The sequence below is a fragment of the Ramlibacter ginsenosidimutans genome (genome assembly GCF_016654015.1).
Taxonomy (GTDB): Bacteria; Pseudomonadota; Gammaproteobacteria; order Burkholderiales; family Burkholderiaceae_C; genus Ramlibacter; species Ramlibacter ginsenosidimutans.
This window is the reverse complement of sequence record NZ_JAEPWM010000010.1, coordinates 1-56,521: the sequence shown is the minus strand read 5'-3', so window position 1 is coordinate 56,521 and position 56,521 is coordinate 1. Positions and strand designations below refer to the sequence as shown.

Below are 56,521 nucleotides of genomic sequence, written 5' to 3'. Positions count from 1 at the left end.
CGGCCGGCAAGCTCTCGGGCGGCCAGAAGCAGATGCTCGCCGTGTCGCGTGCCATCGTGGAGCCGCGCGAACTGCTGATCATCGACGAGCCGAGCAAGGGGCTGGCGCCCGCCATCATCAACAACATGATCGATGCCTTCGCCCAGCTGAAGTCCCAGGGGGTCACCATCCTGCTGGTCGAACAGAACATCAACTTCGCCAAGCGCCTGGGCGATACGGTGGCCGTGATGGACAACGGGGTGGTCGTGCACGCCGGGTCCATGAAGGCCCTGGCGGACGACGAGGAACTGCAGCAGTCGCTGCTCGGGTTGGCGCTATGAGCGGCGCCGTTCGCGCAGCGATCACAAGCGAGGGGGTCGTATGAACCTCAAGGATCTGGACTGGAAGCCGCTGGCCCTCGTGCCGGTGCTGGCACTGCTCGTGCTGCCCTTCGTGGGCTCGCCCTCGACCTGGGTCACGCTCACGGTCGCGGGACTCGCGATGGGCATGATCATCTTCATCATCGCCTCGGGCCTGACGCTGGTGTTCGGGCTGATGGACGTCCTCAATTTCGGCCACGGCGTGTTCATCGCGCTGGGCGCCTTCGTCGCCACCAGCGTGCTCGGCGCGATGGGCGACTACACCGGGTCCGCCAGCCTGTGGCGCAACCTGCTGGCGGTGCTGCCCGCCATGGTGGTTGCGATGCTGGTCGCCGCCGCCGTCGGGCTCGCCTTCGAGCGCTTCATCGTGCGGCCGGTGTACGGCAACCACCTCAAGCAGATCCTGATCACCATGGGCGGGATGATCATCGGCGAGGAGCTGATCAAGGTGATCTGGGGCCCGCAGCAGATCCCGCTGCCGCTGCCCGAGGGCATGCGCGGCAGCCTCTATTTCGGCGATGCCGCGGTGGAGAAGTACCGGCTCATCGCCGTGGTGGTGGGCGCGATCGTGTTCGGCGTGCTGCTGTGGACGCTCGCGCGCACCAAGATCGGCTTGCTGATCCGCGCCGGCGTGCAGGACCGCGAGATGGTGGAGTCGCTCGGCTACCGCATCCGCGTGCTGTTCGTCGGCGTGTTCGTGGTGGGCAGCGCGCTCGCGGGCCTGGGCGGCGTGATGTGGGGGTTGTACCAGCAGAACGTCGTGCCGCAGATGGGGGCGCAGGTGAACGTGCTGATCTTCATGGTGCTGATCATCGGCGGCCTGGGCTCCACGACCGGCGCGCTGGTCGGTGCGCTGCTGGTCGGCCTGATGGCCAACTACACCGGCTTTCTCGTGCCGAAGGCGGCGCTGTTCTCGAACATCCTGCTGATGATGGCCATCCTGCTGTGGCGGCCGCAAGGCGTCTACGCGCTCGCGAAGTGAAGGTGGCGCCATGCTGAGCCGGCTCCTTTCCAACGACTATCCGCGCAGCCGCGTGCTCGCGGTCATCCTCGTCCTGCTGTTCGTGGCGCTCGCCCTGACGCCGTTCCTCATCCCGGGCGTGAAGGCGCTCAACGTCGCGGCCAAGATCCTCGTGTTCTTCGTGCTGGTGGCCAGCTTCGACCTGCTGCTGGGCTACACCGGCATCGTGAGCTTCGCGCACACGATGTTCTTCGGCATCGGCGCGTACGGCGTCGCCATCGCTTCGACGCGCATGGGCCCCGGCTGGTCTGCGCTGGCTCTCGGCACTGTCGCGGCGCTGGCACTGTCCTTCGTGCTGGCGCTCGCCATCGGGCTGTTCTCGCTGCGCGTGCGCGCCATCTTCTTCTCGATGATCACGCTGGCCTTCGCGGCGGCGTTCCAGACGCTCGCCTCGCAGCTGTCCGACATCACGGGCGGCGAGGACGGCCTCACCTTCAAGATGCCGGAGCTGCTGTCTCCCAGCTACCAGTTCTCGGAGACGCCGCTGTTCGGCGTCTCGCTGGACGGCCGGCTGCTCTGCTACTACCTGCTGTTCGTGCTGTGCATCGTGCTGTTCCTGGCGATGCTGCGCGTGGTGAACTCGCCGTTCGGGCGGGTGCTGCAGGCGATCCGCGAGAACGAGTTCCGCGCCGAGGCGATCGGCTACCGCGTCGTGGTGTACCGCACCGTGTCCAGCGTGCTCTCGGCGCTGTTCGCCACGCTCGCGGGCGCGATGCTCGCGATCTGGCTTCGCTACAACGGGCCGGACACCACCTTGTCCTTCGAAGTCATGCTCGACGTGCTGCTGATCGTCGTGATCGGCGGGATGGGCACCATCTACGGAGCGGCAATCGGCTCGGCCCTTTTCGTCGTCGCGCAAAGCTACCTGCAGGACCTGCTGCGGCTGGCGAGCGACGCCGTCGCGGGACTGCCCTGGCTGGCGGCCCTGCTGTCTCCCGACCGCTGGCTGTTGTGGCTGGGGGTGCTGTTCGTGCTGTCGGTGTACTACTTCCCGAGCGGCGTGGTGGGCCGGCTGCGCGAGCTGCAGCTGCCGCGCTCGGCGCGTCCGCGCGCCGCCAGGCCAGCGCAAACGACCTGAGGGGACGGCGATGGGATGCACTTCCAATTACGTGAGCTGTGCCGGCCGCGAGATCCACTACACGGAGTGGGGCGGTGACAACGAGCCGACGGTGATCGCCTGGCATGGCCTCGCGCGCACCGGCCGCGACATGGACGAACTCGCGGAGTCCTTGTCCGATCGCTATCGCGTCATTTGTCCCGACACGATCGGCCGCGGCTACAGCCAGTGGAGTCCCGACCCGGGGCACGAATACCAGCTGGCGTTCTACGCGAAGATCGCCGCCGAACTGTTCGACCGGTTGGGCGTGGCACGCGCGCACTGGGTGGGCACGTCCATGGGCGGCGCGATCGGGACCGTCTGTGCATCGGGCCTCGTCGAGCCGGCGATGCAGCAGCGCATCGTGAGCCTGGTGCTGAACGACAACGCCCCGCGCCTCGCGCCCGCGGCCATAGCCCGGATCCGCAACTACGCAGGCAACCCGCCGACGTTTGCCACCGTGTCCGAGCTCGAAGCGTTCTTCCGCCAGGTGTACAAGCCCTACGGCTGGCTGTCGGACGCGCAATGGCGCCGCCTCGCGGAAACCTCGACGCGCCGGCTGCCGGATGGCCGCGTGACGCCGCACTACGACCCGGCGATGGTGCGGCAGTTCATCGACCACCCGGACGACTACGAGCTGTGGGCGCACTACGATCGCCTGCGCATTCCCGTGCTGCTGCTGCGGGGCGCCGACTCGGACCTGGTGCTGCCCGACGCCGCGGCGGAGATGATGAGGCGCGGTCCGGGGCGGCTGGGCCTCACGCGCGTGGTGGAGGTGCCGGGCTGCGGGCACGCGCCGGCGCTGAATGTCCCGGAGCAGTTGGACATCGTGCGCGCCTTCATCGACCAGCAGGACCGGCGCGCACCGGCGCCTGGCGCAGCCTGAAGCGGGACTAGCGAGCAGCGCCGAGAGCGACGGCGCGTTCCTTCTGAGTCGCGAGCTCGCGCGCGTCCGGCCCGGACTGTGTCGGCCAGCCCGCGAGGTGGTTCAGCGCGATCGCGCCCAGCGCGTGGATCCACTCGGTCTGGTCGTTGAGGCAGGGGATGTAGTGGAATTCCTGCCCGCCGGCGGCGAGGAAGGCCTGCCGCCCCTCGATCGCGATCTCCTCCAGCGTCTCGAGGCAGTCGCTCGTGAAGCCGGGGCAGAGCACGTCCACGCGTCGCTTGCCGTCGCGTGCCAGCGCCTTCAGCGTCGGCTCGGTCGCCGGCTCCAGCCACTTCGCCTTGCCGAACCGGGACTGGAAGCTGACCGTGTAGCCGCCAGGCTCGAGGCCGACCGTCTCCGCGAGCAGGCGCGCCGTCTTGCGGCACTCGCAGTGATAGGGATCGCCGAGATGCAGCGTGCGCTCGGGCACGCCATGGAAGCTCATGACCAGATGGTCGGGCCGGCCGTGTTCGCGCCAGTGACGCTGGACGCCGTGGGCCAGCGCCTGGATGTAGCCGCGGTCGTCGTGGTAGCGGTTCACGAAGCGAAGCTCCGGCACGTGCCGGCGCGTCCGCGTCCACTGGGAGACGGCGTCGATCACGCTCGCTACCGTCGTGCCGGAATACTGCGGGTAAGCCGTGAGCACGAGGATGCGGTTGGCGCCCGCGTCGGCCAGCGCGTCCAGCTGGGTGGCAATCGACGGCTGGCCATAACGCATGGCATACGCAACGCGCACGCGATGGCCCTGTTCGCCCAGCCAGCCTTGCAGGCGCTTGGCCTGGCGTTCGGTCCACACCTTCAACGGCGAGCCTTCGGGCATCCAGATCGTGGCGTACTTGGCCGCGGACTTCGCCGAGCGCAAGGGCAGGATCAGGCCGTACAGGATCGGCAGCCACAGCACGCGTGGAATCTCCACCACGCGCGGGTCGGCCAGGAACTCCGCGAGATACGGACGCACGGCGGCGGCCGTCGGCGCTTCGGGCGTGCCCAGGTTGCACAGGAGGACGGCGGTGAACGGCGCCTGGCCGTGGGTGTGGGCCGGAGCAACAGTTGGGCGGGAAGCGGTCGGCATTGAGCTATTCTCGCCGCCATGCTTGACCTGGAGAAAATCAAGGCCATCACCCTGGACCTGGACGACACGCTGTGGCCGATCTGGCCCACCATCGAGCGCGCGGAGAAGGCGCTGCTCGACTGGCTGGCGGAGCATGCGCCGATGACGTCGGCCTTGTTTGCCAATCCGGCGGCGCTGCGGGAGATCCGCGCCGAGATGAGCAGTTCGCGCCCGGACCTGAAGCACGACATGAGCGCGTTGCGGCGCGAATCCATTCGCCTCGCGCTGCATCGCGCAGGCGACGATCCGCTGCTCGCGGAGCCGGCCTTCGAGGTGTTCTTCGCCGAACGCCAGCGGGTCACGCTGTTCGAGGACGCCTTGCCGGCCCTCGAGATCCTGGCGGCGCGTTTTCCCCTGGTGGCGCTGTCGAACGGCAATGCGGACGTGCAGCGCGTGGGCCTCGGGCGTTTCTTCCGGGCCGCCGTGTGCGCCCGCGACTTCGGCGTGGGCAAGCCCGATCCGCGCATCTTCCATGCGGCGGCCGGTGCCGTCGACACGTTGCCGGAGTTCATCCTGCACGTCGGCGACGACGTAACGCTCGACGCGCTCGGTGCACTGAATGCCGGCATGCAGGCGGCCTGGTTGAACCGCTCGGACGCGCCGTGGCCGCACGAGCAGGAGCCGCACGTGACGCTCACGCACCTGGGCGAACTGGCCGACCTGTTCCGCCAGTCCTGACGTTCACTGGAGTACCTTCGTGCTGCGCACTGCGGTATTCGCCCTTGGGGCGACCCGGCGGGCTCAGTCGCTGGCGGGCAGCCCGCGCGCGACGGCGAATCCGGAGCGCACCGCGCCCTCCAGCGTCGCCGGATACGGGCCCTCGATGTAGTCACCGCAGGCCCAGAGTCCCGCAGCAATGCGCGCCTGCGGACGGCGCAGCCCAGGAACACAGGCGAAGGTGGCGCGCTTCTCCACCACCGTCTGCAGCGGCTGCACCCGCCAGCCCAGGGCGGCCGCCTGCTGCAGCACCTCGGCTTCCAGCACCGACTTCTCGCGCGCACTGGCACTGGCGACGAACGCGAGCAGCCCGGGCGGTCCGCCAAGCTGGCCGCGGTCGAAGACGAACTGCGCGGGCGCGCCGGGGCCGCTGCGCAGCGCGAGCATCGGCAGCGGCAGGCGCGGGCCGCCCAGGGTGTACACGGTGGTGATCGCCTCGAAGGCGAGGGCGCGCGCAGTCGAAGCCCAGTCGCTCGCCGCCGGGACGGCCTCTTCGACCAGGCGCGCCGCTTCGGGCGCCGGTGTCGCGAGCACGACCTGCGCGAACGGCTCTCCGTCGACCGACCAGCCTGCGTCCGCGCGCTGCAACTGGCCCACGCGCTGGCCGATGCGCAGTTCCGTCCCGTGTTCCGCGAGCCAGGCTACGGCGGCTTCGGGCAAGACGCGTCCGAGGTCCTGCCGCGGCAGGAGCAGGTTGGACGCGCCCCAGCCGCGGTAGCCGGCTCCGAACAAGGCGTCGCGCAGCACGCGCAGGAACACGGCGGCGCTCGCGCGATCGGCCGGCGTGTTCAGCGCGGCCACGCAAAGCGGCTCGACCAGTTCTGCGCGCACGCGCGGCGCGAGACCGCGCGTGAGCTGTGCGACCGTCCACGCGGGATCGCAGCGAAAGCCGGCGAGTCGCCAGCCGAGCGCCGCTCGCAGCAGCGACAGGCGCTCGCTCCAGCCCCAGCCCGGCACGCGCACGATGCCCAGCAGCGCGTCCCACGGGGCCGCGCACGCGGGCAGCTGCAGGCCGTCTCCGGCCGCATCCTGCAGCACGAGCGGCAGGCGCAGCAAGGCCTCGGCGGGATCGATGCCCACGGTTTCCATCAGTGCGAGCGTCTCGACGTAAGCGCCGATCAGGATGTGCTGTCCGTTGTCGAGGAGCGCCGTGCCGCCTTCGGGCAGGGACACCACCAGGCTGCGCGCGCGGCCGCCGAGGCTTCGTGCCGCCTCGAACACAGTCACGTTCCAGCCGGCGCGCGTGGCGGCGACGGCTGCGGCGAGCCCGCCCCAGCCGGCACCGATGACGGCAAGGCGGCGGCTCACATGCGGCCCAAGGCTTGCACCTTCCAGGCCAGCCACAGCTTGCGCACCGGAGTAAGGCTGATGCGTTGGTGCAGCACCTGGAAGTCCTCGGCCTCGATCTCGCGCAGCAGGGTGCGGTAGATGCTGGCCATCATCAGGCCGGGCTTCTGCGCGCGCCGGTCCGCATCCGGCAGCAGCGCCAGCGCTTCGTCGTAGATCGCCTGCGCGCGCTGCGCCTGGAAGCGCATGAGGGCGACGAACCGGTCCGAGTGCTTGCGCTGCAGGATCTCGTGCGCCTTCACGTCGAAGCGCTGCAACTCGTCGACCGGCAGGTAGATGCGTCCGCGCATCGCATCCTCGCCGACGTCGCGGATGATGTTGGTGAGCTGGAACGCAAGCCCCAGCTTGTTCGCATAGTCGGCGGTCACCGGCTGCGTCTGGCCGAAGATGCGCGCCGACACCTGGCCGACCACGCCGGCGACGAGATGGCAGTAGCGCTGCAGTCCGGTGAAGTCCAGGTACCGGGTCTGGTCCAGGTCCATCTGGCAGCCGCGGATCACGTCCTGCAACTGCTCCTGCTGGATCCCGTACGCCGGGACGCTGGGCATGAGCGCCTGCATCACCGGGTGCGAGGGCTGCCCCGCGAAGGACTGCGCCACTTCCGATTGCCACCACGCCAGCTTGGTGCGGGCGATCCCCGGGTCGCTCACCTCGTCGACGACGTCGTCGACTTCGCGGCAGAACGCATAGAAAGCGGTGATCGCTGCGCGCCGTGCCGGCGGCAGGAAGAGGAAGGCGTAATAGAAGCTGCTGCCGGAGGCGGCGGCCTTTTGCTGGACGTACTGTTCCGGGGTCATGTTCTCGTTCAGGGCGATTCTCACATCCGTGCCGCGCGCCACAGCATGGCCGGTGCGTCGATGAGGCCGACGGCGGGCCGGTGTTGCAGCGTCCGCCATTGCAGCCGCTCGATGCGATGCAGGATGCGCAGCCCGCCCTGCACGACGAAGCGCAGCTCCCAACCAGCGCGCCCAGGGACGCGGTGCACCAGGGGCGCCCCCGCGAGCATCAGCGCGCGCGCCCAGTCCGAGAGATCGCGCAGCAGCGCCGGCGCGTTCGGGTGCGCGGGCCAGCTGGCGGGATCTGCGGGATCGAGTCCGTGCCGCCGGCAATCCTCCGCGGGCAGGTAGTAGCGGCCGCGGCGCAGGTCCAGGCCTGCGTCCTGCCAGAAGTTGATCAACTGCAGCGCCGAACAGATCGCATCGCTCTCGGCCAGCGCGACCGGGCTCGTGACTCCGTAGAGATGCAGCAGCAGCCGGCCGACTGGATTCGCGGAGCGGCGGCAGTACTCCAGCAGTTCGGCGCGATCCGCGTAGCCCGCGCGATCGCGCGTTTTCTCCACGTCCTGCCGGAACGCATCGAGCAGGTCGTACAGCGGCTGGGCGGGTAAATCGAAAGTTGTCGCGGCGCGGCCCAGCGGCCCGAACACGTGCGGCCATCGGCCGGACCCGGTGTTGTCCTGGAGGCACGCATGCAGGTCGTTTCTGTATGTAAGCAGGTCGGCGAGCCGGTCACCCGCTGTTGCGCTTCCCTCATCCGCGATATCGTCAGCCGTACGCGCAAACCAGTAGATCGCCGCGACCGGCGCCCGCAGGCGAGGCGGGCAGAGCCAGGAGGCAACGGGGAAATTTTCGTAGTGGTCGACCGGGCGGTGCCGATCGTCGGGGCAGGAGCTCACGTCCGGATTGTCGCTTGACAGCTCTGCGGCCATTTCCTAGATTACTAACCAGTCAGTCATTAGCCTTGTGCGGCGCAGCAGTACGCGAACGCTGGCTCCGACCCCACCTCCATCGCCATGGCCATCTTCGCCCCCACCCGTTTCGCGCCGAGCGCCGCCCTGTTGCTCGCGCTCGCCCTGGCCGGCTGCTCGCGCACTGACGCGCCGCCGGAACCGATCCGCGCCGTCAAGGTGATGACCATCAGTGCTTCCACGATGGAGTCCCGCTACGAGTTCTCGGGCGAGGTGCGCCCGCGGGTCGAGTCGCGCCTGGGTTTTCGCGTGGGCGGCAAGATCACGCAGCGGGAGGTCGAGGTCGGACAGCACGTTGCCGCTGGCACGGTACTGGCGCAACTCGATCCCCAGGACTTCCGGCTCGCCGCGGATGCTGCACGCGCGCAGGTCGCCGCTGCCCGCACGAACCGTGACCTGGCGGCCGCGGATTACCAGCGCTACCGCCAACTGCGCGAACAGAACTTCATCAGCGGCGCGGACCTGGAGCGCCGCGAATCGACGTTGAAGGCTGCGCAGGCGCAGCTTGAACAGGCGCAGGCCCAGCTCGCGTCGCAAGGCAACCAGGCGGGCTACACGAGGCTCGTCGCCGATGTCTCCGGCGTGGTCACGGCGGTGGAAGCGGAAGTGGGCCAGGTCGTGGCCGCGGGAACCCCGGTCGTGCGCATTGCCGCCGACGGGCCGCGGGACGTGGTGTTCTCGGTGCCCGAGGACAAGGTCGTCAACGTGCGCACCGGCACCGAGGTGACGGTGCGGCAATGGGCGAGCGACGAGACGCTCGCCGGCCGCATCCGCGAGGTGGCGGCGAGCGCCGACCCGGTGACGCGGACCTATCCGGTGAAGGTGTCGCTCGAGACCGCGGGGCCGCCCCTGGGCGCGACGGTCACGGTGCTGCCGCTGGTGCTGGAGCACGCGGGCATGCCGGTGATCAAGATCCCCACCAGCGCACTGCGCCAGGAAGGCCAGGGATCGGCGGTGTGGGTGCTTGACCGGGCGAGCATGACGGTGAGGTCGCAGCCGGTGCAGATCGCGACGGCGGACGGCAACGATGCGGTGATCGCCGCGGGCCTGCAACCGGGGATGGTCATCGTCTCCGCCGGGGTCCATGTGCTTTCGCAGGGCCAGAAGGTCACGCTGTGGCACGAGAAGACCTCCGAGCTGCCCGCCGTCGCGGCGCAGGATCCGGGCCAGCCCGTGGCCGGCGCTGCGCAGGCCGCGACCTTGCCCGCTACGCGCTGAGCTGCCGATGAGCGAGAGTTCCGGGCGCGAGCGCTTCAACCTGTCCCGCTGGGCGCTCGAGCACCCGGCGCTGACGCGTTACCTGATGGTGGTGCTGATGGTGCTGGGCGTCGTCAGCTACTTCCAGCTGGGGCAGGACGAGGATCCGCCCTTCACCTTCCGCGCGATGGTGATCCAGGCCTTCTGGCCGGGAGCCACCGCGCAGCAGATGGCCGAACAGGTCACCGACAAGATCGAGCGCACGCTGCAGGAAGTGCCGTACTCGGACATCATCCGCAGCTACGCCAAGCCCGGCGAGACGCTGATCGTGCTGCAGATCAAGGACTCGTCGCGCGCTTCGGAGGTGCCGCAGATCTGGTACACGGTGCGCAAGAAGATCGGCGACATGCGCGGCACGCTGCCGACCGGCGTCATCGGACCTTCCTTCAACGACGAATACGGCGAGGTCTACGGCGTGATCTACACGCTGGAGGCGGACACCGGCTACAGCTACGCGGAGCTCAAGGATTTCGCCGACGACGTGCGCCAGCAGCTGCTGCGCGTGCCCGACGTCGCGAAGGTGCAGTTGTTCGGCGTGCAGGACGAGAAGATCTTCGTCGAGATCTCGCAGAAGCGGCTGGCGCAGCTCGGACTCGACCTGAACCAGGTGCTGGCGCAGATCGGCCAGCAGAACGCGGTGGAATCCGCAGGCGCGATCCAGACGCCGCTGGATGTCGTGCAAGTGCGGGTCGCGGGGCAGTTCCAGGCGGTGGAGCAACTGCGCGCGATGCCGATCCGCGGAGCGTCGGGCAACCAGTTGCGCTTGGGCGATCTCGCCGACGTGAAGCGCGGCTACGTCGATCCACCGCAGGTCAAGGTGCGGCATGACGGCAAGGAAGTCATCGCACTGGGCGTGTCGATGGCGAAGGGCGGTGACATCATCCGGCTCGGCAAGTCGCTGAAGACCGCCACGGACCGGATCGACGACAACCTGCCGGCGGGCGTGCGCCTGGTGCAGGTGCAGGACCAGCCGCGGGCGGTGAGCAGCTCGGTCGGCGAGTTCGTGCACACGCTGGTCGAGGCCATCGTGATCGTGCTGGCCGTGAGCTTCATCAGCCTGGGGCTGCACAAGCGTCCCGCGGCCGCCGGCCTGCCGCTCTGGCGCCGGTACTACGTGGACACGCGCCCCGGCCTGGTGGTGGCGATCACCATCCCGCTCGTGCTGACCGTCACCTTCCTGGCGATGTACTACTGGGGCATCGGCCTGCACAAGATCTCGCTGGGTTCGCTGATCATCGCGCTCGGGCTGCTGGTCGACGATGCCATCATCGCCGTGGAGATGATGGTGCGGAAGATGGAGGAGGGCTACGACAAGGTGCGGGCCGCCACCTTCGCGTACGAAGTGACGGCGATGCCCATGCTGACCGGCACGCTGATCACCGCGACCGGCTTCCTGCCGATCGGGATGGCGCGCTCCACGGTCGGCGAGTACACGTTCGCCATCTTCGCGGTGACGGTGCTCGCCCTCGTGATCAGCTGGCTGGTGTCCGTGTACTTCGTGCCCTATCTCGGCACGCTGCTGCTGAAAGCCAAGCCGGTCTCGTCCGACCACCACGAGCACTTCGACACGCCCTTCTACCGGATCTTCCGCAAGGCGGTGGACTGGTGCGTGGAACACCGCTGGACGACGATCGCGGCGACCCTGGTGATCTTCGGGCTGGGTGTCGTCGGCATGGGACAGGTGCAGCAGCAGTTCTTCCCCGATTCCAGCCGCCCCGAGATCCTGGTCGACATCTGGTCGCCGGAGGGCACTTCCTTCGCGTCGACCGAGGACGTGACGAAGCGGCTCGAGCAGCGCCTGCTGCGCTCCGAAGGCGTCGTGGACGTGACCAGCTGGGTCGGCTCGGGCGTTCCGCGCTTCTACCTGCCGATGGACCAGATCTTCCCGCAGCCGAACGTGGCGCAGCTGATCATCCTGCCGCGCGACCTTCACGTGCGCGAAGAGCTGCGCAAGCAGTTGCCGGCGCTGCTGGCGCAGGAGTTCCCGGAAGTGCGCGGCCGCGTGAAGCTGCTGCCGAACGGGCCGCCGGTGGCGTATCCGGTGCAGTTCCGTGTGACCGGCCCGGATCCGCTCGTGCTGCGCCAGCGCGCCGACGAGGTGAAGGCCATCATGCACGCGAGCCCCGACACGCGCGGCGTCAACGACAACTGGAACGAGGCAGTGAAGGTCGTGCGCCTGGAGGTGGACCAGGCGAAGGCGCGCGCGCTGGGCGTGACGAGCCAGTCGATCGCTCAGGCGAGCCGCACCATCCTCTCCGGCACGCCGATCGGCCAGTACCGCGAGGGCGACAAGCTGATCGACATCGTGCTGCGCCAGCCGCTCGAGGAGCGCAGCGCCATCACGGACATTGCCAACGCCTACCTGCCCACGGCCTCCGGCAAGTCGATTCCGCTCACGCAGATCGCCAGGCCGGTGTTCAGCTGGGAGCCCGGCGTGATGTGGCGCGAGGGACGCAGCTACGCAATCACCGTGCAGTCCGACATCGTCGAAGGCCTGCAGGGCGCGACGGTCACCAACGAACTGCTGCCGAAGCTGCAGGCGCTGGAAGCGAAGTGGCCGCTGGGCTACCGCATCCAGGTGGCCGGTGCGGTGGAGGAAAGCGGCAAGGGGTCCTCGTCCATCGCGGTGGGCGTGCCGGTGATGCTCTTCATCACCTTCACGCTTCTGATGCTGCAGTTGCACAGCTTCAGCCGCTCGATGCTGGTGTTCCTGACGGGCCCGCTGGGCATCGCAGGCGTCGCCGGTTCGCTGCTGGTGCTGGACCGGCCTTTCGGCTTCGTCGCGCTGCTCGGCGTCATTGCGCTGATGGGCATGATCCAGCGCAATTCGGTGATCCTGATCGACCAGATCGAGCAGGACCGCGCCCGTGGCGTGCCCGCCTGGAACGCCATCGTGGAAGCCGCGGTGCGGCGGCTGCGTCCCATCGTGCTCACCGCGGCGGCGGCGGTCCTGGCGATGATCCCGCTCTCGCGCTCGGTGTTCTGGGGGCCGATGGCCGTCGCGATCATGGGCGGGCTCGTCGTCGCCACGGTGCTGACGCTGCTGGCGCTGCCGGCCATGTATGCGGCCTGGTTCCGGGTGAAGCGCGAGGCTCCCTGAAGCACCAGCAGCAAAGGCGAACAACCGGACGCAGAGGTCGCAGAAGATCCGCAGAGGACGCAAAAAAATTCCAGGAAAGATTTCTGTGGCTCCTTTTGCGACTTCTGCGAAATCTTTGCGTCCTCTGCGTCCGGTTGTTGGAATTAGCTGTCGAGGCAGGGCGCAACCCCCGCCCGGCGCCCCTTGCGCGCTGCGGTTAAAATCGCCTGTTGACCGGATTCGAGCGGGCTGCCGGGTATTCCTGGCGGCCCGCTTTCCCTTTCAGTACCTGCGCGGGTGGCGAAATTGGTAGACGCACCAGGTTTAGGTCCTGACGCCAGCAATGGCGTGTCGGTTCGAGTCCGACCCCGCGCACCACGCGTTTTCCCCAAACCGAGATAGATCATGGCCGTGACCGTAGAAACCCTGGACAAGCTGGAACGCAAGATGACGCTGACGCTGCCCGTCAACGCCATCCAGTCCGAAGTCGATTCCCGCCTGAAGCGCCTGGCGCGCACCGTGAAGATGGATGGCTTCCGTCCGGGCAAGGTGCCGCTGTCGGTGGTGGCCCAGCGTTACGGCTACTCGGTCCAGTACGAAGTCATGAACGACAAGGTGGGCGAGGCCTTCGCCGCGGCCGCCAACGAGGCCAAGCTGCGCGTGGCCGGCCAGCCGAAGATCACCGAGAAGGAAGGCGCGCCCGAGGGCGAGCTGACCTTCGACGCCGTGTTCGAGGTCTATCCCGACGTGAAGGTCGGCGACCTCACGCAGGCCGAAGTGGAGAAGATCCGCACCGAGGTGACCGACGAGGCGATCGACCGCACGCTGGACATCCTGCGCAAGCAGCGCCGCACCTTCGCGCAGCGTCCGCACGACGCGCCGGTGGAAGCGGGTGACCGCGTGACGGTGGACTTCGAAGGCAAGATCGACGGCGAGACCTTCCAGGGCGGCAAGGCGGAAGACTTCCAGTTCATGGTCGGCGAAGGGCAGATGCTCAAGGAGTTCGACGACTCCGTGCGCGGCATGAAGGTGGGCGAGAGCAAGACCTTCCCGCTGGCGTTCCCCGAGGACTATCACGGCAAGGACGTGGCCGGCAAGACCGCCGACTTCATGGTCACCGTGAAGAAGATCGAGGCGGCCCACCTGCCGGAAGTGAACGAGGCGTTCGCCAAGTCGCTCGGCATCGCCGAAGGCACGGTCGAAGCGCTGCGCGCCGACGTGCGCAAGAACCTGGAGCGCGAGGTCAAGTTCCGGCTGCTCGCGCGCAACAAGCAGGCCGCGATGGACGCGCTGATCGCCCATTCCGAGCTGGACCTGCCGCAGTCCATCGTGAAGAACGAGATCGACCGCCTGGTGGAAGGTGCGCGCGCCGACCTGAAGCAGCGCGGCATCAAGGACGCCGACAAGGCGCCGATCCCCGAGGACGTGTTCCGTCCGCAAGCCGAGCGCCGCGTGCGCCTCGGCCTGGTGGTCGCCGAGCTGGTGCGTGCCAACGGTCTGGAAGCCAAGCCCGAGCAGATCAAGCAGCACATCGAGGACCTGGCGGCCAGCTACGAGCGCCCGGCCGACGTCGTGCGCTGGTACTACGGCGACAACCGCCGCCTGGCCGAGGTCGAGGCAATCGTGATCGAGAACAACGTCACCGACTTCATCCTCTCCAAGGCGAAGACCGTCGAGAAGGACCTGCCGTTCGACGAGCTGATGGGCCAGCAGAGCGCCTGAGCATCCGAGCGTAGAGCGCAGATACCGCATCGACGCAGCGGCAGGGGTCCGGCAGGTCCTCGCAGGGGCCGCGATGCGGTTTCGGCAGAAACCGCATTCCTGTGAAGGCCAAGGGCCTGGTTGGTCTTGTGAAAGACCGACCAGGCCCCAATTCCATTCAGGCTAAAGTACAGCCACGTCTTTGGAGCACATTCCCCCCATGAGCGCACTTGATACCCAAGGCCTGGGCCTGATCCCCATGGTCATCGAGCAGTCCGGCCGCGGCGAGCGGTCCTACGACATCTACTCGCGCCTGCTCCGCGAAAGGGTGGTGTTCCTCGTCGGCCCCGTGAACGACCAGACCGCGAACCTGGTGGTCGCGCAGCTGCTGTTCCTCGAGTCCGAGAACCCCGACAAGGACATCTCCCTCTACATCAACTCGCCCGGCGGCAGCGTGAGCGCCGGCATGGCCATCTACGACACGATGAATTTCATCAAGCCGTCGGTGTCCACCCTGTGCATCGGCATGGCGGCCTCGATGGGCGCCTTCCTGCTGGCCGCAGGCGAAAAGGGCAAGCGTTTCGCGCTGCCCAATTCCAAGATCATGATCCACCAGCCCCTCGGCGGCATGCAGGGCCAGGCGACGGACATCGAGATCCACGCCAAGGACATCCTGAAGACCAAGGCGACGTTGAACAAGATCCTCGCCGAGCGCACCGGACAGCCTCTCGAGAAGATCGAGCGCGACACCGACCGCGACTACTTCCTCGAAGCCGACGAGGCCAAGAGCTACGGCCTGGTCGACCAGGTGATCGCGAAGCGTCCGTGATCTGCGGCGGCTTGCGCCGCCTCGCACGGACCGGAGGCTGGAGGCCAGAGGCTGGGGCAGGACACCCGGAAGCGGGAGTCTTACAACACCCCCAGCACTCGGCTTCCAGCCTCTCGCCGCTTTCTGGTTATCATTTACCCAACATCTGAACCGGACACCCATGGCCGATCGAAAAGGCTCTTCCAGCGAGAAAACGCTTTACTGCTCGTTCTGCGGTAAGAGCCAGCACGAGGTCAAGAAGCTCATCGCCGGACCGTCGGTATTCATCTGCGACGAGTGCATCGACCTGTGCAACGAGATCATCCGCGACGAACTGCCGGCGGGTGACGAACAGCGCGAGGCCCGCGGCGACCTGCCCACGCCGGCGGAGATCAAGGCCAACCTGGACAACTACGTGATCGGGCAGGAGGCCGCCAAGCGCGCCCTGTCCGTCGCCGTCTACAACCACTACAAGCGCCTGCGCCACAAGGACAAGGCCAAGAAGGACGACGTCGAGCTCACCAAGAGCAACATCCTCCTGATCGGTCCGACCGGCTCGGGCAAGACGCTGCTGGCCCAGACGCTCGCGCGCATGCTGGACGTGCCCTTCGTGATGGCCGACGCCACCACGCTGACGGAAGCCGGCTACGTCGGCGAGGACGTCGAGAACATCATCCAGAAGCTGCTGCAGAACTGCAACTACGAGGTGGAGCGGGCGCAGCGCGGCATCGTCTACATCGACGAGATCGACAAGATCTCGCGCAAGTCCGACAACCCGTCGATCACGCGCGACGTGTCGGGCGAGGGCGTGCAGCAGGCGCTGCTCAAGCTCGTCGAGGGCACCATGGCCAGCGTGCCGCCGCAGGGCGGGCGCAAGCACCCGAACCAGGACTTCCTGCAGATCGACACGACCAACATCCTGTTCATCTGCGGCGGCGCGTTCGCGGGCCTGGAGAAGGTGATCGAGCAGCGCACCGAGGCGTCCGGCATCGGCTTCTCGGCGCGCGTGCGCAGCAAGGCCGAACGCAGCCTCTCCGACATGTTCCGCGAAGTGGAGCCGGAGGACCTGATCAAGTTCGGCCTCATCCCCGAGCTGGTGGGCCGCCTGCCGGTGGTCGCGACGCTGGCGGAGCTCTCCGAGGACGCGCTGGTGCAGATCCTCACCGAGCCGAAGAACGCGATGGTCAAGCAGTACGCCAAGCTGCTGTCCATGGAAGGCGTCGACCTGGAAGTGCGGCCGAACGCGCTGAAGGCCATCGCCCGCAAGGCGCTGAACCGCAAGACCGGCGCGCGCGGGCTGCGCTCGATCCTGGAACAGTCGCTGATCGACACGATGTTCGAACTCCCGAACATCAGCAACGTCGAGAAGGTGGTGGTCGAAGAGAGCACCATCGAGGAAAACAAGCCGCCCCTGCTCGTCTACCGGGAAGCGGCCAAGAAGGCCTGACATGACGCACGACACCGGCCCCGCCGGGCTTGACGAATGACCCTGGACAGCCGGTCGTTCGCCATTGGTCATCCGTCATCTCCCGTCCGCCCTTCTTTTTGCAGTGCTTTTCACCCCGGTTGCGCCCCGAAAGGGAGCGGCCGGGTTGAAAATGCTCGTTTGCCGGCCACCTATGGCTGGCCACTCTGAGGATTTCCATGTCCGGACATACCAACCTGCCTTCTGACCCGATGGACCTGCCGCTCCTGCCCCTGCGGGACGTGGTGGTGTTCCCTCACATGGTCATCCCCCTCTTCGTGGGCCGGCCCAAGAGCATCAAGGCCCTGGAGGCCGCGATGGAGGCCGAGCGCCGCATCATGCTGGTCGCGCAGAAAGCCGCGGCCAAGGACGAACCCTCCGTCTCGGACATGTTCGAGGTCGGCTGCATCTCCACGATCCTGCAGATGCTGAAGCTGCCTGACGGCACCGTGAAGGTGCTGGTGGAGGGCCAGCAACGTGCGCGCGTGGCGAAGATCACCGACGGCAACGCGCACTTCACGGCCACCGTCATTCCGGTGGACTCCGGCGACACGGACGGCAAGTCCGCCGAGATCGAGGCGCTGCGCCGTGCGGTGCTCCAGCAGTTCGACCAGTACGTCAAGCTGAACAAGAAGATCCCGCCGGAGATCCTGACCTCCATCGCGTCCATCGACGACCCGGGCCGCCTGGCCGACACGATCGCCGCGCACCTGCCGCTCAAGCTCGATAACAAGCAGGTCGTGCTGGACCTGGCCGCCGTCAAGGAACGCCTCGAGAACCTGTTCGAGCAGATCGAGCGCGAGGTCGAGATCCTCAACGTCGACAAGCGCATCCGCGGCCGCGTGAAGCGGCAGATGGAGAAGAACCAGCGCGACTTCTACCTGAACGAGCAGGTCAAGGCCATCCAGAAGGAACTCGGTGAAGGCGAAGAGGGCGCCGACATCGAGGAGATCGAGAAGAAGATCAAGGCCGCCAAGATGCCCAAGGACGCCCGCAAGAAGGCGGACGCCGAGCTGAAGAAGCTGAAGCTGATGTCGCCGATGTCCGCGGAGGCGACCGTCGTGCGCAACTACATCGACGTGCTCACTGCGCTGCCCTGGGCGAAGAAGACCAAGATCAAGCACGACCTGCAGTACGCCGAAGACGTGCTGAACGAGGACCACTGGGGCCTCGAGAAGGTCAAGGACCGCATCCTCGAATATCTCGCGGTGCAGCAGCGCGTGGACAAGGTGAAGGCGCCCATCCTGTGCCTGGTCGGCCCTCCGGGCGTCGGCAAGACGTCTCTCGGTCAGTCGATCGCCAAGGCGACCGGCCGCAAGTACGTGCGGCAGGCCCTGGGCGGCATGCGTGACGAGGCCGAGATCCGCGGCCACCGTCGCACGTACATCGGCGCCTTGCCCGGCAAGGTGCTGCAGTCGCTGTCCAAGGTGGGCACGCGCAACCCGCTGTTCCTGCTCGACGAGATCGACAAACTGGGCCAGGACTTCCGCGGCGACCCGGCGAGTGCGCTGCTCGAGGTGCTGGACCCCGAGCAGAACCACACGTTCAGCGACCACTACGTGGAGGTCGACTTCGACCTGAGCGACGTGATGTTCGTTGCGACCTCGAACTCGATGAACATCCCGCCGGCACTGCTGGACCGGATGGAGGTGATCCGCCTCTCGGGCTACACCGAGGACGAGAAGACCAACATCGCCATGCGCTACCTGCTGCCCAAGCAGATGAAGAACAACGGAGTGAAGGAAGAAGAGCTCGAGGTCCGCGAGGACGCCGTGCGCGACATCGTCCGCTACTACACGCGGGAAGCCGGCGTGCGTTCGCTGGAACGCGAGCTGTCCAAGATCTGCCGCAAGGTGGTGAAGGGCCTGCAGCTGAAGAAGATGACGCCCAAGGTCATCGTCAGCGAGGCGAACCTCAACGACTTCCTGGGCGTGCGCAAGTTCTCCTACGGGCGGGCCGAGCAGCAGAACCAGGTCGGCCAGGTGGTCGGCCTCGCGTGGACGGAGGTCGGCGGCGACCTGCTGACGATCGAGGCTGCGCTCATGCCCGGCAAGGGCCAGGTGCTGCGCACCGGTTCGCTGGGCGACGTGATGAAGGAATCGGTCGAGGCCGCACGCACGGTGGTGCGCAGCCGCGCCCGCAGCCTTGGCATCAAGGACGACGTGTTCGAGAAGAAGGACGTCCACGTGCACGTGCCCGATGGCGCGACGCCGAAGGATGGTCCGAGCGCGGGTGCCGCGATGACGACCGCCATCGTGTCGGCGCTCACCGGGATCCCGGTGCGCGCGGACGTCGCCATGACGGGCGAGATCACGCTGCGTGGCGAGGTCACGGCGATCGGCGGCCTGAAGGAGAAACTGCTCGCGGCGCTGCGTGGCGGCATCAAGACGGTGCTGATCCCCGAGGAGAACACGAAGGACCTGCAGGATATTCCCGAGAACGTGAAGAACGATCTCGAGATCGTGCCGGTGAAGTGGATCGACAAGGTGCTCGAGGTCGCGCTCGAGCGCCTGCCGACGCCGTTGCCGGACGAAGAACCGCAGGCCGTGCCCGCGGTGGTCGCCGGCACGACGCCGGTCGCCGTGCAGCATTGAGCGAGGTCGGGGCCTGCCTGCACGCGGGCTCCGAATTTTCAGCCCGGTGTCAGGGGGCGGAAAATTCTTCGGTATACTTGCGGCTTCGACGCGGGAGTAGCTCAGTTGGTAGAGCGCAACCTTGCCAAGGTTGAGGTCGCGAGTTCGAGACTCGTCTCCCGCTCCAGGTCTGCGAAGTGGCTGGAAAGTGATGTTGCCGGCATGTGCCGGCGACAACGCCTCCAGCCCTTTTTCATCTGACCCGGCGCGTTAGCAAATCGGTTATGCAGCGGATTGCAAATCCGCGTAGGGCGGTTCGACTCCGCCACGCGCCTCCAGAGTCGATGCGGGAGTAGCTCAGTTGGTAGAGCGCAACCTTGCCAAGGTTGAGGTCGAGAGTTCGAGACTCTTCTCCCGCTCCACACACCCAAGGGAAGCCGATGCGGCTTCCCTTTTTTCATTCCGGCAGGGCCGTGAGCCCCGCGCAGCGTGAACCGGTACCATCGTCATCTGTGGCGGGGATGGCGTAACCGGTAGCCGCAGCGGGCTTAAAACCCGCCGCCTGGAAACAGGCGTACGGGTTCGAGTCCCGTTCCCCGCACCAGCCTGCGCTGCACGAGCAGCCGAACTCCGGCGCAGCTCACGCAAGCCGTTGCGGCGGCTCACGCACACGTGCAGTTGGCGCACTCGCAGCTGCCGCACTCACAGCCGGCGCTCTGGCAGCTTGCGCATCCGCAGCTCGCGCCCGTGGCGGTCGTGCACTCGCAGGGCGCGCACTGGCAGGTGCCGCAGCCGCAAGGCGACTGCTGGGCGGCGGTGGTCGACGAACCGGCGGCTTGGATGGTGGTGGTAGAGGAAGTCATTTCAGGTCTCCAGTGAAGGGGTTGGTGAGGTCTTGATTCTTGTCGTCGAGAGCCATTTCGACTTGAACGCAGAGGCTGGATTGGCAGCCGTTTCGTTCAACCGGCCCCGAGCCATGAGGCCACCTGTGAAGTCCTGGAACCCGGCGGAGCACCTTGAGTGCGGCCGGCCGGCAGGCGTAGACTGGCGCGAGTCTCGCCAGAGCCGCCCATGGACAAGCCTTTAGCCAACCCGTACCGAGGTGACTTCCTCGCTTGGTCGGGCGTTTGCGGGTTCATCGGGTCGGGCGGCGGCGGAGGCGCGATCTCGCCGCACTCCCATTGCGCCATCCAGCTGGTGCTTGGCGCCCCGGGCGGCCTGCGCGTGCAGTTCGGCCGGCGCGGAGAGTGGGTCGCGTGCGCCGCTGCGCTCGTTCCGTCGCGAGCGACTCACACGATCGACGTGACCGGCTGCGACATGAGCGTCGTGCTCTTCATCGAGCCGGAAACACCCGAGGGCAAGGCCTTGACCGCCCGCCTGCAGGGCAGGCTCGAGGTCCTCGGGGCCGAGGTCGTGGGAGAAGCTGCCAGGCGCGTGGAGCACGCGTGGCGCGTGGAGAAGAGCCGGGCAGAAGTCAACGCGATTTGCGCCCGGCTCATCGAGGACATTTCGAAGACCGCGCCAAGGCAGCCGTCAGACCCGCGCGTGCTGGCCGCGGTGGAGTACCTGCGCGAGAGGGTCGACCAGTCCGTGTCGCTGCCCGAGGTGGCCAAGGTGGCCAACCTCTCCGCGGACCGGTTCCGGCACCTGTTCGTCGAGGAGACGGGCATGCCGCTGCGAACCTACGTTCTGTGGCGCCGGCTGCTGCATGTCTGGACGCTGCTCAGCGCCGGAGAAACTCTTTCGAGTGCGGCGCACGCGGCGGGCTTTGCGGACTCTGCGCATCTGTCCCGAACGGCCCGGACCATGTTCGGCCTGCCGCCGTCGGTGTTGCAGATGAAGGGGCCGCTGAGCGAACGCGAACTGGCACGAGAGCCTCACTTCGCCTGAACCACGGGCCCGGTGAGCGCTCCCAGGAAGGCAGCGACGTCCTGGACTTCGGCGGGTGACAGCCGGATGGTCTGCCGGTCGGAGCGCTTCTCACCGGGTTGCGCCAGCTCGCTGTGACCCAGCACTGCCTTCGGCGATGCTGCGTAGTGCTGGACCACCTGTTCGAGCGTGGTGAACTGGCCAGCGTGCATGTACGGCGCTCGTTCGGCGACGTTGCGCAGGCTCGGCGTCCTGAAAGCGGCCAGCTGGCCCGGGTCGTTGGCGGCCAGGAACTGAAGCTCCCCGCATTGCTCCGCCTTCGCGTCGCTGTAGCGGCCCAGGCAGTTGAATTCATCCTGCAGCAACTTCTTCAAGCCCTCGGCGCGCCCGGGGTCGGGATGCGCGCGGTCCGCCGGCGGCACGCCCGTGTTGTGGAATGCGTGGTCCGTCAGCATCGGGCCGTTGTGACAGGTGACGCACTGCCCCTTGGTGAGGAACAGTCGCAGTCCGCGCACTTCCTGTGGCGAGAGCACCTCCTGCCCGCGGCCATCCCCGCTGACGGTGGCCTCCGCGTACTTGTCGAAGCGGGATTCTCCGTACGAGATGTTGCGTTCGAACGCGGCGATCGCCTTGCCCATGTTCGCGAACACCCGGTTGGCAGCGTCGCGGCTGCTCGCGGACATCGCCGCCCAGGCGGCTCGCTCGGCCTCCGTGCCGCCGGGCGAGGCGTCGTCCGGCAGCTTGCCGAGCGCCGGCATGGGGCCGAAGACGGCCTGGTACTGCTCCTTGTAGTGAGCCTGAACCAGCTTGACGAAACGGACCCGGTTTCCGCCGTGCTCCGCGGCGTCTTCCAACGGACCGAGGGCCTGCGACCAGGTGCTGTCCTTGCGACCGTCCCAGAACAGGAAGGGCGAGTGTGCAGCGCCCATGACAGGCATGGTGCGTCGCTTGCCGATGCCCAGGCCCTGGCCGAACTGGCGGCCGTCCTGGAACTGCTTGTCTGCCGAATGGCAACTGGCGCAGGCCACCTGGCCGTTCCTGCTCAGGCGCGTGTCGTTGAAGAGGGCGCGACCGAGCGCCGCTGCGTCCGCGCGTTGCTCGTAGGCATTGGAAGCATCGACGGGCCGGGGGCCGGCCTCCTTCAGCCTCATGGTGCCCAGGGTGGCCGTCTCTTGCGCACTCCACCTGTCACGCAACGGAGTCTTGTCCAGGGCTTGCGCAGTGGCGACCGTCAACAGGCACCCGGCGACCAGCGCCGCGGCGCCCGCCAACCACGAGGTCTTCGCACTGGAGACATCGTCATTCACTGCCGCACCTTCGGCGCTTCAACCACGGTGTTGAAGGTCACCTTGTCGGCGCCCCGGGGACCGTCGATGGCGAGCTTCACTTCCCACCAGCCCGTCATGCTGAATTTCATCCCATCGAGTTGGTAGATGCCGTCGGCCAGCTCGCGGGTGACGCGCGGCTGCGTGGGCAGGCCATGTCCGTGCTGCGGCATGCCACCGTCGACGGCGAACCTGGCCCCATGAACGGGAACGCCGTCCGGTGTGGCCAGCTTCACCTTCCAGCTGTGCATCTGGTTGATGGCCGGCGCCTGTGCGGGCGGCACCAGGGCAACGCGATAGACGCCGGCTGCAGAGGGCTTCTCGAGCGAGACGTCCAGGTCCTTCGGCATCGTGCCGCAGGCGGTCATCCCCAAGGTGGTGAGCGCGGCGATCGCTGCGAAGGCGACCGTTGCGGACAGCCGGCGCCGGCTGGCGGGGCGCCCGGGCTTCGCGTCCTGGCGTGCGGCCTGGATGAGAGGCCGCAGGTCCTGAGGCACGGGCATGCGGCGAAAGCCGCTGACGTCGGCGCCGCCGGTATTGCCTTCCGGCACGAGTCCGAATGCGGTGAAGACGGCTGCGGCCACCAGGCGCCAGGCCTGCCCGAAGGCTTCGCCCGCCCTGCGATTGCGCACGGCAAACCGGAACATGCGCCAGTGCACGCGCACATGTTCAGCGGTCGCGGGCTGGCCCAGCACGTGTGCGCGCTCCAGGTGCTCGAACGCCGTGGTGAAGTGCCCGCGCGATTCGGCCGACGCTGCGGCGTCGAGCTCTGCTTGCACGCTGGGCTGGATGAGAAGGGCGAAGGTCGCCATAGGGTGCTCCGAGTAGGTTGCGAAGCACCTGATTTTTCCGGCCGGAGCGCGTGCGGGCTTGAACAGATCGGCTGAAGCCGCAGCCGTTTCGTTCAACAGTGCTCAGGCCCGGGGTTCCTGGCGAACTGCGTGACCTGCAATTTGCGGCCCTCGAACCAGGGCGTCCCGGTTCATTCCGGGTCGATGCACTAGTGGCGAAGGCTCGCGGGCGAAGCGGCTCGGAATGCGCTGCGTTGCCACCATCGTCATTGCGCAGTAGCGGCACTGCCCGCGGCGGCCGGATTCTCGCGATACGCCCGCGCGGGCTTGCCGCGCGCGGATGCCGCCGCAGTGCGCACGCCGGTGCCGGCCGGCGGATGCGCGCCCGGTTGCGTGACGTCCCAGGACCCGAAGACCTGCCGCGTCGTCTTGATCTCCGGCAGGATGTAGACGATCGCTCCCGTCTTCTTCACGGCGGGACTGAGCACGTGATCGTAGAAGGCGGGCGGCAGGTTGATGCAACCGAACGAGATGCGGCGCTGGTTCGGATCCGGCGACGCGAGCCGCCGCGCGCGCTGCTCCGCTGGCGTGCCCTTGATGACCCGATGCATCGCCAGCGCGAGGTCGTAGTCGATCCACACGATGTCCTCGCCCTGCGTGTTCTCGCCCGGCTCGGCGACGAAGCGGCCGGCCGGCGTGGTCTTCTCGTCGTCGCGGATCTGGGACAGGGGCTTGTCGCCGATACCGGGCTCCGCGTCGTCACCGACCGCGAGTCCCAGGAGCACGGGCGCGCTGGACACGAGCCGTCCCGACGGATCGAGGGCGTAGACCATGGCCGCCTTCTTGTCGAGGATCACGACCGAGTGGCCATGGTTGTCGCCTGTGTAGAACGACCAGTTCGCCACCTCGCGCACAGCGGCCGACACGTGCACGCCGCGGAAGTCGGCGAGCCGGTGGGGCGCCGCGGGATGCGTCGGCGGGACCGGCACAGCGGGCCGAACCGGTGCGGACACCTCCGGTGCAGCGGCCGGTGCGGAGACCTCGGGTGTCTGGTGCAGCGGATGCGCGCGCATCCAGGGGATCGCGATCGCCAGCGCGATCGCACCTATGACGACGCCTTGCGCGAGGGAGCGCAGGAACTCGGACTTCGGCGGGCGAGCTTGGAGGTCGGGCGGCATGGTCGAGGACATCGGACACCACAGCTTAGGAAGCGGTGCACAGCCTGTGCGTGCAGCGTGGTAGCACGTCCAGGTAGGACGCGAGCGCGAACCGCATCGGTTCGCAGCGGACGGCGCGCAGGAAGGAAAGCCCACGGACTCCGGATCGTCGAGGGCACCTCCGGTAAGCCTGTTCCCTAAGTGCGGCTGAAGTAACTCGACAGGGAGGGAAACCACCAGTTGTGGTTGAGGGCCCGGAGGCCAGAGCATTAATGCTTGGTCAGGTTGCAGCAAGGTGCGATGGCGCCGCGCCAGCCGACCCGCAGGAACGATGTTCGTGCCCGATGGCGGGCGCGGCCTGCGCAACCACAAGGAGGCACGATGGCAACCCCCGAAATGGCAGCCGGATCCTATCCGGTCGGTTCGACGACGCAGGCGGCGCACCGCCCGGCATATCGCTGGGGCCAGCTGCTGATCGGCATCGTCTGCATGGCGATGATTGCCAACCTGCAGTACGGCTGGACCCTGTTCGTGAACCCGATCGGCGACCGGCACGGCTGGAGCCGCGCGGCCATCCAGGTGGCGTTCACGATCTTCGTGCTCACCGAAACCTGGCTGGTGCCCGTCGAGGGTTACCTCGTCGACCGCTTCGGCCCGCGCATCGTCGTCATGATCGGCGGCGTGCTGTGCGGCCTGGGTTGGGTGGTCAACTCCTACGCGCAGACGCTGACCATGCTGTACGTCGGTGCGGCGATCGGCGGCATCGGCGCGGGTGCCGTCTACGGCACCTGCGTCGGCAACTCGCTCAAGTGGTTCCCGGACCGCCGCGGGCTGGCCGCAGGCCTCACGGCAGCGGGTTTTGGCGCAGGCTCGGCCTTGACGGTGATCCCGATCTCGGCCTTCATCAAGTCCAGCGGCTACGAAGCCGCGTTCCTGTACTTCGGCATCGGCCAGGGCCTGGTGGTGTTCGCCCTGTCGTGGCTGCTGACGCGCGCGCCGGAGGCACGCAGGATCGGCGGCGAGGCCAAGGTGCAGCAGACGCGCCGCGACTATTCGCCCGGGGAGATCGTGCGCAAGCCGGTGTTCTGGGTCATGTACGCAATGTTCGTGATGGTTGGCGCCGGCGGGCTGATGGCGGTCGCGCAACTCGCGCCCATCGCGAAGGACTTCAAGATCGCGGACGTGCCCGTCGACATCATGGGGCTCGTGCTGCCCGCGCTCACCTTCGCGCTGGCCATCGACCGCGTCCTGAACGGTGTCACCCGCCCGTTCTTCGGCTGGGTGTCGGACCAGATCGGCCGCGAGCTCACCATGCTGATCGCCTTCGGGCTCGAGGCGATCGGTATCATGGCGCTGTACACGTTCGGGCAGGACCCGGTGGCGTTCGTGATCCTGACCGGCCTGGTGTTCTTCGCCTGGGGCGAGATCTACAGCCTGTTCCCGTCGACCTGCGCGGACACCTTCGGCTCCAAGTTCGCGGCGGCCAACGCGGGCCTGCTGTACACCGCCAAGGGCACCGCCTCCTTGCTCGTGCCGCTGTCGAGCGTGCTGGTTGCGGCGACCGGCAGCTGGCACTCAGTCTTCCTCGTGGCAGCGACCTTGAACGCAGTCGCCGCCTTGATGGCGTGGTTCGTGCTGCGACCGATGCGCCGTGCGCAGATGGACGCGTCCGCACGGGAAGCCTGACCTGACGGGCGCGGCCGCACCGGCCGCGCCCGCCCTTCCAGCGGGAGAACGCCCATGAGCGACGACTCCGACCTGCTCATCGCCGCCGCCGCCACCGCGGCCGTGTTCACCTGGGTGGGCACGCGCGCAAGCAGGAGCCGGGCGGTGCGGCGACGCGAATGGCGGGCTCTGGCGAAGGACATCCGCGCGGGGCTGCTGCGCAGCTGGCGGGAGTCGCCGGGTTATCTCTTCGTCAGCGGGATCCGCGAGCTGTTCAAGCGGAAGAGAAAGTAGGCAAGGAGGGCGCCAGCGGCGCCTTCCTGCGTTTTTGGCGCTGTGGCCGCCTGTGGCTGCCGGCCGCCTGCCGCGGCGGCGGCTCAGCCGCGCGCCCGCAGGGTGCGCGTAAAATCACAGGCTGCGTCTCATTGGCGTCCCGGTAATCCTGGTCCTGGCACCAGGCAAACAAAGCGCGGCCTTGAACGGCCGCGAGCAACTAAGATATCCAAGGACGGAACGGCCACCAGAGGGCCGGAGAGCACCATGTCCCATTACGACGCCCCCTTCGAGATCCATGTGCACGGCGACGTGCCGCTGCGCAACGGGGTGAACTACGCCCAGCTGCAGGAGGCGCTCAAGCCCCTGTGGACCTACGCGGGCGCGAAGTCGCTGGCCGACGGCGCCGAAAGCGCGTACGAGGAAGAGCCGGGCATCAAGTTCGATGCGCAGGAACGCCTGCTCACGATGTGCTGGACGGTCGCGGGCGACCTCGACTTCCGCCAGCAGCTGGACGACATGTGCATGGCGCTGAACGACCTTGCGGAAGAGGGCGCGGCCATCGAGGTCACCTTCTACGACGCCGAGTTCGACGAGGAAGAAGCCGACCCCGAGGAGGAGTCCCGCGACGACTTCCTGATGCTGTTCGTGGGCCCGACGCCCGCGGCCATCATGCAGGTGCAGCGTGACCTGCTGGTGCAGGACGTGGTCAACCTGATGGAGCGCCACTTCGACGCGAGCGAGCTCGATGGCGTGGTCGCGGAGATCGACAAGCTGTTCTCCGAGCGCTTCGACAAGCTGGTGAGTTCGCTGGAGCTGGGCAAGCCGCCCCGCGGCAGCGGCGGCCCCGGCGGCCACGGCGGCGGTCGCCGTCCACGGCACCTGCACTGACGCACGGCGACCCGGCCTCAGAGTCCCAGCCAGCGGGCGGCGGCGCCCCGCAGCGCCTGCGGCGAGCCGTTGGTCTGCCACCGCACCTTGCCTTCGCCTCGCGGATTGAGCAGCGCCTGCCGTTCGAGCAGCCGCCGCGTCTGCCGCGCCACCGGCTGCCCCGTCTCGACCAACTGCACCTGCTCGCCCAACAGCTCGCGGAACACGTCGGTCGCGAACGGGTAGTGCGTGCATCCGAGCACCACCGTGTCGATCTCGCCGGCCGCCGTGCCGAAGCCGGACAGCTCACGCGTATAGCGTTCGCACAGGGCGGCGATGCGCTCACTGTCGTGCGCCTCGATCGCAGCGGCCAGTCCGTCGCAGGGCACGAGCTCGAACTCGGCCTGCCCGTGCAGCGAGTCCAGCAGGCTGCGGAACTTCGCGCTGGCCAGGGTGCTGCGCGTGGCGAGCACGGCGACATGGCCCGTGCGGGTCCAGGCCGCGGCGGGCTTCAGCGCCGGCTCGACGCCCACCACCGGCAGCTGCGTGTGCTTCGCCCGCAGCAGGTGCACGGCGGCCGCGGTCGCCGTGTTGCAGGCGACCACCAGCCCCTTGATGCGATGCCGCTCCAGCAGGTCCACGGCGATGGCGAGGGAGCGCTCCGAGACGAAGCCCTCGTCCTTCTCGCCATAGGGCGCGTGCGCGGCGTCGGAAAAGTAGACGAAGTCTTCCTGCGGCAGCTCGGCGCGCAGGGCCCGCAGGATGCTGAGCCCGCCCACGCCGCTGTCGAACACACCGATGGGCCGATCGCAGTCCATGGGGCTGACTCTACCTGCGCGTCGCGCTGCCGCCGTGCCGGACGGATTCAGGCCGCCGCGACAGGAATCTTCTTGAACTCGCCCGTGGCGATGCGCTTGCTCCACTCGGCCGGACCGGTGGTGTGCACGCTGGTCCCGCTGGAGTCCACCGCCACGGTCACCGGCATGTCGACCACGTCGAACTCGTAGATCGCTTCCATGCCGAGATCCGCGAAGCCGAGCACCTTCGACTTCCTGATCGCCTTGGAAACCAGGTACGCGGCGCCGCCCACGGCCATCAGGTAAGCCGCCTTGTGCTTCTTGATGGACTCGATCGCCTCCGGTCCGCGCTCGGACTTGCCGATCATGCCGATCAGGCCGGTCTGCGCGAGCATCATCTCGGTGAACTTGTCCATGCGCGTGGAGGTCGTCGGGCCGGCAGGTCCCACGACTTCGTCACGCACCGGATCGACCGGGCCGACGTAGTAGATGACGCGGTTGGCGAAGTCCACGGGCAGCTTCTCGCCACGCGCGAGCATGTCCTGGATGCGCTTGTGCGCGGCGTCGCGCCCGGTCAACATCCTGCCGTTCAACAGCAGCGTGTCGCCAGCCTTCCAGGTCGCGATCTCTTCCTTCGAGAGCGTGTTCAGGTCGACGCGCTTGCTCTTCTTCGTGTCGGCCTGCCAGGCCACCTGCGGCCACAGGTCGAGGCTGGGCGGGTCGATGTACGCGGGCCCCGAGCCATCGAGCGTGAAGTGCGCATGGCGCGTCGCGGCGCAGTTCGGGATCATGGCCACCGGCTTGCCGGCCGCGTGGCACGGGAACATCTTGATCTTGATGTCCAGCACGGTGGTGAGGCCGCCCAGCCCCTGCGCACCGATGCCCAGGGCGTTCACCTTGTCGAACAGCTCCAGGCGCATCTCGTCCACCGGCGACAGCTTCTCGCCGCGTGCGGACTTCCCCTGCAGCTCGTACATGTCGATGTCGTCCATCAGCGCTTCCTTGGCCAGCAGCACGGACTTTTCCGCGGTGCCGCCGATGCCGATGCCCAGCATGCCGGGAGGGCACCAGCCGGCGCCCATCGTGGGCACGGTCTTCAGCACCCAGTCGACGATGGAGTCGCTCGGGTTGAGCATGGCCATCTTGCTCTTGTTCTCGCTGCCGCCGCCCTTGGCCGCGACGGTGACTTCCACCTTGTCGCCGGGCACCAGTTCCACGTTGACCACCGCGGGCGTGTTGTCCTTGGTGTTCTTGCGCTCGAACTGCGGGTCCGCGACGACCGAAGCGCGCAGCGTGTTGTCCGGATGCAGGTAGCCGCGGCGCACGCCTTCGTTCACCGCGTCTTCCAGGCTGCCGCTGAAGCCCTCCAGCCGGCAGTCCATGCCGATCTTGAGGAACACGTTGACGATGCCCGTGTCCTGGCAGATGGGCCGGTGCCCCATCGCGCTCATCTTGCTGTTGGTGAGGATCTGCGCGATGGCGTCCTTCGCCGCGGGGCTCTGCTCGCGCTCGTATGCGCGGGCGAGGTGGGCGATGTAGTCGGCCGGGTGGTAGTACGAGATGTACTGCAGCGCGGCGGAAACGGACTCGATCAGGTCGGCTGCTTGGATGGTCGTCGGCATTTATTTTGAGGCGACAAAGAGGGGCTTTGCGGATTATCCCAGACGCTGCCGAGGGCCTTCGTATGCGCTTCCGGCGGCACTCGAAACGCTTTCCGGCAGGTTTTCGCGACGTTGCACGCCTGCACAGAATCAACACAGACGCTGCTTGCGCCATTTGCCCCGCGTGTACGCGGAAAGACCCGGCTTCCTCATGCGTCGCGCCCGACGGGCGAGTTGAATTCCTCCCCTGCAGCGACTAGATTGGTTTGGTCCGCATGAGTTGCGGTGAGAGGAGGTCCGGGTGCTGCAACGATCGCTGCTCAACTCGGTGTCCACCGGCGTGGTACTTTCCGCCGGCCTTGCCTTCGCGCCGGCTCCTGCAGATTCAAGGGACTTCTCGTGCCCCCCGGACAGCGTGGAGGTCGGTTCGTGGTGCGTCGACAAGTATGAAGCCAGCGCCTGGCAGACGGACGACTCTCGCACGATCAGGCGGATCAAGGAGGGCGACATCCGCAGCGAGCGGGATCTCGTCGGCAGGAGCCAGCAGCGCGGGGCGCGCGTGAACGACTACGACGCCGCGGGGTGCCCGGCCACCGGTAATGGCTGCACGAAGGTGTTCGCGGCGTCCATCCCTGGCGTCTTGCCGGCGGGGGATACCACGTGGTTCCAGGCAGCGGCCATGTGCCGCAATGCCGGCAAGGAGCTTCTTCCGAATGCGGTGTGGCAGGCCGCGGCGCTCGGCACGCCCGATCCGGGCTTCAACGGAGACGGGATCACCACCTGCAATACGAACACGGGTGCCGCCGTCCCGACCGGCACCACGGGAAACTGTGTCTCGGACGTGGGCGCCTTCGATATGGTCGGGAACCTCTCCGAGCGGGTTGCAGATTGGCTGCCTGCCTCGGCGGGCTGTGTCGCGCCGCTGTTCAACACGAACGACGTCGATTGCATCGCAGGCGGGGGCATCCCTTCGCCGGGCCATCCCGCAGCACTGATCCGTGGCTTGAATTTCACGGATACCACCTCCGCCGGGGTGTTTGCGATCGATGCCTTGCAAGGCGTCGATACGCATTTCCCCAGGGTCGGATTCCGCTGTGGCAGGCCCGGAGCCAGCCAGGGCCGCTAGAGCTGCAACCGGGCTTGTCGTGCTGACTTGGCTGATTGGGTCCAAAGACCCATCGGCCTTGAACCCCTCGGGTGCCAGTTGTTGATCTCGCAGGATCCGCCTTTCAGGCCGGGGCGTCTGATGCACCTGTGGTGCGGATCTTTCGCACCGTCTTCAAGCGCGCCGATGGCGGCTTTTTGCATCGCGCCGCTCTGGCCAACGGGCTGAAAGCCGCTTGGTCGCCCTCATTGGTGGGGCTTGTGCGCTGCGCTCGACGCTGCCAGGCGCTGTCGAGGTGCCTTCCGCCACGCTTCAGCGTTTACGGGTGGCTGGGCTTCAGGCACCATAGCGAAAAGCAGACAGGAGGCCAGATGGTCGACCGCTTCGAGTTGGCGTGGTGCGCGCTGATGCCTGGCATGTCGATCGACCGCGACGTCCCATCGCTGCGCTCCATCCGCCCCTTGTCCGCCGGCCCTGTGCAAGGGCAGCCATCATGAGACGACCCTACCGTTGGCGCTGCTTTGTTTGTGACAAGCCGAACGAGCCGTTGGCGACCTTCTGCGCGTCTTGTGGGTTTCCTGCCAGGGCCACTGGCGCCGAGATTGCCAGGGCTCGATCTGCCTGGCGTGCCGGCGATTCTGGTGTTCGCGTTCCATACAGCGCGCCCTCCGTGTCGATCGCACGGTCGCAGGCGAAATGGAGCAGCCGGCGAACAGGCCTGGCGATCGCCGGCGCCGCATTGCTGGCAATCAGCGCCTACGGCTGGACGGGGTCGCTCTCCTGGAGTCGCCTCGCACTTTCCCTTTTCGCCTGCATGTTCGGTGCGCTCCTGCTTCTGGTGGCATGCGTCGCGAACGACAGGCGTGCCGGCTGACGGGGCGTTTCAACACGCCCTCGCCGCGCCGTGCATGCAGCAAGGACCGCCCTCAGCGGCCTTGTTTCATCAACAGACCAGGTCCTCGATGACGAGGAAGCGGTAGCGCTGGCCGTACGAGATGTGCGAGTCGTGCAGCAGGTCCAGCACGTGGCTGGACGTCAGCTTCGCGCTGGCGTGCACGATGAGCGCGTGGTGCCCCGCATGCGCCAACTCGCGGAAGTGAATCGCCGTGTCCGACTCGGTCCCGATCGACGGCAGCAGCATGTCGTCGTCATCGTCGATGGTCCCGATGATCTGGCGCTCGAACTCCTCCGGCTTGGCCAGGCACAGATCGTCCTCCGACACCCCGTCCTGTCGCATCAGCTCGCATGCATGCAGCGCGTCCGTTTCGGTGGGGAACATCAGGACGATGTGGCCGGTGGGATAGAAGACCCCGCGCATGTTGGTCATGCCGCGCCCGATGCTGAAGGGCTTCATACGGAACTCCTGTGCGAATCCTGAGAACTTAAGCATAGGTTTACCGCTGGGGCGTGTAAAGGAGCAACCCTGAAGAGCGCATGCCCGGTCGCGTTCGACCGCGAGACTGCGGCCGCCTTGCCTTGCCTTGCCTTGCTGCGTCAGCGGGTGTACAACTCGCCGCAGTGCGCTGCCGAGCGCAAGGGGGGCCATATGGACACTCTCTTGAAGTTGCAGTCCCGTCAGTGCCGGGCCTTGCCCCGGCACGCTGCTCCGGCGGAACCCTAGCCATGGCGATCGCCGTCGTCCTGGTCGTGCTGGCCCTGGGCTCGGTCCTGTTCCATTTCCTGAGCCCCTGGTACTTCACGCCGATCGCCTCCAACTGGCACGCGATCGACCAAACGATCTCCATCACCTTCTGGGTGACCGGCTTCGTGTTCGTCGCGGTAGGCCTTTTCACGGCCTGGTGCGTGGTCCGCTACCGCCACCGCGAAGGCGGACGCGCGCGCTACGAGCCCGAGAGCAAGAAGCTGGAGTGGTGGCTCCTGATCCTCACGGCCGCCGGGGTGGCCGCCATGCTGGCCCCGGGCCTGCTGGTCTGGGCCAAGGTCATCCACGTGCCGGAAGAAGCGCAGGTGGTCGAGGCGGTGGCGCAGCAGTGGCACTGGAGTTACCGGTTGCCGGGGAAAGACGGAAAGCTGGGCACGGTCCACCCGCGCTTCGTCACCGACGCGAACCCGTTCGGACTCAACCCTGGCGACCCCAACGGCCGCGACGACGTGCTGGTGGCCAGCCCCGAACTGCACCTGCCGCTCGGCAAACCGGTCAAGCTGCTGCTGCGCTCCAAGGACGTGCTGCACGACTTCACGATCGCGCAGCTGCGCGTCAAGATGGACCTGGTGCCGGGCCTCGTCACCTATACCTGGTTCATACCAACTCGCACCGGATCCTTCGACCTGCTTTGCGAGGAACTCTGCGGCATCGGCCACTACGCCATGCGCGGCCGGCTCGTGGTGGAGGAGCCGGCCGTCTACCAGGCCTGGCTGGACCGGCAGACCACCGTCGCCCAGGCGAGTGCCCGGGTCCCCGGCAACCCGGCCGCGGGAAAGGTCGCGTATGCAGTCTGCGCCGCCTGCCACGGCGCGAATGGCGAAGGCAACGTGGCGATGAACGCGCCCAAGCTGAGCGGGCAGGGGGCGTGGTACCTCGACCGGCAACTGCATCTGTTCAAGCAGGGGGTGCGCGGAACGCAGGACAAGGATGTGTACGGCAAGACCATGGCCCCCATGGCGGCCACGCTCGCGGACGACGCAGCCGTCGCCAACGTGGTGGCCTACATCGCCAGCTTGCCCGACGCGCCGGCGGCGACCACGATCCGGGGCGACGTCGACAGCGGCCGGCGCCGGTTCGCGACCTGCGCGGCTTGCCATGGCGCCGATGGCGGCGGCATCGCGGCGACCAACGCCCCGCGACTGAAAGGCATGAGCGACTGGTACATGGCCAGGCAACTGAAGAATTTCAGGGACGGCGTCCGCGGCCACCATCCGCAGGACATCTACGGCGGCCAGATGGCGCTGATTGCCGGAATGCTCAATGACGACGCGGCAGTCGGTGACGTGCTGGCCCACATCAACACGCTTGCACCGGGCAATGGGGAGCCGCGATGACCAGCCACGCTGCGCATGACGAATCCGACTTCGCCCCGCCTGCGGAGGTGGGCGAGGTCGAGCTGTACCACCCCCGGACCTTCATCGGCCAGTACATCTGGAGCCAGGACGCCAAGGTGATCGCGCTGCAGTACGCGGTGACCGCCATAGCCATCGGCCTGGTCGCCCTGGTGTTCTCCTGGCTCATGCGATTGCAGCTCGGGTTTCCGGGCCGCTTCTCGTTCATCGACCCGACCACCTACCTGCAGCTGGTCAGCATGCACGGGATGATCATGGTGATCTACCTGCTGACGGCGCTGTTCCTCGGCGGGTTCGGCAACTACCTCATCCCGCTGATGGTGGGGGCGCGCGACATGGTGTTCCCGTACGTGAACATGGTGAGCTACTGGCTGTACCTGATCGCCGTGCTCCTGCTGGTGGCGAGCTTCTTCGTGCCCGGCGGCCCCACGGGCGCCGGCTGGACGCTGTACCCGCCGCAGGCCATCCTGGACGGCACGCCAGGCGCGCACGTGGGCATCATCCTGCTGCTCGTCTCCCTGATCGTCTTCGTCATCGGATTCACCATGGGCGGCCTGAACTACGTGGTGACCGTGCTGCAGGCACGCACGCGGGGCATGACCATGATGCGGCTGCCGCTGACGGTGTGGGGCATCTTCATGGCCACCATCCTCGCCCTGCTGGCCTTTCCCGCCCTGTTCGTCAGTGCCCTGATGATGCTGCTGGACCTGACGCTGGGCACCAGCTTCTTCATGCCGGCGCTGGTCTCCAAGGGCCAGCAACTGAGCTACCAGGGCGGCAATCCGCTGCTGTTCCAGCACCTGTTCTGGTTCTTCGGCCACCCGGAGGTGTACATCGTGGCGCTGCCGGCCTTCGGCATCGTGTCCGACCTGATCAGCACGCATGCGCGCAAGAACATCTTCGGCTACCGCATGATGGTCTGGGCCATCCTGATCATCGGCGGCCTGAGCTTCGTCGTGTGGGCGCACCACATGTACGTCAGCGGGATGAACCCGTACTTCGGCTTCTTCTTCGCCACCACCACGCTGATCATCGCTGTGCCGACGGCCATCAAGGTCTACAACTGGGTGCTGACGCTGTGGCGCGGCAACATACACCTGAACCTGCCGATGCTGTTCGCCATCGCGTTCATCTTCACCTTCGTCAATGGCGGCCTGACCGGCCTGTTCCTGGGCAACGTGGTGGTCGACCTGCCGCTGTCGGACACGATGTTCGTCGTCGCGCACTTCCACATGGTCATGGGGATCGCGCCCATCCTGGTGGTGTTCGGGGCCATCTACCACTGGTACCCGAAGATCACCGGGCGCATGCTGGACGACACCCTGGGCAAGCTGCACTTCTGGGTCACCTTCATCGGCACCTACGCGATCTTCTATCCGATGCACTACCTGGGATTCATGGGGATCCCGCGGCGCTACTACGCCATAGGCGGCACCAACTTCATTCCCGATTCGGCGCACCTGCTGAACGCCTGGATCTCGCTCGCGGCCTTCGTGGTCGGCGCCGCGCAGATGGTGTTCCTCTACAACCTGGTCGCCAGCTATTTCAGGGGCCGGCCGGCCGGCCCGAACCCGTGGCACGCAACCACGCTGGAGTGGCAGACGGCCGAGACGCCGCCGAAGCACGGCAACTTCGGCAAGGAACTCCCATCCGTCTACCGCTGGGCTTACGACTACGGAGTGCCCGGCATGCACGCCGACTACATCCCGCAGAACGTGGCGCCCGCGGAGGTTGCGGCCGAAGCGTGGACCAAGGGCACGGGACCGATGGGAGGGGCAGCGGCATGACCATCGGACTGGTGTTCCTCACCGCGATGATGGCGGTCATCGTGTGGTGGCTGTTCCGCCAGACGATCTACGTGCAGCCGTGGCAGGCGCAGGTCGTGGAACTGCCGGCGCAGGAAGCCGTTGCCCGCCCGGCGGCCAGGACGGCATTGTGGGTCTTCCTGGGCGTGGCGACTTCGCTGTTCGTGCTGTTCGTCAGCGCCTATGCCATGCGCCTGGGCCTGGCCGACTGGAGCCCGCTGCCCCGGCCCAGGCTGCTGGCGCTGAACACCGCGCTGCTGGTCGGCGCCAGCCTGGCGATGCAGTGGACGGTGCATGCCGCACGCCGGGAGCAAGGCGACGACGTGCGGCTCGGCCTGGTGGCAAGCGGCCTGCTGACGGTGAGTTTTCTGGTCGGGCAACTGACCGTCTGGAAGCAACTGAACGACGCCGGCTTCTTCGTTGCCAGCAGTGCCGCCGCTGCGTTCTTCTACGTGCTCACCGCGGTGCACGGCCTGCACGTGCTGGGCGGGCTGGTGGCCTGGCTGCGCGCGCTGTTGCGGGCGTGGCGGGCTTCGGACGCGGCCGCGATCCGGCTTGGCATCGAACTGTGCGCGACCTACTGGCACTACCTGCTCGCCGTCTGGCTCGTGCTGTACGTGCTGCTGGTTTTCGACGCATTCGGGATGGCGATCTGTTCGGCCGCGCCCTTGTGAGCGCGCCAGCGAGGACACGCAAATGATGGTGCACCAGGAAAGCGAAGCGGCCGGTGTGTTGCCCGCACCGGGCGGGTGGCGAAGCGCCGTGGCGGACGTGTCCTCGGACCAGCGGGCGTTCAAGAACGTCCCGTGGGGCAAGCCGATGATGTGGATCTTCCTGCTCAGCGACACCTTCATTTTCGGCAGTTTCCTCATCTCGTACATGACCGTGCGCATGTCCACCACGGTTCGCTGGCCCAATCCGAGCGAGGTCTTCTCGCTGACGCTGTTCGGCAGGAGCGTCCCGCTGCTGCTGATCGCGATCATGACCTTCGTCCTGATCACCAGCAGCGGCACGATGGCCCTGGCGGTCAACTTCGGCTACCGGCGCGACCGCAGGACGACAGCCATCCTGCTGCTGGCCACGGCGGCGCTGGGCGCCACCTTCGTCGGCATGCAGGCGTTCGAATGGTCCAAGCTGATCCATGAAGGCGTCAGGCCCTGGGGCAACCCCTGGGGCGCGGCGCAGTTCGGATCCGCGTTCTTCATGATCACCGGCTTCCACGGCACGCACGTGACCATCGGCGTGATCTTCCTGGTCATCGTCGCGGTCAAGGTGCTGCGCGGCGACCTCGAACAGCAGCGAGCGGGCTTCCTGACCGGGCGCAGGGGCAACTACGAGATCGTCGAGATCCTGGGCCTGTACTGGCACTTCGTGGACCTGGTCTGGGTGTTCATCTTCGCGTTCTTCTATCTCTGGTAGCAGGGGCAGCCATGGACCACGCAGAGCATCATCCGGTCGCCGCGGGGGAGCAGCCCGCCGCGCAGGCACACGGCCAGCAGCATCCGCTGGGCATCTACTTCAAGATCTGGGCGCTGCTGTTCGTACTGAGCGCGATGTCGTACTCGGTCGACTACTTCCACGCGCAAGGGCTGCTGCGATGGTCGCTGATCATCATCTTCATGCTGCTCAAGGCGGGCCTGATCGTCGCGGTCTTCATGCACATGCTGTGGGAGCGGCTGGCGCTGGTGTATGCCATCGTGATCCCGCCCTTGCTGCTGGTCACGCTGGTGGCGATAGGCGCACTCGAGGCCAACTACACCTGGCTCACGCGCGGCGCCTTCTTCACCCCCGAGGCACAGCAGCCGGCGGCGCCTTCGCACTAGGAGCCGGCCGTGCGCAGGCGCGTCTACTGGCTGCTGCCCAACCTCGCCAGCGCGCTGGCCACGATGCACGACCTGCTGCTGGCCGGTGTCGACGTGCACCGGATGCATTTCATGGCCCGCGAGGATTGCGACCTGTCCGGCCTGCATGCCGCCAACGTGCTGCAAACCTCCGACGTGATCCGCTCGGCCGAAGCCGGTTCGGTCATCGGGGCCGCCGTGGGCGGCCTGCTGGGCGCGCTGGTCGCGGGCATCTTTCCAGCCCCCGACGGCGCGCCGCAATGGAGCCTCGTGCCCGCGCTGGTCATCGCCGGTGCGCTGGTCGACGCATGGACTTCGAGCATGATCGGAATCTCCGTGCCGAACAAGTGCCTGGAACGCTTCGCGGCCCACATCGCGCAAGGGCGCATCTTGCTGATGCTGGATGTGCCGCTGCAGCGTGTGGCGGACATCGAGGCGCGGATGCGGGAGTTGCACCCGGAGGCGCTGCTGGACCGCGGCGAGGTGGAGCTTGTGTTTCGGTGAGCACGGCGGCCAGGGCCTTGCGCGATGAACCAACCGCGTCATGGATGCGGGCCGCTCTTGCCGGTCAGCTTTCCGATGTGGAGAGCCGATCCAGACTAGGTGGGACTTTCTCGCCGCTCTGCACGCTTTCAGTACACGGTCACGCACGCTGGCCCACGCCGCGACGCTGTTGGGGTGCCTTCCGCACCTGCGCCTGATACGATACTGCCGAGGTGTTTATCGGACCGTGCCCGCGGCGGGTTTCTGATGGTTTTCACGTACGAGCAGAGCGACAACTTCCACGTCTTCAACGCCATCTCCCTGGCCAAGGGGCATCGGATCGACCCGGACGAGATCCGGCAGATGGTTGGCTACTGCCAGCGCAACATGGGGGGCGCCAGCCCGAAAACCTGGACGTACCGGGTCGATCGCAAGCAGCAACTGGAACTGCAGGACGGCCAGTTCGTCCTGGCGCAGGACTGCCAGGAGCTTTACCGCTTCCAGGTGACCATCTTCGACGACCGGTTCGCCTGCGAGTTCAAGGGCGAATGGATGCCGGGCGAGGTCCCCGCCGCGGATTGACCGGCGGCCACGGGTTCGCCGGCCGCAAGCCAGCCCCGCCCCGGCGCGTATCTGCGCATGAAACTGCAACACGGTCCACCGGCCGTCTCCTATAACTGCCTGAACGCTTTTCAGGAGAGCGGGCATGTTCAAGTTCGTCATTGCGGTGGACGGCTCGGAGTTCTCGGATCGCGCCATCCAGGCGGCCGCGCGGCTCACCAAGGCCGGTCCCGAGGTGGAGGCGGTGATCGTCAACGTACGCGACGATCCGCGCGCCCTGGGCTCCGATGACCGTGAAAGCCTCGAGCGCTTCGACCAGGACCAGCGTCGCCGTCAGGACGAGGTGCTGCTGGCCGCCGACAAGCTGGCCCGGTCCGCCGGCCTGAAGGTCGTGCTGCGTGCGGCGATGGGCTTGCCGGCTTCCGAGATCGTGCGCGCGGCCGAGGACACCAAGGCCGATGCCATCGCCATGGGCGTGCGCGGCATGGGCCCGTCCGGCGGGCCCTTGATCGGCCCGGTGACGCACCGGGTGCTGCACCAGGCCAACGTGCCGGTGCTCCTGAGCAAGTAGCGGGGGCCGGCGATGGTCACGCACGGACTGCTTGTCCGCCTGGAAGCCCCTGGACAGCAGCTCAGGCCGACACCTGCCCGACCCGCACCAGATGCCGGTAGCGGAGGTTGAGCAGTACATAGCAGATCATGGTCGCCGTCATGCCCACCAGCATGCCCCCGAGCCCGAGCGGCAACATCAGCACGAGGGCCGTCAGGGCGAACACGGCCGCGGTGTTGGACAGCAGGTAGGGGCGCAGCTCGGGCACCTCCATGTAGTAGCCGTACTGCTTGCCCAGGAAGAACAGCACCGTGCCGGCGGCGGCCAGCCGGCGGAAGTCGTCCGGGTCGAGGTCGTCCAGGATCGCATGCCGGATCAGGGAGGCCAGGATCGCCAAGCCGACGAACAGGAAGAAGTGCGAATAAAGGAGCGAGTGCCCGGTCGCCAACTTGCGGTGTTCCAGCAGGTGGAAGCTGTCGTAGTAGATCCACCAGATCGCCGACACCATGACGAAGCCGCTGACGGCGGCCATCACGTTGGACGGGTTCCATGAGATGTTTGCCAGTGCCGCGGAGATGCTGATCACCGATTCGCCCAGCAGGATGATGGTCAGCAGGCCGACGCGTTCGACCAGGTGCGCCGTGTGCGCCGGCACCACGTGCAGCCTCCGGTCCAGCAGCACCAGGGCAGCCATGTCGAACACGATCCCGGCATAGAAGACCAGGTAGCTCCAGGGCGGGTCCAGCAGGACCGAGGAAAGGCTGATCCCGGCCCCAACGGCGAACACGGTGCCCACCGTCGTCGCGAAGCCGCCCCGGTCGTGGTGCTTGCGCCTGGAGACGAAGTACATCCCGGCGATGATCAGCCGCGCCCCGCAGTAACAGGCCACGGCCAGCGCGTAGTGTTCCTGGGCGCCGGCCGAGATCTGCGCCGAGATGACGATCAGCAGGAACATGATCAGCAGGGTCGACAGCCGGTGCTGGCGGCTGTCCGTGTCGAAGCGATTGGCGTAGATCGTGTGGCCCGCCCAGATCCACCACAGCGGCAGGAACAGCAGCACGAAGCGCAGGAACTGCTGCGCCCCCAGGTGGCCCGCGTGCGCTTCGCTCAGGACCTGGCTCGCGTCGCGCAGGGCGACGACGAAGATCAGGTCGAAGAACAGCTCCAGCCAGGTCGCGCGCCGGTGCGGGTCGAAATATCGCAGGTCTTTCACCGGACCATCGTAGGCCGTCGAGCCCGGCCATGCGCGCAAGGCGCCAGATGCCGGCCCCATCTGGCCGTCGGCAAGGCGAGAAATTGGCACGCTGGAGCACGCCGGCTTGGCCGATGGCGACGTGGACCTCAGCTCCTCGACATCCCGTTCCTACTGCTCCAGCAGTGCGGCAAGTCGCAGGGCCGTGGCATCGATCGCGGTACGTTGCTGCGCCGACATGACGTGACGTTTGTGCAGGGCGGACGCTGCCGTCGGTACGCTCCGGAACACAGCGCCTCACGGTCGAGCCACGCGGGCTTGGTCTAAACTTGCGGGCGATGGCGCACGAACCCTCCCGCACCAAAGGATCCGTGAAGGCGGGACCTCCTCCAGACCCACGGCAGAACCATCTGCTCGCCGCGTTGTCGCCCGACGTCCAGGGGCGACTCTTCCCGCACCTCGAGCTGGCTGAGCTGCCGCTGCGCGCGCTGATGTACGAGGCAGGGCGCTCCATGCGCCACGTCTATTTCCCGACGGACTCGATCATCTCCATGCAGTACCTGATGGAGAACGGTGCTTCCACGGCAATCTCCGTCGTGGGTAACGAAGGATTGCTGGGCATCACGCTGTACATGGGTGGGGAGAGCACTCCCAGCCGCTCGATCGTGCAAAGCGCGGGGTACGCCTACCGGTTGCCGCGTCCGCGGGTGAAGGAAGAGTTCAATCGGCACGGGGAGTTGCTGCTGCTGATGCTGCGCTATACGCAGGCGTTGATCACCCAGGTGGCGCAGACTGCCGTCTGCAACCGGCACCACACGATCCACCAGCAGCTGTGCCGCTGGCTGCTGCTTTCGATGGATCGCCTGTCCCACAACAAGTTGACGATGACCCAGGAATTCATCAGCAACATGCTCGGGGTTCGCCGTGCCGGCGTCACCGTCGCGGCGTCGAAGCTGGAGCAACTGGGGGTGATCTCGTATGAGCGGGGACTCATCACCGTGCTGGACCGGCCGCGCCTGGAATCCCTGAGTTGCGAGTGCTATCGCGTGGTGAAGAAAGAGACGGACCTGCTGCTGCACTACCTGCCGCAGCGGCAGGTGATCAGGGATGTCGCAAACATCCCGACGGTGGCAGTTCCGCTAGGGTAGCGACGAACGTCAGCCTCTCGCTTTGCGACTGCTGCTGTTTGAAGCGCATACTGGGGCGCAACATTGAAGCAGCCCTGCTGCCGTCGACTTCGCAAGGCGGTTCTGCGGATGCTGCGCAGGAGAAGTGCATGCACCAGTTTCTCGTCAACAATCGAGAGGAACTCATCGCTCGCTGCAAGCAGAAGGTGGCCCAGCGTCCAAAACGCGCTGCGACCGACCAGCAGCTTGTCCACGGGATCCCCATCTTCCTGGAACAACTGACGCGCACTCTGGCGGCTGAGGAAAAAGGCGAATCCGCCGAAGGGACGCGGATCTCCGGCGCATCGGGGGGCGACGCGGTCGCGCTGTCCGAAATCGGGCTGAGCGCAGCTGCGCATGGCCGTGAGCTTCTCGAAATGGGCTTCACGGTCGACCAGGTTGTCCACGACTACGGCGACCTCTGCCAGGCCATCACCGAACTGGCCGTGGAGCGCGATGCACCGTTCAGCGTCGACCAGTTTCGTACCTTGAACCGGTGCCTCGACAATGCAATTGCCGACGCGGTCACGGAGTTCAGTTACCAGAGGGACCTGTCCAGGAGCATGGATCAGGCGGCCGAAGTCAACCAGCGGATCGGATTCCTGGTCCATGAGCTTCGCAACGCGCTCGGAACGGCGATGCTCTCGGTCAGCGCGCTGGAGCTGACGAACATGCCGATCAGCGGGGCGACCGGTGCCGTCCTGAAGCGCAGCCTGGGTGCATTGAAGAAGCTGATCGACAAGACGATCGACGAGGTTCGCTCCGCGCCGCAAGCCACGGTTCTTCGCGAGCAGTTCCTGGTGGCGGACTTGCTGGTCGATGCGGCCGCAACGGCCAAGCTCGATCCAAACGCCCACCTGTGCAGGTTCGAGGTCACTCCTGCCGATCCTGCGCTGAGCGTGGTGGCCAATCGGGACATCCTGTCTGCTGCGCTCGGCAACCTCCTGCAGAATGCGTTCAAGTTCACCCGGCCCAACGGGACGGTGCAATTGCGCGCGGTCCAGGACGGCGATCGGGTCTCGATCGAGGTTCAAGACAGCTGCGGCGGACTTCCGGCCGGAAGCGCGAGCCGGATGTTCACCCCGTTCTCGCAAGCTAATGGCGACCGGTCGGGACTCGGACTCGGGTTGTCCATCGCACGCAAGAGCGTGGAGGCAGACGGGGGCACCCTGAGCGTCCAGGATATTCCCGGCCACGGATGCGTGTTCACGATGAATCTGGAGCTTGCATCTGCGAGCCCTGTGGCACTGGCAGAACCATGAATGAGTTCCTGCGCACTGTCCACGTTCACCAGCAGCTTGCCTGCCCGCCACGCCACGCATGCCGTGGTTGGTGCTAGGGTGCGTGCATGTCCATGCGCATCGAACACGACACCTTCGGGCCCATCGAGGTCCCTTCCGAGCACCTGTGGGGCGCGCAGACGCAGCGCTCGCTGCAGAACTTCGACATCTCCGGCGAGCGGCAGCCGCGCGAGATCATCCGCGCGCTGGCGCAGATCAAGCGCTCGTCCGCGGTGGTGAACCACCTGCTGGGCCTGCTGGACCAGCAGAAGGCGGCGGCGATCATCGCGGCGGCCGACGAGGTGCTCGCGGGCCAGCACGACCAGGAATTCCCTCTGGTGGTGTGGCAGACCGGCTCGGGCACGCAGACGAACATGAACGTCAACGAAGTGCTGGCCAATCGCGCAAGCGAGTTGCTCGGTGGCACGCGCGGCGAGGGCCGCAAGGTCCATCCGAACGACGACGTCAACAAGAGCCAGTCGTCCAACGACGTGTATCCCACCGCCATGCACTTGGCGGCGGTGGAGGGCATCAGGAACAAGCTGCTGCCTGCGCTCGCGCAACTGAAGGACACCCTCGCTGCGAAGTCCCGCGAGTTCATGGACATCGTGAAGATCGGCCGCACGCACCTGCAGGACGCGACGCCGCTCACGCTGGGGCAGGAGTTCTCGGGCTACGTCGCGCAACTGGAGCAGGCCGACCGCCACTTGCACGCCGCGCTGCCGCACCTGTGCGAACTGGCGCTAGGCGGCACCGCCGTCGGCACCGGGCTCAACGCGCCGAAAGGCTATGCGGAAAAGGTGGCCGAGGAGCTCGCGCGCCTCACGGGCCTGCCGCTGGTCACGGCCGCCAACAAGTTCGAGGTCATGGCCGCGGCCGACGCGCTGGTGCACGCGCACGGCGCGCTCAAGACGCTTGCGGCCAGCCTGATGAAGATAGCGAACGACATCCGCTGGCTCGCCAGCGGCCCGCGCAGCGGCATCGGTGAGATCAGCATCCCCGAGAACGAGCCGGGCTCGTCCATCATGCCGGGCAAGGTGAACCCGACGCAGAGCGAAGCGATGACGATGCTGTGCTGCCAGGTGTTCGGCAACGACGTCGCGATCAACTTCGGCGGCGCCTCGGGCAACTTCGAGCTGAACGTGTTCCGGCCCATGATCGCCCACAACTTCATGCAAAGCGTGCGCCTGCTGGCCGACGGCATGCGCAGTTTCAACGACCACTGCGCCGCGGGCATCACGCCCAACCGCGAACGCATCGCGGAACTCGTCGCCCGCTCGCTGATGCTGGTGACTGCGCTCAACCCCCACATCGGCTACGACAAGGCGGCGTTCATCGCGAAGAAGGCACACAAGGAAGGCACCAGCCTGCGCGAAGCGGCGATCGCCTCGGGCCATCTCACGGGCGAGCAGTTCGACCAGTGGGTGCGGCCCGAGAAGATGGTGTGAGCTTTCGTCCGGCGCTCCGTGCAGAGGACTGAGGAGCAGGGAGCTCCGGGCTGACACACTGAATGCTTTTTTCCATCAGTGTCGACGTTAAGGTCTGAACTGTTGACACTTTGAGGCGTGGCTCGCATCATGCGCGGCACCGGCCCGACGAGGCCGCGCAAGGAGACACGCATGTCAGCGAAGCCCGCCGCCGTCGTGGCGCTGGTCGCCGCACTCGCCTCGGGTGCGGCGTTCTCCCAGGCTCCCGCACCTTACGACGTGACGCCCCAGCTGGTGGCGGCCGCGCAGAAGGAAGGCAAGGTCGTGTGGTACTCGGCGACGGATGTCCAGGTCGCGGAGAAGCTCGCACGCGCCTTCGAGGCGAAGTACCCGGGCATCAAGGTGCAGGTGGAGCGCTCGGGCGCCGAGCGCATATTCCAGCGGATCAACCAGGAATACGGCAGCAGGATCTACAACGCCGACGTGGTCGAGACCTCCGACGCCGTGCACTTCGTCCACTTCAAGAAGCAGGGATGGCTGCAGCCGGCGGTGCCCTCGGACGTGGCGAAGTTCTGGCCCAGGGAATACCGCGACCCGGACGGGCAGTTCGCGGCGTACCGCGCGCATCTCTCCGTGATCGCCTACAACACGAAGCTGGTGCCCAAGGACCAGGCGCCGAAGTCGCTGGCGGATCTCCTCGATCCCAGGTGGAGCGGCAAGATCGTCAAGGCGCACCCGGGCTACAGCGGCACGATCATGACGGGCACGCAGGCCATCAGCCAGGCCGTGGGCTGGAAATTCTTCGAGCAGCTGGGCAAGCAGAAGGTGATGCAGGTGCAGTCCTCCACCGAGCCGCCCAAGAAGCTCGCCGCGGGCGAGCGCCCGGTGATGGCCGACGGCAACGAGTACAACGTGTTCCTGCTGCGCGAGAGCGGCGTTCCCATCGAGCCCGTGTACGCGCCGGAAGGCACGCCGCTGGTGGTGGGCAACGCGGCGATCCTCAAGAATGCGCCGGACCCCAACGCCGCCAGGCTGTTCTACCACTTCATGTTCTCGCGGGAAGCGCAGCAGCTCAATAGCGATGTGGGTGGACTACGCTCCTTTCACCCCGAGGTGAAGGAGAAGGCCGGCCGGGTGCCGCTGTCGCAGATCAAGCTGCTGAACTCCGACCCGGCAAAGCTGGACGCCGAGGACATCAAGAAGCGCTACGAAGAGTACTTCGGCACCTGAGCGATGCCTGTCGTCGTCCGCGAGGCGGCGGTCCCGCTCGCTCCCAGGCTCCCCTTGCGCATCGACCTGGCCAAGCCGGTGTTCTGGGCGCTGGTGGCGGTGCTGGCCGTGCTGGTGCTGCTGCCGCTGGCCTGGCTGGCGTACTACGCGCTGGTGGACCAGGACGGGCGGCTCACGCTCGCCAACTTCACTGCGCTGGTGGGCGATGTGCGCATGCGCAAGCCCTTCGTGGTGGCGGTGGGCATGGCGCTCGGCGTCGGTGCGCTCTCCTGCGCCATCGCGACACCGCTCGCGTGGCTGGTCGCGCGCACCGACCTGCCGGGACGGCGCTTCATCCGCATGCTGGTCACCGCTTCCTTCGTGACGCCGCCCTTCCTGGGCGCGATCGCCTGGGAGATCCTCGCCGCTCCCAACAGCGGGCTCATCAACGTCGCCTGGCGCGCGCTCACCGGCGCGCAGCCCTACGACGCGCTCGTTGACATCTACACCTTCACCGGCCTGGTGTTCGCCATCGCCTGCTACACCTTTCCCTACGTGTTCACGCTGGTGGCCAATGGCCTGGACCGCGTGCCGGCCGACCTGGAAGACGCGTCGGCCATCCTCGGCGGCCGCGGCTGGACCACGCTGCGGCGCGTGACCTTGCCCCTGGTGCTGCCCGCCATCCTCGCCGGTGCGCTCATCGCGATCCTGCAAGCGCTCACCATGTTCGGCTCACCGGCCATCCTGGCGCTGCCGGCCGGCTTCCACGTGATCACCACCAAGATCTGGAGCCTCTTCCAATATCCGCCGAAGCCGGGGCTGGCGGCGGCGGCTTCGCTGCCGCTGCTGGCCGTGACGGTGCTGCTGCTGCAAGGCAAGGCGTGGATCCTCGGGCGCAAGGGCTACACCGTGCTGGGCGGCAAGAGCGGCGAGCCGCGCATCACTGCTCTGGGCCCGTGGAAGCCGCTGGCGTGGGCCTTCGTGCTGCTCGTGCTGGCGCTCACCGTGCTGCTGCCCTATGCGGCGCTGCTGAAATCGGCGCTGACGCGCAATGGCGTGCCGGGTCTCACGCTGCACCACTTCCGCTTCGTGTTCTTCGAGTTCTCGGCCACGCGGCTGGCGATGTGGAACACGCTCGTGCTCGGCTTCTCCACCGCCACCCTGGGCACGGCGCTCGCGCTGCTGGTCGCTTACATGGTCGCGCGCAAGCCGGTTCGCGGCGCGCCCGTGCTCGGGATGCTGGCCATGGCGCCCGTGGCCATCCCGGGCATCGTGCTGGGCGTCGGCCTGTTCCTCGCCTACTCGCATCCGCACCTCATGCTGTACGGCACGCTGTGGATCCTGCTGGTCGCCTTCCTCACCATCGAGATGCCCGCCGGCTACCAGCAGATGTCCGCCGCCTTCCACGGCATTCATCCCGAGCTGGAGGAAGCAAGCCGGGTGCTGGGGGCGAGCCGGCTGCAGACGCTGCGGCTCATCACCGCGCCGCTGCTGCGCACCAGCGTCATCGCCACGTGGTGCTTCGTGTTCATCGGGACGATCCGGGAGCTGTCCGCGACCATCCTGCTCACCACGGCGAACACGAAGCTCGTCTCCGTGATCATCTACGACCTCAACGAGAGCGGCGACATGGGCGCGATCTCCGTGCTGGGCCTGCTGCTGCTCGTCGTGTCCTTCGCCGTCGTCGCCATCGCCAACCGCCTGCCCTTGCTGGGCGGACCGCGCCTGCCGGCGCTTCGCTGAAGACGAACGCATGGGATTCCTGGAGCTCGAGGGACTCACCAAACGCTACGGCGGTGCGCCCGTGGTGAACGACGTTTCGCTATCGGTCGACAAGGGCCAGCTGGTCTGCCTGCTCGGGCCTTCGGGCTGCGGCAAGACGACGACGCTGCGCCTGATCGCCGGCTTCGTGGAGCCGGACGGCGGCGAGATCCGCGTCGGCGGCCGTCGCGTCTCGGCGCCCGGCTCGAGCGAAGCGCCCGAGCGGCGCAACATGTCGATGATCTTCCAGAGCTACGCGCTCTGGCCGCACATGACGGTGTTCGACAACGTCGCCTACGGCCTCAAGCTGCGCGGGCTGCCGCGCGGCGAGCTGCAGCAGCGGGCGGACACCATCCTCGCCGCGACGAAGCTTTCGCAGCTGGCGCAGCGCTATCCGGGCGAGCTGTCGGGCGGCCAGCAGCAGCGCGTGTCGCTGGCCCGTGCGCTGGTCGTCGAACCCGAGACCCTGCTGCTGGACGAGCCGCTCTCCAACCTCGATGCGAACCTGCGCGAGGAGATGCGCTTCGAGATCCGCCGCCTGCACGACAAGTACCGCTACACCACCGTGTACGTCACGCACGACCAGGCGGAAGCGATGACGACGGCGGACCTCATCGTGGTCATGAACCAGGGTGTGATCGAACAGTCCGGCTCACCCGAGGACATCTACCAGCGGCCAAGCACCGAGTTCGTGGCGCGCTTCATAGGCGGCACCAACATCCTGCGCGGGCGCTGGGACGGCGCCGATGGCGTGGCGGCGGGCAATGGACTGTTCCTGCGCTGCGGCTGCGGCGAGTTCTCCCGGGCCGGCGAGACCGCCGTCTCGGTACGCCACCACGACGTGCGTTTGAGCAGCACGCGCCTGGCGGAAACGAACTCCGTGCACGGCATCGTGGCCCGCCAGATCTACCTGGGCTCTCACCGCGACTACCTGGTCACGCTCGCCGACGGCGAGACCGTGCGCGCGCTCGCACCCGCGGCGCTGGCGCTGGCGGCCGGCGACAGCGTCTGGCTGCACTTTCCACCCGAACACTGCCGCGCCCTCGCGCACTGAGGCGCGGGCCGGCCATCACCATCCAGACGAGGAGACCCCAGTGAGCATCACCGAGAAGCAGGCGGCCGAACACCTCACCCACTACGTGGCCGATTTCATCTGCAGCACGCGCATGGTCGACCTGCCGCAGGACGTGGTCGGCCTGGGCAAGAAGTCCATCCTCGACGGGCTCGGCCTCGCGCTGTCCGGCGGCGCCAGCCATTGCGGCGAGCTGGTGCGCAGGCATCTCTCCGAGCTGAACCTCGGCACCGGACCCTCGACTGTCTTCGGCACGCGGATGAAGGTCGCGCCGCGCTTCGCGGCCTTCGCCAACGGCGTCGGCATCCACGCGGACGACTACGACGACACCCAGCTGGCCGTGGCGGCCGACCGCGTGTACGGCCTCCTCACGCATCCGACGGCGCCCGCGCTGCCGGCCGCGCTCGCCGTCGCCGAAGCGGTCGGCGCGAGCGGAGCGCAGGCGATGCTGGCGTACCACCTGGGCGTGGAAGTGGAGTGCAAGATTTCCGAAGCCATCCACCCGCGGCACTACCAGACGGGCTTCCACTCCACCGCGACCTGCGGCACCTTTGCGGCAGCGGCCGCTGCGGCGAAGCTGATGGGCCTGGACGAGGAAGCAACCTGCCGCGCACTCTCCATTGCCGGCAGCCAGTCAGCCGGCCTGCGCGAGAACTTCGGCACCATGACCAAGCCCTTCCACGCTGGCCGCTCTTCCGAAAGCGGCGTCGCGGCCGCGCAGTTCGCCTCCTACGGCTGGACCGCCACCGACAAGATCCTGGAGGCGCCGCGCGGCTTCTTCAGCGCCGCCGGCGGTGGCTACGACGCGGGCGCCATCGCGGGCCGCCTGGGCAAGCCGTGGACCTTCGCGGAACCGGGCGTGTCCATCAAGCCGCATCCGTCCGGCTCGCTGACGCACCCCGGCATGACGGAAATGCTGCGCCTGATCCGCGCGAACGGCGTCCAGGCGAAGGACGTGGTGCGCGTGCGCGTCGGGACCAACCACAACATGCCCAATGCGCTGATCCACCACCGCCCCACCGACGAACTGCAGGCCAAGTTCTCGATGGAGTTCTGCATGGCCATCCTGCTGCTGGAAGGCCGCGCGGGGCTGAACGAATTCACCGACCAGGTGGTGGGGCGCCCCGACGTGAAGAAGATGATCGAGAAGATCGACTTCGTTGTGGACCAGGAGGCGGAGGCCGCCGGCTACCACAAGATGACGACGCTCATCGATATCTCGCTGGCCAACGGCCGCACCGTGAGCGGACGCGCCGACTTCGGCAAGGGCAGCCCCGCGATGCCGATGACGTACGACGAGGTCGCCGACAAGTTCCGCGAGAACGCGGAGTTCGCCCGCTTCCCGAAGCAGCGCGCCGACGACATCGTGGCCATGGTGCGCGAACTGGAGTCGCTGCCCTCCATCGCTGCCCTGACGAATGCCCTGGCCCATGAGCGCGCGTGATGCCGCTCGACCTGCGCAACACCATGGCGCTCGCGCGCCGCAAGGAAACGACTGCATGAAGAACGTCCACCTGGTCCTCGGCGTGCTGGAGGGCGACGACATCGGCCACGAAGTGGTGCCCGCGGCGGTGCAGGTCGCGTCCGCCGCGGCCGAGAAGCACGGCCTGCGCATCGATTGGCGGCCGATGCCCGCCGGCCGGCGCGCGCTCGACACGCACGGCTCCACCTTGCCCGCCGGCACCCTGGAGACGCTGGCGAAGATGGACGGTTTCGTGCTCGGTCCCATCGGCCACCGCGAGTATCCGAAGGGTCCGGGCGCGATCAATCCGCACCCGATCATGCGCAAGCACTTCAACCTGTTCGCGAACGTGCGGCCCACGCGTTCGTATCCGGACATCGGCTGCCTGCGCGACGACGTGGACCTCGTGATCGTGCGCGAGAACAACGAGGGCTTCCAGCCCGATCGCAACGTGGTCGCGGGCTCGGGCGAGTTCCGGCCCAGCGAGGACATGACCATCTCCGTGCGCGTGATCACGCGCCAGGGCAGCGAGCGCGTGGCACGCGTGGCGCTCGCGCTCGCGCGCAACCGCCGCAAGAGGCTGACGGTCGTGCACAAGAACACGGTGTTCAAGCTGGGCTGCGGCATGTTCGTCGAGGAGTGCCTCAAGGCGGCCAGGGACTTCCCCGATGTGCAGGTGAACGAGGTCATCGTCGACACGATGGCGATGCGCCTGGTGCGCGACCCGCAGAACTTCGACGTGGTGGTCACCACCAACATGTTCGGCGACATCCTCACCGACGAAGCCGCCGGCCTGGTCGGCGGCCTGGGCATGGCGCCGGGCCTGTGCATCGGCGACGGCGACTTCGCGATGGCCCAGGCGACGCACGGGTCGGCGCCCGACATCGCGGGGCAGGGCAAGGCGAACCCCTACGCGATGATCGATTCGACCCGCATGCTGCTGGACTGGCTCGGGCGCCGCAAGGGCATTCCGGAAGCTGTGGCCGCCGCGGCCAGCATGGAACGCGGCCTGAAGGCGGCGCTGGGGAACGCGCAGGCGCGCACGGGCGACATCCGCGGCCAAGGCAACACGGAGTCCTTCACCCGCGCAGTCATCGGCAGCCTGTAGGCTGGGGTGACGCAGGAACCCCAGTGCTGCGCGCTACGCTGGGGTTCGCTTCGCTCACCGCCAGCCTACGAATCGGCCTCCCTGTAGGCTGGGGTGACGCAGGAACCCCAGCGATGCGCGACGCTGGGGTTCGCTGCGCTCACCACCAGCCTACGAATCCGCGAGCGCCAGCAGCCGCGCGCGCCCCGCCTGGATGTGTTCCTCGGCGAACTGCTTCGCCTTGGCGGCATTGCCCTTGGCGATCGCTTCGTAGAGCCTGCGGTGCTCGACGTTCGAGCGGCGCATGTTGCCGGGTGCGTTGAAGTTCTGCCGCCGGTACAGGTGCAGCTCCTTCACGTAGCCTTCGTACAGTTGCCGCACGCGCTCGTGGTGCGCCAGCAGCAGCACCTCCTCGTGGAAGCGCACGTTCAGCTCGTAGTAGCCGCCGCTGTCGCCGGACTGCGCGGCGCGGTCCATGGCTTCGAGCAGTGCCTCCAGGCGGCGGCGGTCCTCGTCGGTGACGTGCTCGCACGCGCGCGCCGCCGCGAAACCGAAGGCCAGCGCCCGCAGGTCGTAGATCTCCAGCATCTCCTGCACGGAGATCTTCCGCACGAAGACGCCGCGGTTCACCACGGGCGTCACGAGGCCGGTGCCGGTGAGGATGCGGATCGCCTCGCGGATCGGGCCGCGGCTCGTTCCCATGCGCACCGCCAGCGCCGCCTCGTTCAGGCGGTCGCCCGGCTTGAACTCTCCCGCGTAGATCAGTTCCCTGAGCTGATCCGCGATCTGGCGGGACAAGCCCTCGCTGGTCTGGATGGGGGGAATGGCGCTGATGGGACGACCCTCCGCTCTACGCGCTGCGGGATGCGCCGTGCGGTGGCGCGGCGGCTCGTGGAGGAACCGCAGGCGCGGCGATGCGTCCGATTATAGGAACGCACGCGACCGTGTCACGCGCAGTGTCGACCGTCGCCACTCTTGGCACGCCGGCTCGCCACGCGGTAGATTCGAGGCAGGGCGCCCGTCAGTGGCCTGTAAGTGCCGGGTCCGACAGTAGCGACTAGCCCCAATCCCTCCGGAGACAAAGCATGAGTGCCATCGAGTCCGTCCTGGTCGAAAACCGTGTGTTCCCGCCGAGCGAAGCCACCATCAAGGCGGCTCGCATTTCCGGCATGCCGGCCTACGAGGCCCTGTGCAAGGAAGCGGAGCGGGACTTTGAAGGCTTCTGGGCGCGGCTGGCGCGCGAGAACCTGCAGTGGACGCGGCCGTTCACGAAGACGCTGGACGAGTCCAACGCACCTTTCTACAAATGGTTCGAGGATGGTGAGCTGAATGCCAGCGCGAACTGCCTCGACCGGCACATCGGCACGCCGGTCGAGAACAAGACCGCGATCGTCTTCGAGTCCGACGACGGGCAGGTGAGCAGGGTCACGTACAAGGAACTGCTCGCGCGCGTCGGCCAGTTCGCCAACGCGCTGAAGGCCCAGGGCATCCGCAAGGGCGACCGCGTCATCATCTACATGCCCATGGGCGTGGAGGGCGTCGTGGCCATGCAGGCCTGCGCGCGGATCGGCGCGACCCACAGCGTCGTGTTCGGCGGCTTCTCGGCCAAGTCCATCCACGAGCGCGTGATCGACGCCGGCGCGGTGGCGGTCGTCACGGCCAACTACCAGCTGCGCGGCGGCAAGGAGATGGGGCTGAAGGCCATCGTCGACGAAGCGCTGGCCATGGGCGGCTGCGACAGCGTGAAGACGGTGTTCGTCTACATGCGCACGCCGACCGCCTGCAACATGGTCGCCGGCCGCGACAAGACCTTCGACGAAGTGCTCAAGGGCCAGCCGACCGAGTGCAAGCCGGAGCCCGTGGGCGCGGAGCATCCGCTGTTCATCCTCTACACCTCCGGTTCGACCGGCAAGCCCAAGGGCGTGCAGCATTCCACCGGCGGCTACCTGCTGTGGTCCAAGCTCACGATGGACTGGACCTTCGACCTGAAGCCGCAGGACCTGTTCTGGTGTACCGCGGACATCGGCTGGATCACGGGCCACAGCTATGTCGCCTACGGCCCGCTCGCGGCCGGCGCGACGCAGCTGATCTTCGAAGGCATCCCGACCTACCCGCATTCCGGGCGCTTCTGGCAGATGATCGAGAAGCACAAGGTCTCGATCTTCTACACGGCGCCCACGGCGATCCGCTCGCTGATCAAGGCGGCCGAGACGGACGCGAAGGTGCACCCGAAGAACTGGGATCTCACCTCGCTGCGCATCCTGGGCACGGTGGGCGAGCCGATCAATCCCGAAGCATGGATGTGGTATTACCGGAACGTGGGTGGCGAGCGTTGCCCGATCGTGGACACGTTCTGGCAGACCGAGACCGGCGGCCACGTGATCACGCCGCTGCCCGGCGCCACGCCGCTCGTGCCCGGGTCGTGCACGCTGCCGCTGCCCGGCATCATGGCCGCCATCGTCGACGAGGCGGGCCACGACATTCCCAATGGCTCCGGCGGCATGCTGGTGATCAAGCGGCCGTGGCCTTCCATGATCCGCACGATCTGGGGCGACCCGGAGCGCTTCAGGAAAAGCTATTTCCCCGAGGAGATGGGCGGGCGCATCTACCTCGCCGGCGACGGCGCGGTGCGCGACGCGAAGACCGGCTACTTCCGCATCACGGGCCGCATCGACGACGTGCTGAACGTGTCCGGGCACCGCCTGGGCACGATGGAGATCGAGTCGGCACTCGTTTCGAAGACCGACCTCGTGGCGGAAGCCGCGGTGGTCGGCCGCCCCGACGACCTCACGGGCGAGGCCGTGTGCGCATTCGTCGTGCTGAAGCGTCCGCGTCCCACGGGCGAGGAGGCGAAGAAGATCGCCAACGAGTTGCGCAACTGGGTGGCCAAGGAGATCGGCCCGATCGCCAAGCCCAAGGACATCCGCTTCGGCGAGAACCTGCCCAAGACGCGCAGCGGGAAGATCATGCGCCGCCTGCTGCGCAGCATCGCCAAGGGCGAGAAGATCACGCAGGACGTCACGACCCTGGAGAACCCCGCGATCCTCGATCAGTTGTCGGAGACGAACTGAGTTAGGAAGTTCGCAGCCAGCAAAAAGCCCGCTCGAGAGCGGGCTTTTCTTGGGCTGGAGTGTCTTACTTCAGCGACAGCACCCAGGCCGCGAGTTTCTTCGCTTCGGCATCGTTCACCTGCACGTTCGCGGGCATGGGCACGGGGCCCCACACGCCGGAGCCACCCTTCATGATCTTGGCGGCAAGGCGGTCCACGGCGTCCTTCTGGCCTGCGTACTTGGCGGCGACGTCCTTGTAGGCGGGACCGACCAGCTTCTTGTCGATCGCATGGCAGGCCATGCAGTTCTTGGCGGTGGCCAAGGCCTGGTCCGCCAGCGCCGGGGCGGATGCGGCGGCCAGGACCGCCAGAGCCAGCAGGGCTCGCTTCATAAGGAGTTCCTCGTCGTTGGGTTACAGTGCTTCAACGTTATTGTACGGACGCCCGTTGACCCGGCCCGCTCACCGGGTTGCGCGGGCGAATGCAGGAGGGGGAACATGTATTTGTTGTTGGCGGGGATCTTGCTGCTGGCCCTGAAATACCTGGAGATCGGGCCCGTGGCGGTCTGGTCGTGGTGGGCCGTCCTCTCGCCGTTCGCGCTGGCCGTGGCCTGGTGGACGTGGGCGGACTGGTCCGGCTACACCAAGCGCAAGGCGGTGGAACGCGACAACGCGCGCAGGCAGGCGCGCATCGACCGCACCCGCGAGCAATTGGGCCTGGGCACCAAGAAAGCCAAGAGCTGAGGGCGCGTGCGGGACTGCGCCCGCACCGGATTCAGGACCCGAGCGGCGGCGCGTGCCGCCGCTTCAGCGCGTGGATCGCAGGACCTTCGATCACGGTGCCGTCCGGACGGAAGCGGCTGCCATGGCACGGGCAGTCCCAGCTTGTTTCCACGCTGTTCCAGTGCACCTTGCAGCCCATGTGCGTGCAGACGTTGGAGACTGCGAACAGTTCGCCATCGGGAGCCCGGTACGCTGCGAAGGTTTCGCCTTCCGCGTTCACGATGGCGCTGTCGCCCGGCTGCAGGCTGGCGAGCTCCTCGTTCTGGCGGTGCGTGAGGTAGTCCTTCACCAGCTGCTTCACCACCGTCACGCTCTCTTCGACGATGCGCCTGGCGCCCTTGACGGGCGAGAGCCGGTTGGGCCGCACGAGCTCGGCGAACGCCGACTTGTGCCCCAGCAGTTCGGCGGCGATCAGCCGCGCGGCCACGGTCCCCCAGGTGAGGCCGTCGGTCGCGAAGCCGGTGGCGATGAAGCAGTCCTCCGCATCGCGCCCGATGTAGGGCAGGCCATCGGCGCCGCGGTAGTTCTGCGCGGACCAGCGCCAGGCGACGGGGCGCTCGCCCACGTATTTCTTCGCGAGCATCTCCAGGGCCAGCAAGCTCGCCTTCGCGTTGTGGATCCCCACCTTGTGCTCCTGGCCCACGCACACGAGGTAGTCGCGGCCATTGGCCTGCATCGTGCGCACCGACAGATGCTCGCTGCCCTGCCACCAGAAGGCGCCGGGGCCGGGTCCTGCGTCGGCCGGCCACTCGAATGCGATTGCGTACTCGCGGTGCACGGGCATTTCGGTCTGCACGAGGTGCATGCCCAGCGGCGTGTGGGTCGCGATCACGATTTCCTTCGCCGTGACGGAGCCCGTGGCCGTCACCGCGCGCCTGGCCTTCAGGTCCAGCGCGATGACGCGCGAGTGCTCGTGGATCGCGGCGCCGGCCTCGGCAGCGCGCCGGGCGAGCGCCGCCACGTACGCCTGCGGCTGGAACTGCGCCTGTCCCGGCAAGACCAGGACCTCGCCCTGCGCCGGCGGCAGCGGCGAGGGCACCGAGGTGGCCCGCTCGACCGCGCAGCCGGCCGCGGCTAGCGCTTCGAACTCCTTGCGCATGGCGTCCGCAAGGGCCTGGTCGGCCCACTGCACCAGGGGGCAGCGGCGGAAGCCCACGTCCCCCAGCAGGCGCGCGCGTTCCTCGATGAAGGCGACAGCGCCACGCCGCTCGTTGGCGACCTGCCGCGCGACGTCCGTGTTCCAGCGCGACACGAGTTCGCGCATGCCGGTGGAGAGCGTCTCGTAGAGATTGCCGGTGGAGTTGCCCGTGCTGCCGCAGCCGATCTCGCCGGCTTCGAGCAGCACCACCTTCGGCTTGTTCGCCGTATGCTGTTCGGCCAGCAGGTCGGCGAGCGTCACGCCGGTGATGCCGCCGCCGATGACCAGCACGTCGGCAGTCACGTCTCCGTTGACCATCGCATAGCCGGTGGGCGCGGCCGTGCCGCGCCAGACGGAAAGCGTGTCCATGAGGTTCTCCGGGCGAAGACACCATGCTAGGCAGCGGCGCGTTGGCGGCCCGTAGGACGTGGACGACATTGAAGGCCGCGCCCTCTTCGGAGCGCGCGGGCGTCGCGGCAGGCGGCGTGCGGTGGCAGGCCCGCTGGGCCTCGGTCGGCGGCTGCGCGCGCCGACTCCCCTGGAAGCCGGTCCGGGCGGCGTCGCGCGGCACAACTCGCAGAGAGTTTGCCCGCTGCGCGGCCAAACTCTCTGCTCGGACAAGTGCCGCGGTAGCATGAAACGTACGCGCGGCTCGACGCTGACGCTCTCGAGCCGCGCTCCGCCGCCCGGACCGGCTTCCAGGCGATGCCCTTCATGCGGGCCTGCACCGCACGCCGCCTGCCGCGACGATGGGCAGTCGGGCCCCTGCGCGGAAGACTCACGGGCGCCCGTACTCGACTCACGGGCTCCGTACTCGACTCACGGGCCCCCGTACTCGACTCACGGGCCCCCGTACTCGTAGATACTGTGTTCTCCGTCAAGCGGAGTGGAGTGCCGGATTGAATGGAAGTCCGGATTTCAACACTCCGTAGGCGATCGCCACCAGCTTGCGCATCAGAGCTCCGAGAACGAGCTTCTT

General features: G+C 67.4%; 49 protein-coding genes, 5 tRNA genes and 1 pseudogene (1 of these 55 cut by a window edge). 40 read left to right on the top strand and 15 right to left on the bottom strand.

Annotated elements, in window-relative coordinates; genetic code table 11:
- The 4 genes in view from JJB11_RS20285 to JJB11_RS20270 are tightly spaced (at most 40 nt apart) and all read left to right on the top strand, a layout consistent with a single transcriptional unit that may run on beyond the window.
- A protein-coding gene (locus JJB11_RS20285; RefSeq protein WP_201175772.1) for an ABC transporter ATP-binding protein crosses the window boundary here: on the top strand, positions 1–320 show its final stretch. It extends 406 nt beyond the left edge of the window; the window shows 320 of its 726 coding nt (coding positions 407–726); its start codon lies beyond the left edge, outside the window; it ends in the stop codon at positions 318–320.
- A 40-nt stretch (positions 321–360) separates the two neighbouring features.
- Positions 361–1,341 carry a branched-chain amino acid ABC transporter permease gene (locus JJB11_RS20280; protein WP_201175770.1) on the top strand — a complete coding sequence of 327 codons (981 nt, stop codon included), beginning with the start codon at positions 361–363 and terminating at the stop codon, positions 1,339–1,341.
- Between the two features lie 10 nt (positions 1,342–1,351).
- Positions 1,352–2,458, top strand: coding sequence for a branched-chain amino acid ABC transporter permease (locus JJB11_RS20275; RefSeq protein WP_201175768.1), 1,107 nt, complete (start codon positions 1,352–1,354; stop codon positions 2,456–2,458).
- A gap of 10 nt (positions 2,459–2,468) precedes the next feature.
- Positions 2,469–3,362, top strand: a complete 894-nt coding sequence (locus JJB11_RS20270) for an alpha/beta fold hydrolase (RefSeq protein WP_201175766.1) — start codon at positions 2,469–2,471, stop codon at positions 3,360–3,362.
- Between the two features lie 7 nt (positions 3,363–3,369).
- Here JJB11_RS20270 and hemH read toward each other — a convergent pair whose 3' ends face one another.
- Positions 3,370–4,473: a ferrochelatase gene (hemH, locus tag JJB11_RS20265; RefSeq protein ID WP_201175763.1), complete on the bottom strand. Its 1,104-nt coding sequence runs from the start codon at positions 4,471–4,473 to the stop codon at positions 3,370–3,372.
- A gap of 18 nt (positions 4,474–4,491) precedes the next feature.
- Here hemH and JJB11_RS20260 point away from each other — a divergent pair, with 18 nt between their 5' ends.
- On the top strand, positions 4,492–5,190 hold the full coding sequence (locus tag JJB11_RS20260) for an HAD family hydrolase (protein ID WP_201175761.1): 699 nt from the start codon (positions 4,492–4,494) through the stop codon (positions 5,188–5,190).
- A 63-nt stretch (positions 5,191–5,253) separates the two neighbouring features.
- On the opposite strand, the gene hpnE is transcribed toward JJB11_RS20260, so the two are convergent.
- From hpnE to hpnC, 3 genes are read right to left on the bottom strand one after another with little or no spacing between them, the layout of a single operon-like run.
- Positions 5,254–6,537: a hydroxysqualene dehydroxylase HpnE gene (gene hpnE / locus JJB11_RS20255; protein WP_201175759.1), complete on the bottom strand. Its 1,284-nt coding sequence runs from the start codon at positions 6,535–6,537 to the stop codon at positions 5,254–5,256.
- A complete protein-coding gene (gene hpnD, locus JJB11_RS20250; protein WP_201175750.1) occupies positions 6,534–7,373 on the bottom strand; it encodes a presqualene diphosphate synthase HpnD in 840 nt (279 codons plus the stop codon). Before hpnD ends, hpnE begins: the two co-directional genes overlap by 4 nt.
- Before the next feature lie 20 nt (positions 7,374–7,393).
- Positions 7,394–8,272 carry a squalene synthase HpnC gene (gene hpnC / locus JJB11_RS20245; protein WP_377371994.1) on the bottom strand — a complete coding sequence of 293 codons (879 nt, stop codon included), beginning with the start codon at positions 8,270–8,272 and terminating at the stop codon, positions 7,394–7,396.
- Between the two features lie 96 nt (positions 8,273–8,368).
- Here hpnC and JJB11_RS20240 point away from each other — a divergent pair, with 96 nt between their 5' ends.
- The 13 genes from JJB11_RS20240 to JJB11_RS20180 all read left to right on the top strand — a co-directional run bounded on the left by JJB11_RS20240 (position 8,369) and on the right by JJB11_RS20180 (position 21,096).
- Entirely contained in the window at positions 8,369–9,541 is a 1,173-nt protein-coding gene (locus tag JJB11_RS20240; RefSeq protein ID WP_201175732.1) for an efflux RND transporter periplasmic adaptor subunit, read from the top strand.
- Between the two features lie 7 nt (positions 9,542–9,548).
- Positions 9,549–12,680 carry an efflux RND transporter permease subunit gene (locus JJB11_RS20235; protein WP_201175730.1) on the top strand — a complete coding sequence of 1,044 codons (3,132 nt, stop codon included), beginning with the start codon at positions 9,549–9,551 and terminating at the stop codon, positions 12,678–12,680.
- A 270-nt stretch (positions 12,681–12,950) separates the two neighbouring features.
- Positions 12,951–13,037 (top strand) — tRNA-Leu (locus JJB11_RS20230).
- A 27-nt stretch (positions 13,038–13,064) separates the two neighbouring features.
- A complete protein-coding gene (gene tig / locus JJB11_RS20225) occupies positions 13,065–14,381 on the top strand; it encodes a trigger factor (RefSeq protein WP_201175729.1) in 1,317 nt (438 codons plus the stop codon).
- 199 nt (positions 14,382–14,580) lie between these two features.
- Positions 14,581–15,189 (top strand): ATP-dependent Clp endopeptidase proteolytic subunit ClpP, encoded by a 609-nt coding sequence (gene clpP, locus JJB11_RS20220; protein ID WP_201175727.1) that lies wholly within the window; start codon positions 14,581–14,583, stop codon positions 15,187–15,189.
- A gap of 160 nt (positions 15,190–15,349) precedes the next feature.
- Complete coding sequence (gene clpX, locus JJB11_RS20215) at positions 15,350–16,615, top strand: ATP-dependent Clp protease ATP-binding subunit ClpX (protein ID WP_201175725.1); 1,266 nt, start codon at positions 15,350–15,352, stop codon at positions 16,613–16,615.
- Between the two features lie 197 nt (positions 16,616–16,812).
- Positions 16,813–19,227 (top strand): endopeptidase La, encoded by a 2,415-nt coding sequence (gene lon / locus JJB11_RS20210; RefSeq protein ID WP_201175723.1) that lies wholly within the window; start codon positions 16,813–16,815, stop codon positions 19,225–19,227.
- A 90-nt stretch (positions 19,228–19,317) separates the two neighbouring features.
- A tRNA-Gly gene (locus tag JJB11_RS20205) sits at positions 19,318–19,393 on the top strand.
- Between the two features lie 77 nt (positions 19,394–19,470).
- Positions 19,471–19,544: transfer RNA gene (locus JJB11_RS20200), tRNA-Cys, on the top strand.
- Positions 19,545–19,552: 8 nt separating this feature from the next.
- A tRNA-Gly gene (locus tag JJB11_RS20195) sits at positions 19,553–19,628 on the top strand.
- A gap of 93 nt (positions 19,629–19,721) precedes the next feature.
- A tRNA-Leu gene (locus tag JJB11_RS20190) sits at positions 19,722–19,810 on the top strand.
- Positions 19,811–19,878: 68 nt separating this feature from the next.
- Entirely contained in the window at positions 19,879–20,085 is a 207-nt protein-coding gene (locus JJB11_RS20185) for a hypothetical protein (protein WP_201175721.1), read from the top strand.
- A 192-nt stretch (positions 20,086–20,277) separates the two neighbouring features.
- Positions 20,278–21,096 carry a helix-turn-helix domain-containing protein gene (locus JJB11_RS20180; RefSeq protein WP_201175719.1) on the top strand — a complete coding sequence of 273 codons (819 nt, stop codon included), beginning with the start codon at positions 20,278–20,280 and terminating at the stop codon, positions 21,094–21,096.
- Here JJB11_RS20180 and JJB11_RS20175 read toward each other — a convergent pair.
- From JJB11_RS20175 to JJB11_RS20165, 3 genes are all read right to left on the bottom strand, one after another.
- The gene (locus JJB11_RS20175) at positions 21,084–22,382 is read right to left on the bottom strand and encodes a cytochrome c peroxidase (RefSeq protein ID WP_201175717.1); all 1,299 of its coding nucleotides are present in this window, start codon (positions 22,380–22,382) and stop codon (positions 21,084–21,086) included. The genes JJB11_RS20180 and JJB11_RS20175 overlap by 13 nt on opposite strands.
- Positions 22,379–23,212: a DUF3703 domain-containing protein gene (locus JJB11_RS20170; RefSeq protein WP_201175714.1), complete on the bottom strand. Its 834-nt coding sequence runs from the start codon at positions 23,210–23,212 to the stop codon at positions 22,379–22,381. The genes JJB11_RS20175 and JJB11_RS20170 overlap by 4 nt, the downstream gene beginning before the upstream one ends.
- Before the next feature lie 245 nt (positions 23,213–23,457).
- A complete protein-coding gene (locus JJB11_RS20165; protein WP_201175712.1) occupies positions 23,458–24,381 on the bottom strand; it encodes a hypothetical protein in 924 nt (307 codons plus the stop codon).
- Positions 24,382–24,744: 363 nt separating this feature from the next.
- Between JJB11_RS20165 and oxlT the strand changes: the two genes are divergently transcribed.
- From oxlT to JJB11_RS20150, 3 genes are all read left to right on the top strand, one after another.
- On the top strand, positions 24,745–26,034 hold the full coding sequence (oxlT, locus tag JJB11_RS20160; protein ID WP_201176140.1) for an oxalate/formate MFS antiporter: 1,290 nt from the start codon (positions 24,745–24,747) through the stop codon (positions 26,032–26,034).
- 54 nt (positions 26,035–26,088) lie between these two features.
- Entirely contained in the window at positions 26,089–26,307 is a 219-nt protein-coding gene (locus JJB11_RS20155) for a hypothetical protein (RefSeq protein WP_201175710.1), read from the top strand.
- Between the two features lie 246 nt (positions 26,308–26,553).
- Positions 26,554–27,177, top strand: coding sequence for a DUF6806 family protein (locus JJB11_RS20150; protein ID WP_201175708.1), 624 nt, complete (start codon positions 26,554–26,556; stop codon positions 27,175–27,177).
- A gap of 17 nt (positions 27,178–27,194) precedes the next feature.
- On the opposite strand, the gene murI is transcribed toward JJB11_RS20150, so the two are convergent.
- Complete coding sequence (murI, locus tag JJB11_RS20145) at positions 27,195–27,974, bottom strand: glutamate racemase (RefSeq protein WP_201175706.1); 780 nt, start codon at positions 27,972–27,974, stop codon at positions 27,195–27,197.
- Positions 27,975–28,021: 47 nt separating this feature from the next.
- Entirely contained in the window at positions 28,022–29,575 is a 1,554-nt protein-coding gene (locus tag JJB11_RS20140) for a fumarate hydratase (RefSeq protein ID WP_201175704.1), read from the bottom strand.
- A gap of 280 nt (positions 29,576–29,855) precedes the next feature.
- On the opposite strand from JJB11_RS20140, the gene JJB11_RS20135 reads away from it, so the two are divergent.
- Entirely contained in the window at positions 29,856–30,680 is an 825-nt protein-coding gene (locus JJB11_RS20135; RefSeq protein ID WP_201175702.1) for an SUMF1/EgtB/PvdO family nonheme iron enzyme, read from the top strand.
- A gap of 922 nt (positions 30,681–31,602) precedes the next feature.
- Here the strand turns inward: JJB11_RS20135 and JJB11_RS20130 are convergent.
- Positions 31,603–32,013: a hypothetical protein gene (locus JJB11_RS20130; RefSeq protein ID WP_201175700.1), complete on the bottom strand. Its 411-nt coding sequence runs from the start codon at positions 32,011–32,013 to the stop codon at positions 31,603–31,605.
- A gap of 269 nt (positions 32,014–32,282) precedes the next feature.
- Here JJB11_RS20130 and JJB11_RS20125 point away from each other — a divergent pair, with 269 nt between their 5' ends.
- The 8 genes from JJB11_RS20125 to JJB11_RS20090 all read left to right on the top strand — a co-directional run bounded on the left by JJB11_RS20125 (position 32,283) and on the right by JJB11_RS20090 (position 38,938).
- The gene (locus JJB11_RS20125) at positions 32,283–33,659 is read left to right on the top strand and encodes a c-type cytochrome (protein WP_201175698.1); all 1,377 of its coding nucleotides are present in this window, start codon (positions 32,283–32,285) and stop codon (positions 33,657–33,659) included.
- Positions 33,656–35,464, top strand: coding sequence for a cytochrome c oxidase subunit I (locus JJB11_RS20120; RefSeq protein ID WP_201175696.1), 1,809 nt, complete (start codon positions 33,656–33,658; stop codon positions 35,462–35,464). The genes JJB11_RS20125 and JJB11_RS20120 overlap by 4 nt, the downstream gene beginning before the upstream one ends.
- Positions 35,461–36,156 (top strand): cytochrome c oxidase subunit 3, encoded by a 696-nt coding sequence (locus JJB11_RS20115; RefSeq protein ID WP_201964974.1) that lies wholly within the window; start codon positions 35,461–35,463, stop codon positions 36,154–36,156. The genes JJB11_RS20120 and JJB11_RS20115 overlap by 4 nt, the downstream gene beginning before the upstream one ends.
- 22 nt (positions 36,157–36,178) lie before the next feature.
- Positions 36,179–36,901: a heme-copper oxidase subunit III family protein gene (locus JJB11_RS20110; protein WP_201175688.1), complete on the top strand. Its 723-nt coding sequence runs from the start codon at positions 36,179–36,181 to the stop codon at positions 36,899–36,901.
- An 11-nt stretch (positions 36,902–36,912) separates the two neighbouring features.
- Positions 36,913–37,305, top strand: coding sequence for a cytochrome C oxidase subunit IV family protein (locus JJB11_RS20105; protein WP_201175686.1), 393 nt, complete (start codon positions 36,913–36,915; stop codon positions 37,303–37,305).
- A 9-nt stretch (positions 37,306–37,314) separates the two neighbouring features.
- Positions 37,315–37,827, top strand: a complete 513-nt coding sequence (locus JJB11_RS20100) for a DUF1269 domain-containing protein (RefSeq protein ID WP_201175679.1) — start codon at positions 37,315–37,317, stop codon at positions 37,825–37,827.
- 246 nt (positions 37,828–38,073) lie between these two features.
- Positions 38,074–38,388: a hypothetical protein gene (locus JJB11_RS20095; RefSeq protein ID WP_201175677.1), complete on the top strand. Its 315-nt coding sequence runs from the start codon at positions 38,074–38,076 to the stop codon at positions 38,386–38,388.
- A gap of 124 nt (positions 38,389–38,512) precedes the next feature.
- Positions 38,513–38,938, top strand: coding sequence for a universal stress protein (locus JJB11_RS20090; protein WP_201175675.1), 426 nt, complete (start codon positions 38,513–38,515; stop codon positions 38,936–38,938).
- Between the two features lie 61 nt (positions 38,939–38,999).
- On the opposite strand, the gene JJB11_RS20085 is transcribed toward JJB11_RS20090, so the two are convergent.
- Positions 39,000–40,130, bottom strand: a complete 1,131-nt coding sequence (locus JJB11_RS20085; protein WP_201175674.1) for a low temperature requirement protein A — start codon at positions 40,128–40,130, stop codon at positions 39,000–39,002.
- A gap of 317 nt (positions 40,131–40,447) precedes the next feature.
- On the opposite strand from JJB11_RS20085, the gene JJB11_RS20080 reads away from it, so the two are divergent.
- From JJB11_RS20080 to JJB11_RS20045, 8 genes are all read left to right on the top strand, one after another.
- Positions 40,448–41,257 carry a Crp/Fnr family transcriptional regulator gene (locus JJB11_RS20080; RefSeq protein WP_201175673.1) on the top strand — a complete coding sequence of 270 codons (810 nt, stop codon included), beginning with the start codon at positions 40,448–40,450 and terminating at the stop codon, positions 41,255–41,257.
- Positions 41,258–41,385: 128 nt separating this feature from the next.
- Positions 41,386–42,537 carry a sensor histidine kinase gene (locus JJB11_RS20075; RefSeq protein WP_201175671.1) on the top strand — a complete coding sequence of 384 codons (1,152 nt, stop codon included), beginning with the start codon at positions 41,386–41,388 and terminating at the stop codon, positions 42,535–42,537.
- A gap of 86 nt (positions 42,538–42,623) precedes the next feature.
- The gene (fumC, locus tag JJB11_RS20070; protein WP_201175670.1) at positions 42,624–44,003 is read left to right on the top strand and encodes a class II fumarate hydratase; all 1,380 of its coding nucleotides are present in this window, start codon (positions 42,624–42,626) and stop codon (positions 44,001–44,003) included.
- A 171-nt stretch (positions 44,004–44,174) separates the two neighbouring features.
- Positions 44,175–45,212: an ABC transporter substrate-binding protein gene (locus JJB11_RS20065; protein WP_201175667.1), complete on the top strand. Its 1,038-nt coding sequence runs from the start codon at positions 44,175–44,177 to the stop codon at positions 45,210–45,212.
- 3 nt (positions 45,213–45,215) lie between these two features.
- The gene (locus tag JJB11_RS20060; protein WP_201175665.1) at positions 45,216–46,934 is read left to right on the top strand and encodes an ABC transporter permease; all 1,719 of its coding nucleotides are present in this window, start codon (positions 45,216–45,218) and stop codon (positions 46,932–46,934) included.
- Between the two features lie 10 nt (positions 46,935–46,944).
- Entirely contained in the window at positions 46,945–48,006 is a 1,062-nt protein-coding gene (locus JJB11_RS20055; RefSeq protein WP_201175663.1) for an ABC transporter ATP-binding protein, read from the top strand.
- A gap of 40 nt (positions 48,007–48,046) precedes the next feature.
- Positions 48,047–49,468 carry an MmgE/PrpD family protein gene (locus tag JJB11_RS26610; RefSeq protein WP_201175660.1) on the top strand — a complete coding sequence of 474 codons (1,422 nt, stop codon included), beginning with the start codon at positions 48,047–48,049 and terminating at the stop codon, positions 49,466–49,468.
- Between the two features lie 55 nt (positions 49,469–49,523).
- Entirely contained in the window at positions 49,524–50,594 is a 1,071-nt protein-coding gene (locus JJB11_RS20045; RefSeq protein ID WP_201175658.1) for an isocitrate/isopropylmalate dehydrogenase family protein, read from the top strand.
- Positions 50,595–50,744: 150 nt separating this feature from the next.
- On the opposite strand, the gene JJB11_RS20040 is transcribed toward JJB11_RS20045, so the two are convergent.
- Positions 50,745–51,371, bottom strand: coding sequence for a GntR family transcriptional regulator (locus JJB11_RS20040; RefSeq protein ID WP_201964973.1), 627 nt, complete (start codon positions 51,369–51,371; stop codon positions 50,745–50,747).
- Between the two features lie 287 nt (positions 51,372–51,658).
- Here JJB11_RS20040 and acs point away from each other — a divergent pair, with 287 nt between their 5' ends.
- Positions 51,659–53,644, top strand: a complete 1,986-nt coding sequence (gene acs / locus JJB11_RS20035; protein WP_201175655.1) for an acetate--CoA ligase — start codon at positions 51,659–51,661, stop codon at positions 53,642–53,644.
- Positions 53,645–53,708: 64 nt separating this feature from the next.
- Here the strand turns inward: acs and JJB11_RS20030 are convergent, their stop codons facing one another.
- Entirely contained in the window at positions 53,709–54,014 is a 306-nt protein-coding gene (locus JJB11_RS20030) for a c-type cytochrome (RefSeq protein ID WP_201175647.1), read from the bottom strand.
- A 105-nt stretch (positions 54,015–54,119) separates the two neighbouring features.
- On the opposite strand from JJB11_RS20030, the gene JJB11_RS20025 reads away from it, so the two are divergent.
- Positions 54,120–54,365, top strand: a complete 246-nt coding sequence (locus tag JJB11_RS20025; RefSeq protein ID WP_201175645.1) for a TIGR04438 family Trp-rich protein — start codon at positions 54,120–54,122, stop codon at positions 54,363–54,365.
- Between the two features lie 31 nt (positions 54,366–54,396).
- Here JJB11_RS20025 and JJB11_RS20020 read toward each other — a convergent pair whose 3' ends face one another.
- Together JJB11_RS20020 and JJB11_RS26150 are read right to left on the bottom strand one after the other, a co-directional pair.
- The gene (locus JJB11_RS20020; RefSeq protein WP_201175643.1) at positions 54,397–55,911 is read right to left on the bottom strand and encodes an FAD-dependent oxidoreductase; all 1,515 of its coding nucleotides are present in this window, start codon (positions 55,909–55,911) and stop codon (positions 54,397–54,399) included.
- Positions 55,912–56,419: 508 nt separating this feature from the next.
- Positions 56,420–56,521: pseudogene (locus JJB11_RS26150) on the bottom strand (IS110 family transposase); the annotation flags it as partial.

What these genes read in the sequence shown, in the direction of transcription:
- JJB11_RS20280 (WP_201175770.1), top strand. Translation starts at nt 361, where the DNA reads ATGAACCTCAAGGATCTGGACTGGAAGCCGCTGGCCCTCGTGCCGGTG.
- JJB11_RS20275 (WP_201175768.1), top strand. Translation starts at nt 1,352, where the DNA reads ATGCTGAGCCGGCTCCTTTCCAACGACTATCCGCGCAGCCGCGTGCTC.
- JJB11_RS20270 (WP_201175766.1), top strand. Translation starts at nt 2,469, where the DNA reads ATGGGATGCACTTCCAATTACGTGAGCTGTGCCGGCCGCGAGATCCAC.
- hemH (WP_201175763.1), bottom strand. Translation starts at nt 4,473, where the DNA reads ATGCCGACCGCTTCCCGCCCAACTGTTGCTCCGGCCCACACCCACGGC.
- JJB11_RS20260 (WP_201175761.1), top strand. Translation starts at nt 4,492, where the DNA reads ATGCTTGACCTGGAGAAAATCAAGGCCATCACCCTGGACCTGGACGAC.
- hpnD (WP_201175750.1), bottom strand. Translation starts at nt 7,373, where the DNA reads ATGACCCCGGAACAGTACGTCCAGCAAAAGGCCGCCGCCTCCGGCAGC.
- JJB11_RS20240 (WP_201175732.1), top strand. Translation starts at nt 8,369, where the DNA reads ATGGCCATCTTCGCCCCCACCCGTTTCGCGCCGAGCGCCGCCCTGTTG.
- JJB11_RS20235 (WP_201175730.1), top strand. Translation starts at nt 9,549, where the DNA reads ATGAGCGAGAGTTCCGGGCGCGAGCGCTTCAACCTGTCCCGCTGGGCG.
- tig (WP_201175729.1), top strand. Translation starts at nt 13,065, where the DNA reads ATGGCCGTGACCGTAGAAACCCTGGACAAGCTGGAACGCAAGATGACG.
- clpP (WP_201175727.1), top strand. Translation starts at nt 14,581, where the DNA reads ATGAGCGCACTTGATACCCAAGGCCTGGGCCTGATCCCCATGGTCATC.
- clpX (WP_201175725.1), top strand. Translation starts at nt 15,350, where the DNA reads ATGGCCGATCGAAAAGGCTCTTCCAGCGAGAAAACGCTTTACTGCTCG.
- lon (WP_201175723.1), top strand. Translation starts at nt 16,813, where the DNA reads ATGTCCGGACATACCAACCTGCCTTCTGACCCGATGGACCTGCCGCTC.
- JJB11_RS20180 (WP_201175719.1), top strand. Translation starts at nt 20,278, where the DNA reads ATGGACAAGCCTTTAGCCAACCCGTACCGAGGTGACTTCCTCGCTTGG.
- JJB11_RS20170 (WP_201175714.1), bottom strand. Translation starts at nt 23,212, where the DNA reads ATGGCGACCTTCGCCCTTCTCATCCAGCCCAGCGTGCAAGCAGAGCTC.
- JJB11_RS20165 (WP_201175712.1), bottom strand. Translation starts at nt 24,381, where the DNA reads ATGTCCTCGACCATGCCGCCCGACCTCCAAGCTCGCCCGCCGAAGTCC.
- oxlT (WP_201176140.1), top strand. Translation starts at nt 24,745, where the DNA reads ATGGCAGCCGGATCCTATCCGGTCGGTTCGACGACGCAGGCGGCGCAC.
- JJB11_RS20155 (WP_201175710.1), top strand. Translation starts at nt 26,089, where the DNA reads ATGAGCGACGACTCCGACCTGCTCATCGCCGCCGCCGCCACCGCGGCC.
- JJB11_RS20150 (WP_201175708.1), top strand. Translation starts at nt 26,554, where the DNA reads ATGTCCCATTACGACGCCCCCTTCGAGATCCATGTGCACGGCGACGTG.
- murI (WP_201175706.1), bottom strand. Translation starts at nt 27,974, where the DNA reads ATGGACTGCGATCGGCCCATCGGTGTGTTCGACAGCGGCGTGGGCGGG.
- JJB11_RS20140 (WP_201175704.1), bottom strand. Translation starts at nt 29,575, where the DNA reads ATGCCGACGACCATCCAAGCAGCCGACCTGATCGAGTCCGTTTCCGCC.
- JJB11_RS20130 (WP_201175700.1), bottom strand. Translation starts at nt 32,013, where the DNA reads ATGAAGCCCTTCAGCATCGGGCGCGGCATGACCAACATGCGCGGGGTC.
- JJB11_RS20125 (WP_201175698.1), top strand. Translation starts at nt 32,283, where the DNA reads ATGGCGATCGCCGTCGTCCTGGTCGTGCTGGCCCTGGGCTCGGTCCTG.
- JJB11_RS20120 (WP_201175696.1), top strand. Translation starts at nt 33,656, where the DNA reads ATGACCAGCCACGCTGCGCATGACGAATCCGACTTCGCCCCGCCTGCG.
- JJB11_RS20115 (WP_201964974.1), top strand. Translation starts at nt 35,461, where the DNA reads ATGACCATCGGACTGGTGTTCCTCACCGCGATGATGGCGGTCATCGTG.
- JJB11_RS20110 (WP_201175688.1), top strand. Translation starts at nt 36,179, where the DNA reads ATGATGGTGCACCAGGAAAGCGAAGCGGCCGGTGTGTTGCCCGCACCG.
- JJB11_RS20105 (WP_201175686.1), top strand. Translation starts at nt 36,913, where the DNA reads ATGGACCACGCAGAGCATCATCCGGTCGCCGCGGGGGAGCAGCCCGCC.
- JJB11_RS20095 (WP_201175677.1), top strand. Translation starts at nt 38,074, where the DNA reads ATGGTTTTCACGTACGAGCAGAGCGACAACTTCCACGTCTTCAACGCC.
- JJB11_RS20090 (WP_201175675.1), top strand. Translation starts at nt 38,513, where the DNA reads ATGTTCAAGTTCGTCATTGCGGTGGACGGCTCGGAGTTCTCGGATCGC.
- JJB11_RS20080 (WP_201175673.1), top strand. Translation starts at nt 40,448, where the DNA reads ATGGCGCACGAACCCTCCCGCACCAAAGGATCCGTGAAGGCGGGACCT.
- JJB11_RS20075 (WP_201175671.1), top strand. Translation starts at nt 41,386, where the DNA reads ATGCACCAGTTTCTCGTCAACAATCGAGAGGAACTCATCGCTCGCTGC.
- fumC (WP_201175670.1), top strand. Translation starts at nt 42,624, where the DNA reads ATGTCCATGCGCATCGAACACGACACCTTCGGGCCCATCGAGGTCCCT.
- JJB11_RS20065 (WP_201175667.1), top strand. Translation starts at nt 44,175, where the DNA reads ATGTCAGCGAAGCCCGCCGCCGTCGTGGCGCTGGTCGCCGCACTCGCC.
- JJB11_RS20060 (WP_201175665.1), top strand. Translation starts at nt 45,216, where the DNA reads ATGCCTGTCGTCGTCCGCGAGGCGGCGGTCCCGCTCGCTCCCAGGCTC.
- JJB11_RS20055 (WP_201175663.1), top strand. Translation starts at nt 46,945, where the DNA reads ATGGGATTCCTGGAGCTCGAGGGACTCACCAAACGCTACGGCGGTGCG.
- JJB11_RS20045 (WP_201175658.1), top strand. Translation starts at nt 49,524, where the DNA reads ATGAAGAACGTCCACCTGGTCCTCGGCGTGCTGGAGGGCGACGACATC.
- acs (WP_201175655.1), top strand. Translation starts at nt 51,659, where the DNA reads ATGAGTGCCATCGAGTCCGTCCTGGTCGAAAACCGTGTGTTCCCGCCG.
- JJB11_RS20030 (WP_201175647.1), bottom strand. Translation starts at nt 54,014, where the DNA reads ATGAAGCGAGCCCTGCTGGCTCTGGCGGTCCTGGCCGCCGCATCCGCC.
- JJB11_RS20025 (WP_201175645.1), top strand. Translation starts at nt 54,120, where the DNA reads ATGTATTTGTTGTTGGCGGGGATCTTGCTGCTGGCCCTGAAATACCTG.
- JJB11_RS20020 (WP_201175643.1), bottom strand. Translation starts at nt 55,911, where the DNA reads ATGGACACGCTTTCCGTCTGGCGCGGCACGGCCGCGCCCACCGGCTAT.